General features: G+C 61.3%; 50 protein-coding genes and 1 tRNA gene. 21 read left to right on the plus strand and 30 right to left on the minus strand.

The features are described 5' to 3' along the window. The 3 genes from AB4048_RS03235 to AB4048_RS03245 all read right to left on the minus strand — a co-directional run. Nucleotides 1-815 (minus strand): Wzz/FepE/Etk N-terminal domain-containing protein (locus tag AB4048_RS03235; RefSeq protein WP_442200485.1); only part of this gene is annotated, 815 nt, incomplete at its 3' end. After that, entirely contained in the window at nt 808-2,310 is a 1,503-nt protein-coding gene (locus AB4048_RS03240; RefSeq protein WP_442200486.1) for a hypothetical protein, read from the minus strand. The genes AB4048_RS03235 and AB4048_RS03240, both read right to left, overlap by 8 nt. Before the next feature lie 57 nt (nt 2,311-2,367). Beyond that, nucleotides 2,368-3,069, minus strand: coding sequence for a sugar transferase (locus AB4048_RS03245; RefSeq protein WP_442200487.1), 702 nt, complete (start codon nt 3,067-3,069; stop codon nt 2,368-2,370). Nucleotides 3,070-3,287: 218 nt separating this feature from the next. Between AB4048_RS03245 and AB4048_RS03250 the strand changes: the two genes are divergently transcribed. From AB4048_RS03250 to AB4048_RS03265, 4 genes are all read left to right on the plus strand, one after another. Further along, nucleotides 3,288-3,986, plus strand: a complete 699-nt coding sequence (locus AB4048_RS03250; RefSeq protein WP_442200488.1) for a Crp/Fnr family transcriptional regulator — start codon at nt 3,288-3,290, stop codon at nt 3,984-3,986. A gap of 36 nt (nt 3,987-4,022) precedes the next feature. Beyond that, the gene (locus tag AB4048_RS03255; protein WP_442200489.1) at nt 4,023-5,381 is read left to right on the plus strand and encodes a glycosyltransferase family 4 protein; all 1,359 of its coding nucleotides are present in this window, start codon (nt 4,023-4,025) and stop codon (nt 5,379-5,381) included. Nucleotides 5,382-5,444: 63 nt separating this feature from the next. Further along, a complete protein-coding gene (locus AB4048_RS03260) occupies nt 5,445-6,743 on the plus strand; it encodes a polysaccharide pyruvyl transferase family protein (protein WP_442200490.1) in 1,299 nt (432 codons plus the stop codon). 15 nt (nt 6,744-6,758) lie between these two features. Next, complete coding sequence (locus AB4048_RS03265) at nt 6,759-7,961, plus strand: glycosyltransferase (protein WP_442200491.1); 1,203 nt, start codon at nt 6,759-6,761, stop codon at nt 7,959-7,961. A 22-nt stretch (nt 7,962-7,983) separates the two neighbouring features. Here AB4048_RS03265 and AB4048_RS03270 read toward each other — a convergent pair whose 3' ends face one another. The 8 genes from AB4048_RS03270 to AB4048_RS03305 all read right to left on the minus strand — a co-directional run bounded on the left by AB4048_RS03270 (nt 7,984) and on the right by AB4048_RS03305 (nt 17,264). Continuing rightward, a complete protein-coding gene (locus AB4048_RS03270) occupies nt 7,984-9,291 on the minus strand; it encodes an MFS family transporter (protein ID WP_442200492.1) in 1,308 nt (435 codons plus the stop codon). A 213-nt stretch (nt 9,292-9,504) separates the two neighbouring features. Next, complete coding sequence (locus AB4048_RS03275) at nt 9,505-10,950, minus strand: APC family permease (RefSeq protein WP_442200493.1); 1,446 nt, start codon at nt 10,948-10,950, stop codon at nt 9,505-9,507. Between the two features lie 95 nt (nt 10,951-11,045). Next, entirely contained in the window at nt 11,046-11,561 is a 516-nt protein-coding gene (locus AB4048_RS03280) for a flavin reductase family protein (protein WP_442200494.1), read from the minus strand. A 4-nt stretch (nt 11,562-11,565) separates the two neighbouring features. After that, on the minus strand, nt 11,566-12,915 hold the full coding sequence (locus AB4048_RS03285) for a glutamine synthetase family protein (RefSeq protein WP_442200495.1): 1,350 nt from the start codon (nt 12,913-12,915) through the stop codon (nt 11,566-11,568). Further along, nucleotides 12,912-13,589, minus strand: a complete 678-nt coding sequence (locus AB4048_RS03290) for a TetR/AcrR family transcriptional regulator (protein ID WP_442200496.1) — start codon at nt 13,587-13,589, stop codon at nt 12,912-12,914. Before AB4048_RS03290 ends, AB4048_RS03285 begins: the two co-directional genes overlap by 4 nt. Then, nucleotides 13,586-14,881 (minus strand): alpha/beta fold hydrolase, encoded by a 1,296-nt coding sequence (locus tag AB4048_RS03295; protein ID WP_442200497.1) that lies wholly within the window; start codon nt 14,879-14,881, stop codon nt 13,586-13,588. Before AB4048_RS03295 ends, AB4048_RS03290 begins: the two co-directional genes overlap by 4 nt. Nucleotides 14,882-14,884: 3 nt before the next feature. Beyond that, entirely contained in the window at nt 14,885-16,195 is a 1,311-nt protein-coding gene (locus tag AB4048_RS03300; RefSeq protein WP_442200498.1) for an acyl-CoA dehydrogenase family protein, read from the minus strand. 19 nt (nt 16,196-16,214) lie between these two features. Then, nucleotides 16,215-17,264, minus strand: a complete 1,050-nt coding sequence (locus AB4048_RS03305; protein WP_442200499.1) for a peptidase M29 — start codon at nt 17,262-17,264, stop codon at nt 16,215-16,217. Nucleotides 17,265-17,552: 288 nt separating this feature from the next. On the opposite strand from AB4048_RS03305, the gene AB4048_RS03310 reads away from it, so the two are divergent. Beyond that, on the plus strand, nt 17,553-17,933 hold the full coding sequence (locus AB4048_RS03310; protein WP_442200500.1) for a hypothetical protein: 381 nt from the start codon (nt 17,553-17,555) through the stop codon (nt 17,931-17,933). 89 nt (nt 17,934-18,022) lie between these two features. Here AB4048_RS03310 and AB4048_RS03315 read toward each other — a convergent pair whose 3' ends face one another. From AB4048_RS03315 to AB4048_RS03340, 6 genes are all read right to left on the minus strand, one after another. Next, complete coding sequence (locus AB4048_RS03315; RefSeq protein ID WP_442200501.1) at nt 18,023-20,344, minus strand: tetratricopeptide repeat protein; 2,322 nt, start codon at nt 20,342-20,344, stop codon at nt 18,023-18,025. Further along, on the minus strand, nt 20,341-21,381 hold the full coding sequence (locus tag AB4048_RS03320) for a glycosyl hydrolase family 8 (protein WP_442200502.1): 1,041 nt from the start codon (nt 21,379-21,381) through the stop codon (nt 20,341-20,343). The genes AB4048_RS03315 and AB4048_RS03320 overlap by 4 nt, the downstream gene beginning before the upstream one ends. Next, a complete protein-coding gene (locus tag AB4048_RS03325) occupies nt 21,381-23,795 on the minus strand; it encodes a cellulose biosynthesis cyclic di-GMP-binding regulatory protein BcsB (protein ID WP_442200503.1) in 2,415 nt (804 codons plus the stop codon). Before AB4048_RS03325 ends, AB4048_RS03320 begins: the two co-directional genes overlap by 1 nt. Then, nucleotides 23,792-25,984, minus strand: a complete 2,193-nt coding sequence (gene bcsA / locus AB4048_RS03330; RefSeq protein WP_442200504.1) for a UDP-forming cellulose synthase catalytic subunit — start codon at nt 25,982-25,984, stop codon at nt 23,792-23,794. The genes AB4048_RS03325 and bcsA overlap by 4 nt, the downstream gene beginning before the upstream one ends. Before the next feature lie 101 nt (nt 25,985-26,085). Then, nucleotides 26,086-26,925, minus strand: coding sequence for a cellulose biosynthesis protein BcsN (gene bcsN, locus AB4048_RS03335; RefSeq protein ID WP_442200505.1), 840 nt, complete (start codon nt 26,923-26,925; stop codon nt 26,086-26,088). Nucleotides 26,926-27,320: 395 nt separating this feature from the next. Then, nucleotides 27,321-28,298: a helix-turn-helix domain-containing protein gene (locus tag AB4048_RS03340; protein WP_442200506.1), complete on the minus strand. Its 978-nt coding sequence runs from the start codon at nt 28,296-28,298 to the stop codon at nt 27,321-27,323. A 178-nt stretch (nt 28,299-28,476) separates the two neighbouring features. Here AB4048_RS03340 and AB4048_RS03345 point away from each other — a divergent pair, with 178 nt between their 5' ends. From AB4048_RS03345 to AB4048_RS03375, 7 genes are all read left to right on the plus strand, one after another. Next, nucleotides 28,477-29,019 (plus strand): flavin reductase family protein, encoded by a 543-nt coding sequence (locus AB4048_RS03345; RefSeq protein WP_442200507.1) that lies wholly within the window; start codon nt 28,477-28,479, stop codon nt 29,017-29,019. Nucleotides 29,020-29,048: 29 nt separating this feature from the next. Continuing rightward, nucleotides 29,049-29,834, plus strand: a complete 786-nt coding sequence (locus AB4048_RS03350; RefSeq protein WP_442200508.1) for an SDR family oxidoreductase — start codon at nt 29,049-29,051, stop codon at nt 29,832-29,834. A 40-nt stretch (nt 29,835-29,874) separates the two neighbouring features. Beyond that, nucleotides 29,875-31,110, plus strand: coding sequence for a styrene monooxygenase/indole monooxygenase family protein (locus tag AB4048_RS03355; protein ID WP_442200509.1), 1,236 nt, complete (start codon nt 29,875-29,877; stop codon nt 31,108-31,110). Between the two features lie 241 nt (nt 31,111-31,351). Further along, nucleotides 31,352-31,972 carry a response regulator transcription factor gene (locus AB4048_RS03360; RefSeq protein ID WP_442200510.1) on the plus strand — a complete coding sequence of 207 codons (621 nt, stop codon included), beginning with the start codon at nt 31,352-31,354 and terminating at the stop codon, nt 31,970-31,972. 200 nt (nt 31,973-32,172) lie between these two features. Next, on the plus strand, nt 32,173-33,363 hold the full coding sequence (locus tag AB4048_RS03365; RefSeq protein ID WP_442200511.1) for a nitrilase-related carbon-nitrogen hydrolase: 1,191 nt from the start codon (nt 32,173-32,175) through the stop codon (nt 33,361-33,363). A 99-nt stretch (nt 33,364-33,462) separates the two neighbouring features. After that, nucleotides 33,463-33,948 (plus strand): hypothetical protein, encoded by a 486-nt coding sequence (locus AB4048_RS03370; protein WP_442200512.1) that lies wholly within the window; start codon nt 33,463-33,465, stop codon nt 33,946-33,948. A 55-nt stretch (nt 33,949-34,003) separates the two neighbouring features. Then, on the plus strand, nt 34,004-35,395 hold the full coding sequence (locus AB4048_RS03375; RefSeq protein WP_442200513.1) for an APC family permease: 1,392 nt from the start codon (nt 34,004-34,006) through the stop codon (nt 35,393-35,395). A gap of 138 nt (nt 35,396-35,533) precedes the next feature. Here the strand turns inward: AB4048_RS03375 and AB4048_RS03380 are convergent, their stop codons facing one another. From AB4048_RS03380 to AB4048_RS03395, 4 genes are all read right to left on the minus strand, one after another. Beyond that, on the minus strand, nt 35,534-37,156 hold the full coding sequence (locus AB4048_RS03380; RefSeq protein WP_442200514.1) for an ABC transporter ATP-binding protein: 1,623 nt from the start codon (nt 37,154-37,156) through the stop codon (nt 35,534-35,536). A gap of 1 nt (nt 37,157) precedes the next feature. Then, entirely contained in the window at nt 37,158-38,288 is a 1,131-nt protein-coding gene (locus AB4048_RS03385; RefSeq protein ID WP_442200515.1) for an ABC transporter permease, read from the minus strand. Further along, nucleotides 38,281-39,204 (minus strand): ABC transporter permease subunit, encoded by a 924-nt coding sequence (locus AB4048_RS03390; RefSeq protein ID WP_442200516.1) that lies wholly within the window; start codon nt 39,202-39,204, stop codon nt 38,281-38,283. The genes AB4048_RS03385 and AB4048_RS03390 overlap by 8 nt, the downstream gene beginning before the upstream one ends. A 69-nt stretch (nt 39,205-39,273) precedes the next feature. Beyond that, the gene (locus AB4048_RS03395; RefSeq protein WP_442200517.1) at nt 39,274-40,878 is read right to left on the minus strand and encodes a peptide ABC transporter substrate-binding protein; all 1,605 of its coding nucleotides are present in this window, start codon (nt 40,876-40,878) and stop codon (nt 39,274-39,276) included. A 483-nt stretch (nt 40,879-41,361) separates the two neighbouring features. On the opposite strand from AB4048_RS03395, the gene AB4048_RS03400 reads away from it, so the two are divergent. The 6 genes from AB4048_RS03400 to AB4048_RS03425 all read left to right on the plus strand — a co-directional run bounded on the left by AB4048_RS03400 (nt 41,362) and on the right by AB4048_RS03425 (nt 46,554). Next, nucleotides 41,362-42,477, plus strand: coding sequence for a mannitol dehydrogenase family protein (locus tag AB4048_RS03400; RefSeq protein WP_442200518.1), 1,116 nt, complete (start codon nt 41,362-41,364; stop codon nt 42,475-42,477). Further along, on the plus strand, nt 42,474-43,157 hold the full coding sequence (locus AB4048_RS03405; protein WP_442200519.1) for an amino acid ABC transporter permease: 684 nt from the start codon (nt 42,474-42,476) through the stop codon (nt 43,155-43,157). The genes AB4048_RS03400 and AB4048_RS03405 overlap by 4 nt, the downstream gene beginning before the upstream one ends. Nucleotides 43,158-43,170: 13 nt before the next feature. Next, complete coding sequence (locus AB4048_RS03410) at nt 43,171-43,821, plus strand: amino acid ABC transporter permease (protein ID WP_442200520.1); 651 nt, start codon at nt 43,171-43,173, stop codon at nt 43,819-43,821. Next, a complete protein-coding gene (locus tag AB4048_RS03415; RefSeq protein ID WP_442200521.1) occupies nt 43,805-44,533 on the plus strand; it encodes an amino acid ABC transporter ATP-binding protein in 729 nt (242 codons plus the stop codon). Before AB4048_RS03410 ends, AB4048_RS03415 begins: the two co-directional genes overlap by 17 nt. A gap of 33 nt (nt 44,534-44,566) precedes the next feature. Next, a complete protein-coding gene (locus AB4048_RS03420; protein WP_442200522.1) occupies nt 44,567-45,355 on the plus strand; it encodes a transporter substrate-binding domain-containing protein in 789 nt (262 codons plus the stop codon). A 188-nt stretch (nt 45,356-45,543) separates the two neighbouring features. Further along, complete coding sequence (locus AB4048_RS03425) at nt 45,544-46,554, plus strand: zinc-binding alcohol dehydrogenase family protein (RefSeq protein WP_442200523.1); 1,011 nt, start codon at nt 45,544-45,546, stop codon at nt 46,552-46,554. Nucleotides 46,555-46,633: 79 nt separating this feature from the next. On the opposite strand, the gene AB4048_RS03430 is transcribed toward AB4048_RS03425, so the two are convergent. After that, the gene (locus AB4048_RS03430; RefSeq protein WP_442200524.1) at nt 46,634-46,990 is read right to left on the minus strand and encodes a siderophore-interacting protein; all 357 of its coding nucleotides are present in this window, start codon (nt 46,988-46,990) and stop codon (nt 46,634-46,636) included. 319 nt (nt 46,991-47,309) lie between these two features. Here AB4048_RS03430 and AB4048_RS03435 point away from each other — a divergent pair, with 319 nt between their 5' ends. Beyond that, a complete protein-coding gene (locus AB4048_RS03435) occupies nt 47,310-48,143 on the plus strand; it encodes a DMT family transporter (RefSeq protein WP_442200525.1) in 834 nt (277 codons plus the stop codon). Between the two features lie 301 nt (nt 48,144-48,444). After that, complete coding sequence (locus tag AB4048_RS03440; protein ID WP_442200526.1) at nt 48,445-48,717, plus strand: Rap1a/Tai family immunity protein; 273 nt, start codon at nt 48,445-48,447, stop codon at nt 48,715-48,717. A gap of 42 nt (nt 48,718-48,759) precedes the next feature. On the opposite strand, the gene AB4048_RS03445 is transcribed toward AB4048_RS03440, so the two are convergent. Continuing rightward, nucleotides 48,760-49,341 carry a hypothetical protein gene (locus AB4048_RS03445; protein ID WP_442200527.1) on the minus strand — a complete coding sequence of 194 codons (582 nt, stop codon included), beginning with the start codon at nt 49,339-49,341 and terminating at the stop codon, nt 48,760-48,762. A gap of 476 nt (nt 49,342-49,817) precedes the next feature. Further along, nucleotides 49,818-49,893, minus strand: a tRNA-Ile gene (locus AB4048_RS03450). 159 nt (nt 49,894-50,052) lie between these two features. On the opposite strand from AB4048_RS03450, the gene AB4048_RS03455 reads away from it, so the two are divergent. After that, nucleotides 50,053-50,793 (plus strand): SIMPL domain-containing protein, encoded by a 741-nt coding sequence (locus AB4048_RS03455; protein WP_442200528.1) that lies wholly within the window; start codon nt 50,053-50,055, stop codon nt 50,791-50,793. A gap of 207 nt (nt 50,794-51,000) precedes the next feature. Here the strand turns inward: AB4048_RS03455 and AB4048_RS03460 are convergent, their stop codons facing one another. From AB4048_RS03460 to pcsA, 6 genes are read right to left on the minus strand one after another with little or no spacing between them, the layout of a single operon-like run. Continuing rightward, nucleotides 51,001-52,074 carry a BMP family ABC transporter substrate-binding protein gene (locus AB4048_RS03460; RefSeq protein WP_442200529.1) on the minus strand — a complete coding sequence of 358 codons (1,074 nt, stop codon included), beginning with the start codon at nt 52,072-52,074 and terminating at the stop codon, nt 51,001-51,003. Between the two features lie 49 nt (nt 52,075-52,123). Then, nucleotides 52,124-53,041: an ABC transporter permease gene (locus AB4048_RS03465; protein WP_442200530.1), complete on the minus strand. Its 918-nt coding sequence runs from the start codon at nt 53,039-53,041 to the stop codon at nt 52,124-52,126. Beyond that, nucleotides 53,038-54,135 carry an ABC transporter permease gene (locus tag AB4048_RS03470; protein WP_442200531.1) on the minus strand — a complete coding sequence of 366 codons (1,098 nt, stop codon included), beginning with the start codon at nt 54,133-54,135 and terminating at the stop codon, nt 53,038-53,040. The genes AB4048_RS03465 and AB4048_RS03470 overlap by 4 nt, the downstream gene beginning before the upstream one ends. Continuing rightward, nucleotides 54,125-55,699, minus strand: coding sequence for an ABC transporter ATP-binding protein (locus AB4048_RS03475; RefSeq protein WP_442200532.1), 1,575 nt, complete (start codon nt 55,697-55,699; stop codon nt 54,125-54,127). The genes AB4048_RS03470 and AB4048_RS03475 overlap by 11 nt, the downstream gene beginning before the upstream one ends. 44 nt (nt 55,700-55,743) lie before the next feature. Next, complete coding sequence (locus AB4048_RS03480; RefSeq protein ID WP_442200533.1) at nt 55,744-56,727, minus strand: quinone oxidoreductase family protein; 984 nt, start codon at nt 56,725-56,727, stop codon at nt 55,744-55,746. A gap of 15 nt (nt 56,728-56,742) precedes the next feature. Next, nucleotides 56,743-57,468, minus strand: a complete 726-nt coding sequence (gene pcsA / locus AB4048_RS03485; RefSeq protein ID WP_442200534.1) for a phosphatidylcholine synthase — start codon at nt 57,466-57,468, stop codon at nt 56,743-56,745. Between the last annotated feature and the right edge of the window lie 3 nt (nt 57,469-57,471).

Here is a 57,471-nt window from a genome sequence, read left to right on the forward strand (position 1 = left end):
GAAAGGTTCAGAAGATATGTCTCATAGAGACGGCGTGCGGTGTCCGCCGCACTCTTCAGCTCGGCCAGTTTGAATTTATCGCCGGGATCACCCGCTGCCTGGAATTGCGTCGCAGCCCGATCGGCCACGAGGACATCGGCTTTCAGGTGTGCAACGCGTTCGGCGAGCCAGTCACTCGAACGTTGCGCGGATTGCGATCTCGTCGCGATATCGTGGCTGATGAAATGCTGGGCCACGGAATTGGCAATCGCCGCGGCCATCTGAGGATCAGTCGAGCCGGCCGACACCTCCATCACGGTGGACTGACCGACCCTGCGGACCCAGAGCTGGCGTCTGAGTTCCACCACCAGCTCGTTCTCAGCCGCATCCTCGCTCACGGCTGCCTGCCCATCGCCGCTCTTGCTGGACGACAGCATGGCGAGCAGCGAATGCAATGCCTCGCCGATCGAAAAGCCGCCCGCGGCGAATTCCGGATTGGAGGCAAGCTTAAGATCCGTCACCACGCCGCGCAGAACCTCGCCGGACTTGATGATTTCCATCTGGCTTTCGACGATCACCTCGTCCGCCGCCGTGGGCTGGTCGTCCGCCGCGCCAATTTTCTGCGCTGATATCATCAGTTGGGCGCTCGCCAAGAACGTCGGCGGCGTAATCAAGATATAAATGAGCGCCAAGGCGCCGAAGAGAGCGGCGGAGCCGAGGATCGTCAACGCGTTGGAATAGAGTACGTGCAACAGTGCCTTAATATCGAGCGGCCGTTCATGGGCCGCCGTCGTCGGGAGCGGCTGGTAGGTGAACGGTGCGGGACGGTTATACACGGCCATCACCTCCATTGTATGGTGCGTAATCCGCCTGCGATGCGCCGGCCAGCCACATCGGCGAACCGGATTGCAGATCGAAAAGCGGGAAAGGCTTGGAAAGCGCGGTTTGCGCTGGGGCGTGCAGCGGGCCAATGCCATAAGCCGCGGCAAGGCCGGCCGTGATCGCAAAGAGCGGACCAAGATCGACCGCGCTTGCGGAAATCACTGCCGCCGTGATCTGGGCGAGGCACGACAACATTGCCGCCAGGCCGACCACCCCATCGACACCCTGGCTGTTCTTCTGTTTCGCGACGGCGCGAATGAGGCTGTACACGAAAATGACAAACAGGATCGTGCCGGGAACGCCGACGTTGGCAAGCAGGGCGACTACGAAGCTCGATGCCCTGATACTGCCGAGCCCGGCTCCCATTCCGTTGGTATCGACGAAGGCACTGAGCGCCTGCGCGTTCCAACGCATGCGCTCGGCACCGGATTGGGACTCGAGCTTTGTCGTCAATGTCGCGTGAGCAAGCCCGCTGATGCTTTCCCATACCGACGGGATCAGCATCAAAGCCATGATGACCAGCGGCAGGGCAAAGACGCAACCAACCGCATAGGCAAGGTGCCGCGACGTCCCCTTCCCCCTCAGGATCCGCACGACGCAGAAGCCAAGAACCATAAGCGCGGTGATCGCGCTTGCCACATAGGCCGTCGTCGACGTGCTGAGAATGAGTGCGATACCGAGTGAGATCGCAACCGGCGCCAGAAAGGGCGTCGGGAAGGACTCAAGGCCGAGCATCAGCACGAACGTGAACAGTGCAAGAGCGAAATATCCGAAAGTACCCGCCTCCGGGAACGAACCGACGATGCGCTTGAACCCCTGGATCTCGCCGTCGTTCAACATGCGGTAGTTGGCGTTGCGGATGACGGAAAGGAGGTCCGCGGTGTTGGTCTGGTAGGTGACGACATCGGCAATCGCGAAGAATATGCAGACCGCGCCGGCAAGGGTGAGCGCCCTTGCCATGACGGCAGCGCCACCGAGGCGAGCGTAAGCGGCGAAAATCGCAAAACAAACGAGGCTGCCGATCATATAGATGGACTGCGTGAGATTGCTGGTGCCAGCCGAAAGCGGCGTGCTCAGAATACCGCGCATATCGTCGCTGCGCGCCAGAGAATAGACGACGGTGGCGCCTTCAAAAATCCGTGGCAGGAAAATGGCGGTCAGGACGGAATAGAGCGTGAAAACCGTAAACCAGAAACCGGGACCCGGATAGCTCAGTGAAGACAGACAGGCAGCGAGGGTTCTGGGGCGCAAAAGGACGGCAAGCGCGAGGAAGGCCAGCATGAAATGTGCCGGTTGAATGCTCGATCCTCCAAGAGATGGAAGAAGCAGGGCGGCGGCGGCCCCAAGCAGCATGGCGATGCAGAGCACATATGCGCCAGCCGCCAGCCCGGCCACGACCACGTAGAGGCCGGCGATTGCGAGAAAGATGCCGATCGGTTCAATACTCATATGAACGCCTACCGCCGCGTCGGAGTTGTCTCGCCATGAGCAAACGCCGGCGCCGCATCAATAAGAACCACGCTGCGCAAACAGGGCGGGCACGGTGCGCAGCATGATGGATATGTCTCCGAACAGTGACCACGTTCGGCAGTATTCGGCATCCATAAGGACCCGTTGCGCATATGGAACGTCATTTCGACCGCTGACCTGCCAAGCCCCGGTCAAGCCCGGGCGGGCGGAGAGATAGTAGGATGCATCGCGGCCGTAGCGAGCCATCTCTTCGGTCGTAACCGGACGTGGCCCAACGAGGCTCATGTCGCCCTTCAGCACATTGATCAGTTGCGGTAGTTCATCAATGCTGGAACGCCTGAGGGAGCCACCGATAGCCGTGATGCGGGGGTCGTTCGATAGCTTCTGTTTTGAGTTCCACTCTTCCGCCGCCGTCGGATCGGCCTCAAGGTATTGCATCAGATGAATTTCCGATCGGACCCGCATCGTTCGGAACTTCATGCACGAAAATGTCTTCCCGCCGAGCCCGACGCGCTCGTGCTTGAAGAAGATCGGTCCTCTGTCGCAAAGCTTGATGGCGACGGCGACGATGGCAAAAATCGGGATTGCCAAGACGAGCGCTACCGAAGCCAGCACAATATCGATAAGTCTCTTATACGATCCGCCTAATGCATATACTCTAGATATGGATGAATCTTCTGGAATAAGCGCGCTAGAATTGTCCCTCGCCAAATACATTTTCTGAAGAATTCTGGCCATGCAAAACCCTCTTTCCACAGAGACACTTATGGTGCGATGCGCAAAGATACGCCCTTTCGCTTAGGCGTGTCTGTGACCAAGGTCATAGTCAACGACATCCTTTCAATATACTCTTCTAATATGGCGAGGAGCGGAACAGCAAAAGATGTCGCTTCACGTTTATCTAGGGGGGGACACCCAACTTTAACTTGACTTGGTCAAATTATTAGGGGTCCCAAATGCCAAATGAGAATCGTACTCTGCAAGCAGTATACAGCACTGGCGAAATAGACTACTTCGAAACTATCGGACAGGAATACAGCAGCCGGCTTCTAAACTCTAAAATCGTAAAATATTACGCAAAGGGAGACGGGATACTTAGAAGAGACGACGTCTCGAACTATATATATCTTGTGCACGATGGCCTGGCGAAGGTAGTGACCTACCTCGTGGACGGGCGCGAGTTCGTCATGGCAACTTCCTCTTCCGGTGGTATTTTTGGCGAACTTGAGATTCTGGGGCGATCGAAGCCTCTCTTTGAAGTGTATGCGCTGACAAACTGCGAAATATGGGCTTTGGACGGGAAGATCATAAAGGATGCGCTGGGTCAGGATCCCCAGCTCTCCAGAGATCTTCTTTATTATGTCCTGCGCCGCATAACCGAACTGGAAAGCAGAGTTGTCGGCCTGACAGCGATCAGTGTCGCGTCACGCCTGGCCAATACGCTGATTCGATTATCTTCGAGGGACCCCAATATCGGGCGCACGATGACCACCATCAACATCTCCCAGCACCAGCTAGCATCGATGCTTCCCGCATCTCGAGAGAAGGTCAATAGATGCCTCAGAGAGTGGGAGCGCAGCCGCATCGTGAACCTCTCGCCCGGCCTCATCACAATCACCAACCCGCGCGCGCTCCATAGTTACACTGTGTGCTGATGTTGTGCGCCGCATGACACGCGCGGGGATCCATAAATGACGGTATCCGAGTTCGGAATTGCCTTTGAACAAGGCGGCCCGCCACCTCCCGGCGCTGCCGTCGCCCCCATCGAACCGATCGAACGGTACCGCCGAAACGGCGGCGCCGCCTTCGATCGCATCGTCGTCATCAACGACATCTCCCTCGCCAGGGGCGGTGCGACGGGCCTCGCATTGTTGTCGGTGCGGCTCTTTCGACAATTCGGCGTTCCCGTCACCTATCTTTGCGGTGACGACGGGGCAAACCCAGAACTCCGAGCGCTCGATGTCGACGTCGTTGCACTTGGCGGCGAGCATATTCTGACCGGCAGCCGGTACCGGACGCTGTTTGCGGGCCTGCACAATGCCACGGCCAAGGGAATGATCGAGCGCTGGATCCGTAACCACGATACCGAGCGCACGATCTATCATGTCCACGGCTGGTCAAAGATCCTCTCGCCCTCCATTTTTGTTGCCCTGTCTCCGGTCGCTCGCCGCACTGTCCTGCACGCGCATGACTATTTTCTCGCCTGTCCGAATGGTGCTTTTTACCACTACCCTTCCGAAGTGGCCTGCGACTGCCGCCCGTTGAGCGGCGCTTGCATGCTCAGCAATTGCGACAAGAGAAGCTACGCGCAAAAAGTCTGGCGCATGGGCCGTTCGGCGCGGTTGCGCTCGACCCTCATCCGCGGCGACGCCCTCCCACACGCCGTCATTCTTCTCCACGAAAAAATGGCGCCCTTGTTCCGAAGGTCCGGCTACCCCGCCGAGATCCTCCAGACAATTCGCAATCCGATCACTCCCTACAGTCAGGAGCGCATCCAGGCGGAGGACAACAAGGACTTCTTCTTCATCGGCAGGCTGACACCCGAAAAAGGAATAGAGGACGCTATCGAGGCCGCGACCCGTGCCGGGGTGGGACTTACCGTCATCGGCGACGGACCGCTTCGTGACAGCATATCGGCACGCGGCGGCAAAATTCGCGTACTGGGCTGGCTGGACCACGGTGAAATCGCGGCCGCGGTGCGCTCGGCACGGGCATTGCTGATGCCGACCCGATATCCTGAACCCTTCGGGCTCGTGGCTATGGAAGCCTCCCTCAGCGGCATTCCGGTTCTGATCTCGAAAAAGGCGTATCTGGCCGACGAGATCGCCGCCGCTGGCATCGGGCTCGCCTGCGATACCTCGGATCCAGACGCCTTCGCCGCCGCTATCCGCAAGCTTGCCGAGGCGCCGACCGAAGAGATCCGGGCAATGAGCGAGAAAGCCTACCGACGAACAGCCAAACTTTCGACAACGCCTGAAGAGTGGCGAGACGGATTGCTCGACTGCTACGCAAGCTGCTTGCAGGAAAATCACGCCGCGAACTACGCCTGACCCTTTCTGTAGCCCAACCCTTGAGGATGGACCACGATGCGTTCTGACGTTCACGAGACGCGGATGAGAAGCGGATCCGAAAGGCTAGAGCCTTTCGCCGACCTGCCGTCGATTGAACGCTCCGGACCGGCCTCGGACTGGACGAGTAGCGACGAAGCGCCGCGGCTCAGGCTCTTCAATGCAAAATACAGCCCCAATCTCGGCGACGGCTTGCTTTCGGAATGCCTGGAGAAGACGCTGATCGCGCTCGGAGCGGACAGCGATACCTGGTCGATCGATCTCGCCGGCCGCCGAGCCTATGGCGACGCCATGGCTGGCCGCAAGCAAATCCTCTCGGCGCTCGATCTGATGCCCGGGCAACTGCGCCAACAGCTGGTGCGCCTCCCCCTCGCCATCAAGGCAAGGCAGAGCTGGCGCCCCCATTTTGCCCGGCATCTCGCCGGCGCAAACGGGGTGGTCATCGGCGGAGGCAATCTGCTTTCAGATATCGACCTCAATTTCCCGACGAAGCTCGCATTGGCCGTCGAAGAGGCCGAACGTCTTTCTCTTCCTTTCGCCGTCTACGCATCCGGCGTCGCGAAAAGCTGGACGCCGCGCGGGCTGGCGATGGTCAGACAAGCATTCTCAAGCCCGTTGCTGCGCGGCGTCTTCGTTCGGGATCGGACGTCGAAACAGCTGTGGGATGAGAAATTCGGCGTTCACAGCGGTCGTGAGGCCGTTGTCGTCCGCGATCCAGGCCTGCTGGCATCCGATTTCATACCACGTTCGAATATCCACGAAACGGATCGCCCGGTCGCGGGTATCGGGGTGATGAGCCATATCGCGATCAGCTATCATGCCGATCACGCGCCAGGTCGCGCCCATCTCGAAAATTGGTATCTGGATCTGGTGAAGGGCTTGGTCGGCAGGGGTTTCCATGTGGTCGCGTTCACAAACGGCAGCCCCGAGGACATCGTCTATCTCCAGAGCCTTCGAGCGCGGATGGCCGCCGCCGGCGGCGAGGCGATCTCCTTTCCGGTCCAGCGAACTCCGGATGAATTGTGCGCCATCATTTCTGGTCTCGAAGTCCTCGTCGCCTATCGCCTGCATGCCATCATCGCCGCCTATTCCTTCGGCGTACCCTCCGTCGGCCTCGCCTGGGATCAAAAACTGCGCTCCTTCATGCAGTCCGTTCATCGCGAAGCGTTTCTCTGTGACGTGGCCGTAACGAGCGCCGAAACGACGATCGATCTTCTCTGCCAAACGGCAAAGGAAGGGATCCCCGCCGATGAACGCGAGAGGGTGGTGAGAGACGCGCGCAGCGACGTCCAACAATTGCTGCAGCTATTTACGCAAGCATCCGATCGACAATTCACGACTTGATGTGGGAGCCTCAACATGCGCGTGGCCATCGTTCATTACTGGCTCGTTTCGATGCGCGGCGGCGAGAAGGTCGTGGAGGCGCTCTGCGATCTCTATCCAGACGCCGACATATTCACCCTCGTCTACGACCCAAGCCGGGTATCGGAAAAAATCAGAAGCCACACGGTCAAAACCTCATTCCTGCAACGTATTCCGGGTGCCGTTCGCAACTACCAATCGCTGTTGCCGCTCATGCCCTTCGCGCTCGAGAGTTTCGACCTCAGCGGCTACGACCTGATCCTGTCGAGCGAATCGGGGCCGGCGAAGGGGATCATTCCGCAGCCTCACACGCCGCATATTTGTTACTGCCATTCGCCCATGCGCTATATATGGGATCACTATCAAACCTATCTTTCGACCGCCGGGCGGTTACAGCGCATTGCAATGCCGTTCATGGCGCCGATGCTGCGATCCTGGGACGTCAACACCAGCACGCGCGTCGACCGGTTCGTCGCGAATTCCCACCATGTCGCGGCACGCATCAGGAAATACTATCGGCGCCCAGCCACGGTTCTTTATCCTCCCGTCAACGTCGCAGACTTCGCGCCTTCGAGAGAGATTGGGGACTTCTATCTCTGTGCCGGGCAGATCGTCCCTTACAAGCGCCTCGACATCGCCGTCGCCGCTTTCACCAAAATGGGACGCAACCTCGTGGTGATCGGAGAGGGAAAGGGCATCGCCGAGCTCAAGCGCCAGGCCGGCCCGACGGTCCAATTTCTCGGCCGGGTAGCGTTCTCGGAGCTCAAGGACAAGCTTGCCCGCTGCCGTGCGCTGATCTTTCCCGGTGAGGAGGATTTCGGCATCGTCCCCGTCGAGGCGATGGCAAGCGGACGGCCGGTTATCGCGTTCGGAAGCGGCGGGGCATTGGAAACGGTTGTGCCAGGCCGCACCGGCATCCTCTTCGACGAGCAGTCGGTCGAGGCGCTCATCGATGCCGTATTGGAATTCGAGGCGACCGAACGCTCGTTTTCGCCGCAAGCCATCCGAACCCATGCCGGGTGGTTCAGCGAGGAAAGATTTAAATCCGGCATGCGCCAAATCATCGACGAAGAGCTTCAAAACGAACGGTCACACCGCGCGGTGACCGCGGACGCCGTCACCCGGTTCGATCTCGCCTCCTCGATCCCCCCGACCCCCATACGGCCCCGAAAGTCAGCGCGGCCGCCAATCGCGATCTAGGGAATTGTCCTGACCCATAGGATCAATCGGTCGTTCCTTCGCCCTGCAGGTAGCCGCCCCGGCGGGGGTCCGGCATGAGGATGGCGGAGATCAGGGCGATAGCCATCATGGCCGTCACGTACCAGAAGAACCACGCCTCGTGGCCGACCGACTTGAACCAGAGCGCGACATACTCTGCCGTTCCGCCGAAAAGCGCATTCCCGATCGCGTAGGCGAACCCGACCCCGAGCGCCCTCACCTGCGCCGGAAACATCTCCGCCTTCACGATGCCGCTGATCGAGGTGTAGAGGCTGACGACCGCAAGAGCGGCGATCACGAGAAGGAAAGCGCTGTAAGCGTTGTTCGTCGTGCCGATCGCCGTCAGCAGCGGCACGGTCGTGAGCACGGAAAGGGCGGCCCAAATCAGCATCGAATTGCGGCGGCCGATCCTGTCCGACAGGGTACCGAACAGCGGCTGCATCAGCATGTAGACGAACAGCACCGTCGTCATCGTCAAGCTGGCGACTTCCTTGTCGAAACCGGCCGTATTGACGAGATATTTCTGCATGTATGTGGTAAATGTATAGAAGATCAGCGAGCCGCCGGCGGTATAGCCGATGACGATCAGGAAGGCGCGTCGGTGATGCCGCAGCAGCCCGAGCAGGCTCCCCGCTTCCTGCTTGCCGCGGGTTTCGGCGGTCGAGGTTTCGTGAAGCGAGCTGCGCAAATAGAGGGCGATCACCGCCGCCACGCCGCCGATGGCGAAGGGAATCCGCCAGCCCCAGGCGCGAAGCTGCGCCTCGTCCAGAAACTGCTGCAGGATGACGAGCACCAGCACCGCGAGAAGCTGGCCGCCGATCAGCGTTACATACTGGAACGAGCCGAAGAAGCCGCGTCGCCCGGCAAGGGCCACTTCGCTCATATAGGTCGCGGTGGTACCGTATTCGCCACCCACCGAAAGCCCCTGGATAAGCCGCATGAGCAGCAGCAGCAGCGGCGCGAAGACGCCGATCGTCGCATAGGTGGGCAAAAGCGCGATGACGAAGGATCCGCCGCACATCATGGTGACCGAGATCAGCATGGAGCGCTTTCGACCGATCCTGTCGGCGATACGGCCGAAGAGCCACCCGCCGATCGGCCGCATCAGAAAGCCGGCGGCGAAGATCGCGGCTGCGTTCAGAAGCTGACTTGTCGTATCGCCCTGAGGAAAGAATTCCGAAGCGAAATAGAGCGACAAAAAGGAGTAGACATAGAAGTCATACCATTCCACGAGATTGCCGGAAGCGCTCGCCACGATGGCGAAGATGCGCCGTCTCGTATCTGGTAGGCCCGCCACCAAGGTTGCATCCACGACATACTCCCACATATTCAAAGTCGGCCGACCGTCGAAACGATCGCCGTTTAACGATCTTTGTGGATCAGTACGGTAGACAAATGGGGCTCAACTGCAACCAGTCAACCGCCAAAAACGCGAAACTGCGCGTTGCGGCTGTAATTTTATGAACGTCCGCTTCGTTGAATAGGGATCCGGCACGGCGTCACCGTGCCGGATCGATCGCATCGTTCATTCGGCGCGGTTCTGGCCCATGCGTGCATAGACGGCCGGATTCGACGATTTCAGGCGGCTTGCCATCGCGAAGCCGATGATCCCCGCGACCGGAATGAGGGCCGGCAGAATGATGCCGAGCGCGCCGCCTGCGGTGCTCGTCAGATCGCCGAAGTTCACGAAGATGTAGACGAAGAGCGCCGCCATGATCAGGCCGGAGACGGCGGGCAGGATGAGCGTTGCGAGCGGCGAGTTGTTTCCGCCCTTCTTGCGGAAGAAGACGATCACCGACAGCGACGTGATGGTCATCATGCCGAGAACGCCGAGCGTGCCGACCTGGCTCACCCAGGTGAACATGTTGAGCACGGGATCGAGGCCCAGTCCGGCAAAGATCGCGAGCACCACCAGCGCCATCACGGTCTGGACGACCGAGCCGACGTGCGGGCTTTGATGCGCATCATGGGTCCGACCGAAGACGGCGGGCAGCAACCCTTCGCGGCCGGCGACATAGCTATAGCGCGCGATGTAGTTGTGGAAGGCGCTGAGGGCGGCAAACAGGCTCGACACCAGCAGCAGTCCGGCAATCGCCGGCACGGGCCCACCGACATACTGGCCGGCAAGGTCGAAGAAGAACGCGTTGGGATCGGGAAGAGCACCGATGGTCGGCACCAGCTTGTCGGCGCCGACGCCGACCACCATCATCCAGGTGGTGAAGACGAAGAACAGGCCGATCAGCAGAACGGAGAGATACGTCGCGCGCGAAATGGTGCGTTCCGGGTCGCGGGCTTCCTCTGCGTAGATGGTGGTCGCCTCGAAGCCGATGAAGGAGCCGAGGCAAAATAGGATAGCGGCCGGCAGCGATCCCGAAAAGAACGCGGTGGCGTCGAAGAAATGGAACGACAGGCCGCTCGCGCCGCCGGAGCGGAGGATGGCGAAGTCGACCAACAGAACGATCAGATACTCGAGCAGGACCAGCACGACCATGACCTGCGCCGATAGATCGACCTGGCGATAGCCGAGTACGCTAACGAGCAGAATGGCGGCCAAACTCCACACGTACCAGGGCAGGACGATGCCGAAGCCGGCGAACACGCCGGACGCGATGCCGCCCATCAGGCCGATGAGGCCAAACTGCATGGCGTTGTAGGCAACCAGCGCGATGATTGCGACGGCACCTGCCATGCGGCCGCCGAGGCCGCGCGCGGCATAGGCGTAGAAGGCGCCGGCATTGGTCACGTGACGCGACATCGCCACGTAGCCCACCGAAAAGGCGAGCATGACGAGCGTCATCAAAAGGAACGTCGCGGGAATGCCCGTGCCGTTGCCGATGAGGAAGGAGATCGGCACTGCGCCGGCGACGCCGGTCAGCGGTGCGGCGGCCGAGATCACCATGAAGGTCACGGCGATCAAGCCCAGTGAATTCTTGCGGAGTTGGTTACCCCCCGCGGCGGCTATATCTGTCATTGTCCTCTCCAGTTATCAGTTCCCGATGGCCGTTCTCTTGCGTCGGCCTTCTGTTTGCGTGTCGCAGGGTCCCAGTGCCTGCGGCCCGAAATTTCTTAGGTGGCGGCCGCCAGATGGACTGCGCGGCGGTAGGCACGTTGGCCGTAGAGCAGCGCGGCCGGACTTTCCGACAGGCGCACTGCCGTCACCTGGCCGACGATGATGTGATGGGTCTCCCAAAGCACGGAAGTCGCCACCCGGCACTCGAAGCTCACCGTCGCGCCCTCAAGCATCGGCTGCCCGAGCGGGCTTTCCAGCCACGGCGCGCCGGCGAAGCGCGCGGCGTGGTCGCCTGCTGCAAGCCGCCCGGCAAAGAGGTCGGAAACCGCCTGCTGGTCCTCGTGCAGAAGGTTGGCGCAAAAGGCGCGGTTCCTGAGGATCGCGGCGCCCGCGGGGCTCAGGTGATGGATGCAGGCGAGCAGCGACGGATGGTCGCCATCGGCTGAAACGGAGGTGAGAGAACTCACCGTGACGCCGAAGCGTCCTGCTTCCCCATCGGTCGTCGCCACGGTCACGAACGTGGCCGCGCGGCTCATGCCTTCGAGAAATTGCATGCGAAGGTCTGCTGTCATGGCATCACCCCAGATCAAAGAAACGTTGCAGTTCGACGTCGGGCACCTTCTTGCGGAATTCGTCGAACTGGCTCTGCCGGCTCGACGTGAAGGCTTCGACAAAACGTGGTCCGAGCCAATCCCTGGCGAATTGCGATCCGCGCAGGCGCTCGATCGCTTCTGGCATGGAGCGGGCGAAGTCCGGTCCGGCGTCTTCCCGCCCATAGCCGTTGCCGATCACTTCTGGCGCGGGCTCGATACCCTCGACGATGCCGGCGATACCCGCCGCTACGGTTGCGGCGACGGTGAGGTAGGGATTGGTGTCGGCACCCGGCAGGCGGTTTTCCACGCGCAGCGAACCGGCATCGTGCCCGACGATGCGGAAGCAGGTCGTGCGGTTTTCGAAGCCCCAGGTGAGGCCGGGCGGCGCAAAGGTGCCGGGAGCGAAACGGCGATAGGAATTTACCGTCGGCTGGAAGATCAGCGTCATTTCGCCGATGTAGCGCTGCAGGCCGCCGATGAAGTGACGGAAGGCGGTGGAAACGCCGTTCTTATTGGCGGGATCGTAGAAGACGGAGCGCCCTTCCCTGTCGGTGAGGCTGACGTGGACGTGGATCGACTGACTGTCGGCATCCTCAGTCCAGCGTGGCATGTAGGTTATGCACTTGCCCTGGCGGGCCGCGAGCGCTCGGAGGAAATTCTTCAGCAATACCAATTGGTCGGCGGGTTCGAGCCCGGTGCCTGCCGCGATGCAGGCCTCAAGAAAGCCGCCGCCGATCTCCTCGTGCATCTTCGCGATATTGATCTTCAGCGGCTCGCACATCTCGGCCACCGCCTCGTACCACTCCGTCTGCTGCACCTGGTAGAGCACGAGGTCGTGGCTCTTGTGCATCGTCGCGGTCTTCAGGTTGCGGTAGCCCTTCTCGCGGGCGCTCTCGGAGGTTTCGTCGAAGAGGGTATATTCCAGCTCCATGCCGTAGCGGGCGGTAAAGCCAGCATCCGCAACGCGTTCGAACACCCCCTTGAGCAGCGAGCGCGGGCATAGGTCGGCGGTCGCGCCGGAATAGTTCGACAGCACCAGCATGTCGTAACCCGGCTTTGACCACGGCAGGCGGCGGACCGTCGCCGGATCGAGGACCAGCGGGTCGTCATGAAAGTCGGAGGTATCGTCGGAGACGCCGGGAATGGACTGCACGACGTCGGTCGGATCGAGCGCGAAGGTGACGGGCGACATGCCCATACCTGCCTTGGCGATACCGGCGAGCGAGCGGGCAGAAACCATCTGTCCCCGGAGCAGCCCGTTCGTATCGGTCATGGCCACGGTGGCGAAGCGACTTGTAGTGCCGGTAAGGTAATCATCGAGGGTCATGGTCATTCCATTTCCGTGGCGGGCGGCTGCTTGAGGGTGGTTAGGGCGGCGAGATCTGTGTCCGGCCGGGTGGAATAGGCGCGCAGAAATACCCGCAGGCCGTTTCTGATGTAGCGGTCGAGGCCGGCCCGGTCGGGAAGCGCGTCGGGGATGTGAAGCGCCCGGTTACGCGGTGCGGATAGGATCAGGCCCCAGAGGTCTTCCGCCGCCAGCTCCGCGTCGTCGAATTCGAGGCGCCCGGCATCACGCTGGCGGGTGAGATAGCCGATCATGCCGGCAAGAACGCGGTCGGGTCCTGAAGCCTGGTAAGCGCGACCGACCTCCGGCAAGCGTTGCGCCTCGGAGATGATCAGCCGTGCAAGCGACAGCATCTCGGGCCTGAGAACGATGTCGGCATACTGCCAGGAGAAGGCGTAGAGTTCCGCAACCATGCCCGAGGCAGACGAGTACTCGAAGACGGCGAGCATCAGGTCGCGCTCCTGCGTCAACATCGCCGTGAAAAGCTCGTCCTTGGACGGGAAATACTGATAGACCGTGGGCTTGCTCAGCCCTGCTTCGGCGGCGATGTCGTCCATGGAGGCGCCGACATAGCCTTTGTCGGCAAACACCTTCAGCGCGGCGTCGAGTATCCGGCGCTCCCGCTCGATGCGATTCTGTTGGCGTTTGGGAAGCGCCGTCATTGCGGTATCTCCGACAGGAATTCGGTAAGAATTGCATTGTAGGCAGCCGGACGCTCGACATTGCAGACATGGCCGGCGCCGGAAATCACCTCGAAGCGGACGGATGCACGTGGCGCAAGCTCGGCGATGCGGCCGGCTATGCCTCGGATCTCGGCGGGCGGGGCCAACCGATCATACTCGCCGGTCATCATCAGTACCGGCATGGTAAGGCGTGAGAAGTCGAAGCGTTCGGTCGGATGGGTGAAACAGAAGAGCGCGTCGCGATAGGTGGAGGCTGGGATGGCCGACATCGAGGCAAGCAGCGTTCCGCGCACGTCCTCGCCCGCATTCGGGCTCGCCAGGATATCCACAACCGCCGGCGCGAAATCGGCGGGCGTCCTGCCGTCGTTGAGCGGCGCCTCGCGCGACTGCCGGAAGGCGTCACGCTCTTGAGGGCTCGCTTCCGACATGCCGGTGCAGCCGCCGGAAAGGACGAGACCCGCCAGCCGATCCGGATGGCGCATGGCAAAGGACGTCGCAATCCAGGAGCCGTAGGAAAGACCGCAGAGGACGATACGATCGGCGCCCAGCGCGTCGGCCACGCTGAGGATGTCGGCGCAGTAATCCTCGATTGTGCTCTGCTCCGGGCCAAGGGTGCTTGCGCCATAGCCCCTGAGATCGAGCGCGGCTGCCCGCATATGTGGCGCGACCGCGTGGAGTTGCGGGCGCCAGTTCGTCCGCCCACCCCCGATACCATGCAGGAAGAGAACGAGCGGCCCTTCCTTCGGAGGCGTTACCGTTAGGGCCAGCTGCGGCCGTCCGTCGATGATGACCTCCTCGAGCGGTACTAGCGCCTCATCGGCGGACGACCGCAGTGCCGGCGCAGTTGCGCGTTCGGCGTTCGCGGCAAGGGCGGCGATGCCCTGTTCGAAGATCGCCTTCGTGCCGGCGGCGACGGCGGTTGCCCGTTCCGCCGGAGCCGTCAGTCTCGCCGACCACTCGACCACGCTACCGCCATTCTTTCCCGGCGAGATCGCGAGCCTGGCTGCATAGCGTTCCACCCCGGCAATGCCTTCCAGATGCGAATAGGCAAGGCTGCGGTCGCTGTCGGAGCGATAGGTGAGCTGCTCGCGATAGAGCGTGCCTTCCCCCTTTACGGTGAAGGCCCGGATCAGAGTACCGCGGGCGTCGCGTTCGGCCCGGATCTGGTCGACGGCCGGATGCCAGCCGTCGCAGAAATCCTTTGCAACGGCCCAGACCTCGGCAGGTCCTGCCGCCGGATAGCCGATGACTTGAACCTGCTCCTCCACCATGGCTTAGCGCAGCCCCTTGAGAGCGCCGGATTCGCCCCGCCAGAGCGAGGATCTCGCCCCGCCTTCGTCACCAGGCGCCTTGTCGATCTCGTCCATATCGTAGAGCGTCAGGACCGAGAGATAATCCTCCACGATCTCGGACGTGTAGGGCAGCATCAGCGCGCCGCAGCGGCTGTCGCGGTACATGCGTTCCAGCGGCAGGGATTTCAGCATCGACTGGCCGCCGCAGGTGCGGATGGCAAGCGCTGCGATCTCCTGCACGCCCTCCATGACATTGTACTGCGCGGCATACATGCGCATGACCTGTGCCTTGGACGGCAAGCCTTGTGCTTCCATGAACACCTGCCACCACAATGCGCGCATGGATGCGAGCTGGGCATACATCTTGCCGACGGTGATGCGCTTCGTGCCGAACATGCGGCGGTCGGCCGGCGGTTGCCCCGGTACCTCGCCACGCAGATAGGCGACGGTGAAGTCGAAGGCGCCCTGTGCGACGCCCATATAGGTGGGCGACAGGGTCGCCATCATGTGCGGCCAGTGCGGCAGCGTCTTGATGAAGATCCCGCGCGGCATCAGGAGGTCGTCGGCGGTGACGAAAACATCCTTGAGCACCAGGTCGCGGCTGTTGGTGCCGCGCATTCCGAGCGGATCCCAGCTGCCGGTGACGGAGAGGCCGGGGCTGTCCTTATGGACCACGAAGATCATCGTGTCCTCGTGGCGCGGCTCGACCCCTTCGAAACGCTCGGTGCAGACGATCGAATAGTAGTCGCAATAGCCGGCGAGCGAGGCGAACTTCTTGAAGCCGTTGATCATCCAGCCGCCGTCGACCTTCCGGCACGAGGTTTGCGCCGGCTTCGAGGTCCAGTTCTGGCCTGCTTCGGAAATCGGCTGGGAATAGATCCCCTGCTCTTTCACGGCGCGGCGGAACTGGCGCTCGCGAAGCGGCGCAAAAGCGTCGCGATCCTCGGGCGTCAGCGTCGGCAGATCGTACATGAAGCGCGACCACATCATCGACGAGTTGTGCATGTTGAAGGTGAGTGCGGTGGCGCCGCAATATTTGCCGATCTCAGCCCCAACCATCGCGTATTCGCCAAGGCTGAAACCGTGTCCGCCGAACTCCTTGGGCACGGTGAGCGTCAGGAAGCCTTCGGCGGCGAGGTCCTTGTAGTTCTCGACCGGAAAGGAGGCTTCGTCATCGATCGCCCGCGCCCGCGGTGCGAAGCGCTCGCGGCCAAGCTCGTTGATGCGAGTGAGCACGCTCAGCACCTCGGGCCGAATGCGCGAGAGGTCGTAGTAATCGCCGGGTTCGCTCATGGAATGTCCTTTCGTCAAATCAGAGAGCCAATTCGCCCTGGAGGCGGCCGTTCTTGACGACCGCGCGACCATCGAGGGCGATCGTGCAGTTGCGCATGGGCAAATCGAAATGTCCTTGGGTGAAGCGGCCCGCATATTGGTTGGCACCCGTAGACCAGAGGAAATTGCCGGCCCAGGCGCGGAATTCGACCGCCTGCATGTCGCGCTTGTCGTAGAGAGCGCCGGAGACCCAACGCGCCGCCGGGTTCATCCCCCAGCCGACATGCGAGAAGCCGTAGGCAAGCGGGTCTTCCCAGGCTTCCATGTAGTCGCGGAAGAGCTCGGCATCGAGCCCGTCGCCCTTGATGTCCGTGACGAAATCGTTCTCGACAGTGAAGTCGATGCGGCTGGTAAGGTAGCTTTTGAACGTGAGGTTCATATCGCCGACGTCCATCACGATGCGGCCGTTGACCGTCTTCGGTCCTGGAAAGGCAAGGCAGAGCCCGCCCGGCCAGTGAGCCACTGCCCCGGGCGTGGTGCCGAAACCGGGCGTGCCGCCGCAGGGCGCATCACGAAGGTCGATGACGAGGTCGGTGCCGGCGGCGGACGTCACCCGCATTTCCTTGGCTTCCCGCAGCATCTGGATGCCGAGCGCGACCTTGGGGCCAAGTTCGGCCTTGGGCTCGCAGCGTTCGAGGATTTCCGGATGCTCGTTGCAAATCACGAGGATGCGCGCGCCGGCCTCTTCGACTTCCGGCCATTCGGCGGCGTGGATCATGCCTTCGACGGTGCAGTCGACGATGATCTCGCACTGTTTCATCGCCTCGATGGCGGCGCGGTTGCCGTTGACCGCCAGAGACGTGCCGGTCGATTTCACCGGGACCGGAGCCGTCTGAGGCGGCGTCGGCATGGTGATCATGCAGTAGTCGGCACCGAGGTCATAGCAAGCAAGATCGGCAAGCTGCACCAGCACAGGGCGCGACTGGGTCTCGGCGACGATCGCCACCCGCGTGCCGCGGGTAATTCCATTCAGCGTGAAGACACGCCGGAAGCAGGCAAGCCACTTCCCTTCGATGCGCTCTTGCAGCATCGACCCCTCCCGTCCGATTGTTCGTTCCCCGGTAAATTTTCTTTACTCGTGAGTTAAGATTGTTGGGAGCGGGTCGATCTGTCAACGGGGTTTTTGACATAAATTAAACTTTAGTGATTTTAACCGGCATTTCCGCCAATTCGGCGCCGCGTCACGATGGCGAGGCCTCCCGGGCGAAAATTTCTCGGCGGCTCAGCCCATCTGGAAGAACATAATTCCAGCTACAACACCCCGCCCACTTGCCTTTGTCGGCATTGCTCTAAGTCCTCAGAAAGCCGACAGGAGGAGATGCCCTTGCGCAAAGGTCTAGTTTCACTTGCATTCATGCTGCTTCCCGCCACTGTCCTTGCACAGTCGCCGGACCTGGAAACGACCTGCCAGGCCGTCGCCAAGGGCTTCCTCCTTACGGATAAGCTTGCCATCGGCGTCGTTCAGTCCTTTCCGGAACTGAAGCCGCCTGGCGTGCGCATGACCTATTCAACCCGAGAGGGAGCGGCAAAGGCGGACATGACGGACACGTTCGAATGTGAGTTCGACAAGGCCGACAAGCCGCGCCACCTCGTGCGCTTCTGCGTGTCGACCACCTGCTATTCCCCGAGCGAAGACGACGCCGACCGCAAGCGGCGCTTCGAGGAAATGCGCATCCTTCTCGATCGGTCGCAAAAATGAAGCGGGAAAAGGGGCGCAGCTAGTTTGTTTTTACGCAATTCCGGACGGAAAACCGCGTCACACTTTTCCTGGTATTGCTTCTAGCTGGTCTAATGCGGCGGAGCGCGCTGTGCCTCGCGCGCGTCGGAAAGGCCGGTGATTGCCGCGTGGTTGCCGGTCGCGGCTGCGGCTTCGAAAATGCGTATTGCATCGGCAAAGCGCTTCAGTCCGAGATAAGCGTAGCCGCGCATCACCATCAGATCGACGCGCTCCGGCCGGATTTGAGCCAGCTGGTCGAGAAACTGGATGGATTCCCGAAAACGCTTGGCGGCAAAGGCGTTGGCGGCACGGTCGCTCAAGATGTTCGACTGCAACTCGAGAGAACGTTCGGCGCTGAGCGGCGCACGCGTGGCCGCGACCGCCGCCTGACTGGTGAGCCCGAGCCGAAGATAGGCCAGGCTCAGTCCATACGCCGCGTCTTGCCTCGCCTGCGCCTGCTCGCTGCGCAAGCCCACCTCGAAGGCTGCGGCCGCTTCGACGGGACGGTTGACTTCCATCAGACACCAACCGCGCGGCACTGCAACGGCTGGCGAGAGTTTTGCGGGATCGATGGTCTTGGCGCAGCCCGCGCCGGCACGCCCGCCTCCCCGCACAGGCGCCTGCACCCGTGGCTGAATGGGTCGAGCGTACGTCTGAACGTCCTGCCCCGGCGTCACTGCCACCTGCCCCCCGGGGGGGATGACCGGCAAGGTCTGGTTTGCACCGCCAAGAGGCGCCCTGCGGCCGCCTGCGCTCGGTTCGGTCTCTCCAAGCCGGGCAATGCGTTCGGACCGACCGGCCCATATCCGCTGCAGTTCGGCCACCCCTGCCTTGTCATTGAGTTGAGCGCGCGAAAGCACGAGGCCATAGGCCGACGGCTCGTCGTCAGGTTTCCAGCCGAGCGATGTCGCGAACCATTGCGCCGCCGTTTGGGGTTGATTGAGCCCACGGGCGTACCAACCGAATTGCTGTGCGGTCGATGGATCCTTTTCCTTCAGCACGACGGCGGCGATACGCTGCAGTATGTTCGGCTCGAGTTGCACTGGCGGATCGATCGCCAGCAGGTTCGCGGTCGCGGCAAGATAGGTCGCGGTTGCGTCTTTCGAGGCGTCGTGCCAGCGGTACATTACGTCCTCCGCCTCCTGCGGAGCGTCGCGGGCAATCAGCACCAGGGCAAGGCCCTGGGAGGCAGAGGCGCTGTCCTCCTTCGTGCGGGCGGCACGAAACCATTTTTCGGCCGTCGCCATGTCTTCCCGGCGCAGGTAATACCAACCAAGTAGCAACGCATCGGACGCCAGCCCCTGCGTCTCGGCAAGGCGCTCCTCGTGGTTGCGATAGTCCGGCGAGATCACCAAGTTCGGATCCGTGGTCGCATCGGAGATGAAGCGGCGGGCAAGGTCATCGCGAATGCTGTCAAACTCGCGTCCGCCTGCAGGCAAGGGTCTCTCCGCGGCAAGGAGTTCCTGCATGACCGGGTAAGGCAACAGCGCGGCCGCTTTTTGTATGGTGGCAAGTCGCTCAGGCGCGCCGTCGCAATTTTTCAGGACATAAAGATAGGCGTCGCGCGCCCGCGCTTGCCGATCGGTGTTCGCGAATGCCTCCGCCACGCGCCAAAGCACATCGACGTCGCTGCATGTAAGGAGACTCGGCGTTTCCGAGCCGAGACGGATCACCGTTTCGTATTGCTTGAGATCGGACGCATTGACGAGCCTGGCGCGGATCTCGGCGACGTTCAGGCGTTCGATCAGGTCCGCCGGCGGTTGCCACGCCGGCTCCACACCCTGACGATCGGCAATCGCCTTTCGCAATTCTGCGAAGCGTCCCTCGGAATAGAGTTGCCACATCGCTTCCAGGCGCTTGTCCTGGTTCAAGGGGACCGAAAGCGGATCGGCCGGTGGCGTCCAATAGGGATACAGCGCCTTCAGCCGCGAGATTTCCGCCTGCAAACGCGCCTTGTCGCCACGGCTTGCGAAATAGCGCAATGCGCTTTCGTCGACGTCCGGCTGCTGCGGGTTAGCGGCAGGCGGCGAAGCCTGGCTCGGCGGGGCGGCTGGTTGCGGGGCTATTGGTTGCGGAGCTACTGCCTGCGGCGCTGCCGGCTGCGGATTTGCAGGCGGGGTCGCCTGTGCGACTTGCATGGTGTCGGCTACGTCTGGCTCGTTTGCTTCCAATGCTGGCGTGCGCACCGTCTTCTGTACACCTGCTTCATCGTCCTGCGACGGGAGAGGTCCGTCGACACGGCCGAGACCCATCAATTGCGGATGGTCGACCGGCTCGCCGGCATGTGGAAAAAGCCTTTCGATCTGGCTGTCGATGCGATTGCGCTCGGTCAGAACAGCGACGACCGTGATGGCAACGCCTGTAGCCGCCAATGCTATGAAAATCGGTCTCATCGGCACTCCGGACGTTTTGCGGCGATATAGGCGAGCACCAGCAAGTGGAGCGTAGAAGGATAATAGACCGTAGGAAGGAACCGTCGCGCAAGAGCAGGAAGAGGCGTTCCATCGAGAACGCAGGCGACGAGGTGATTGATGGATTGATAACCTGGATCATCGAGGACCTTTTTGATGTCCCCTGTCGGCAGATCGACGATCGTGATGGAGCCTGCCGCATCGCTCATGCCTGACCGCAAGTCGGCAAGCAGCGCCCGATCCTCTATCCCGCCGCGTAGCAGGTATAGCGGGATGCGAAGCGCGTTGTAGGCGAACTCCGGTGCAAAGCCATCTGCGGGCTTCGGCGTGCCGGCTAGACTTACCCATTCCGCTGGAAGCTTTTTCGGGCCGAACCGCGCACGCTTCAGGAGAGAGTGACAACCGTCGCTGAGCGCCTGCCATTTTTCAGAAGGCACCACCTTGTTCAGCGCTGGAAATGCCTCGAAGACACAATAGGAGGGATTGACGACCGGGCCATCGGGGCGATCCTTCGCCGAGAAGCCGTCCACTCCGGGCAGCAACTGCGTTTCTCCGTCGTGAGCGATCACGGCCTTGTCGAGGACCGCTTGCGCGATCTTCCTCGCGGCATCCATATAGTCGTCGCGCTTCCACGCAGCGCCGGCCTCACTCAGGGCGTAAGCGATGAGGATATCGCCATCCGTTGCGTTGTTGATGTCGGTGATGCGCGGGGTCGCCGTGGGATTCCAGGTCCAGGCGGCAAGGCCGTCGTCACGAATGAGGAGTTCGGTCCGTGTAAACGACCAAATCTGCTCGAAGTCCGCTGGACGGTCGGCGAGAAATGCCAGAAGCAGGCCGTATCCCTGGCCCTCGCTATGGCTGATATTGTCGTTGGCATCATCGATGACCCGGCCGCTGCCGTCGATAAACCTATCGCGATAACTCTGCCAATCGGCAAGGTCGATCGTTGCGGCCGCAGCCGGACCGGCGCCGGCGACCAGCATCCAAAATCCTGTCATGAACCTCAGCGCCTTTCGCATCACTCCCGCCTTCCCAGGTTCGAAAGCAGCGCGGAGGTCGCAAGCCCGAGCAGAACGGAGGCGATCACGAACAGCACCGCATAGGAAAGAATATTGGTTGACAGCCAGTTGGCGGCTATCAGGCGGTAGTTGGTAAAAGACATCGGCTGCGTCGCCACGAAACGGAACCGGGTGACAGGTATCGTCTCTATCTTGTTCGTGCCTGTGGAGAAGGTGGTTATATGCCCCGCGATCTGCCGCCAGCGCTGGTGCTGAGTCATGGCGACGACGCTCTCCCTCAGATCGGTGCCCGTCGGCGCCGCTACCAACGTCCAACTGCCGACATCGTTCGGGCTTGTGCCCTGCGCGATCAGCAGCGTCGCCGAGTTGGACGGCATGAACGTCTCCTCGGCTTGCGGTGCAAAGCGTAGCGAACTCAAGGATATGTCGAAGTTGCGCTTCATCCAATCCTCAAAGACAGATATTTGGCCGCCCCACGCACCACCGCGCACGCGCGAGCGCCATTCTTCGAACGCTTCCTGCGTGTCGACTTCCTTGGATTGCCCCTCGACGGCGGGACGCCACTGCGCCTGAGCTCCCGTCGAGATATTGAGCTGGGACAAGACCGTTGGCGGCATTTGCGAAATGGCGCCGATGAAGACGGCATCGCGATCACCGATCGCAGCTGTTGATGCGACCACTTCAAGAGGGATCGTACGGGCCGATACGACAGCCAGCTTGCCAAGCGCGGTTGCGGCCGCCGACAGGGTATCCTCATCGTTCCTGTCGACAAACACCGGCAATGGCGTCGCGCGTGCGTAGGGATAGCCGGTCCCCACCGCTGCGGCGAGATTGGGGCGCTGGCCGACGCGTGCAAAGTTCGGCATGCGGAAAACGGAACTGTCGAACAGTGCGAAGCGCGGCTCCGCCGAAGCGGACGTCCCGGGCGCGCAAACGGCGTCCTCCTCGGTCCTGAGCACCGCCTCGAGCGCGATCGTATTCACGCCCGGAACGAAGTGGCGCAGCGTCACCCTGATCGGCAGGTGTCGAAAGATGCCGCCGCCCGGATTGCTGATCGGAACGGTCGAGGCGACGTTGCCGTTCACATATATGTCGATATGACTGCCGGGCAGCACGGTCCGGTCATAGGCTGCGTCCAGAAGGATCGTCGCTTCACCGTACGCCGTGGCGAAGAAGTCCGAGGGAACGCCAACGCGAAACTCCGTGTGGAAACGCCTCCCCGAGAACTGGGTCGTGCGAACCCCTAGCTGCGCGAGCGGGATGTCCGTCCTGCCGTAGACAAGCGGCGCGTCGGGCGCAGCCCAGCGCTGGGTCACCAAAACGTCACGGGTGACGTCCGGCGCGCGCTCGGTCGGAAGTGCCAAACCGTCAATCGCCGTCTCGACAGCCTGCCAGGACGGCCCGGTGATCAGCAGCAGCAGCGAGCCGGTGCGCGGGTCCTGCAGGAATTGTGTCAGCGGTGCCGTTTGAGCGACCGCGGGTAACGACGGGAGGATGGGTTGCACCTCCGCGGCGGTACCGACGAGCACCGTCAGCTTGCCCGGACTGCGCGCCGGAAGGGGTCCGCGGGAGAGGGAGAAGGACTGGTTCGGCATGCCGCTCAATACAGCGAGCCCCTGCGCCAGGCGCATGAGCGGCCTGGTCGTGCCGGGCTGCTCCATAGCCGGCGCAATAATGTTGAAGAGCGTGTTGCCCGTTTCGTCGACCCCTACCGCCCTTACGGCATCGGCACTCAAGAGCTTGACCGGATCGGCGCGGCCGAAATCGAGATAGGTTTGCGAGGGATCCACGTCGGTCCATAGCTCGTAGGTCGACTCGACGTTGCAGTCCGTGCGATGCCGCTGCTCAATCTCGAAGCTGATGCTGTTGGAACCGGCCTGCAGCAGACCGGGCGGAATCTCGAAACTCAATACAGTCAGCCGCTCAGGCGAACTGACCGCCGTCTGGCCGACGACGCGGTTGTTGAGCAGCACGGTCAGCTTGGATGATTCCGGCGCCACGACGACGGCATTGCGATAGGCCATATTGAGCCTGGCTGCGGCCGCTGCCTCCTCGGAGGTCAGATAGACGGACCACGTCCTGCGGTCGATCTCACCGCTAAGGCCGAATTCGGCGGCCGGTATCAGAAACCGGCGGTAGCCAACGGAGGCAACCGCCGGCGTGGAGACGGATGGGACCGCGGGTGCAGTCGTCTGGCCGGCTGGCGCGGCGGGCGGCGGTGCGGGCGCCTGCGGCGAAACAGGCGGAATGACTGCGGGTCCCGCAGCCGGTGCCGAGGGGTTGACGGGCATGGGCGCGGTTGGCGGAGCGGCTCCCGCCGGCCTTTCTCCCGACATATCGAAGGGAAGCGCCTGCGCCTGTATTGCGTTCGCAGTGAAAAGTCCAAGGACGAGGGCAAGCAGAAAAGCTCTCATTTGACCGACGCCCTCGCCGGCTCGCGCTGCTTTTCCGCCTTCGGCGCCAGGCTCCTGAATAGATAGATCAGACCACGATTGGTCTGGTAGAGGGAGAGGCCGATAAACCAGAGCGTGCCTTTGATCAGCCCCGGATTGCGTCGCCGCGCTCGCTGAAATTGCGTCCATTGCTCGGAATTGGCAAAAATCAGATCGGCGATCAGGCGATGGTCCAGGGCCGATGTAGGCACATAGGAAGAACCGACCGCAACGACGTCGCCGTCCACCCAGGAGTTGCGTACGATGATCCCAAGGGTTTCCTCGCTGCCGGTGCTGTAAGGGCGGAACCTGATCGCACCCTGCGTGCCGACGTCCACCGGATCGAAATTTTTCCCGAAGACGTGCACCTTCGCGCCATGGACGGAAACATCCTCGATCGAGGCCGGATACCATTTGCCGTCAACACCAAATTCGCACCGTCGGCTGATGCGCACGCGCCGCGACGACGACCGCTCTCCGCGCTCCGAGACCACGCCCAATGCGCAGCCGGCCATCAGCAGGTTGAACAGGGTCCAGCCTCCGACCACCAGTGTTACGTCGGCCTTGTAGGGTTCCGTGTAGACCCTGTAGATCGCCATGGCGACGCCGATCAGCAGAATGCCGAAGATCACGAAAAAGGGCCTGCTGATTTCCGAAAGCCGGCTGACGGCGATGGACTCGTCCTTGGCCGTCACCTTGAAGGTCGGCTTGCTGGGTTTCAATATGACCGAGATGACGGCGGGCAGCAGGTGGACGGTCTGTACATACTCGTAAAGCTCGGAAATCCACGGCCAGCGGAACGACCCGTAAAGGTAGTTCTGGATCATCATGTTCACGACCATGTAGGCCAGCGTATAGACCAGGAACTCGGCGCCCGACGAAACGAATATCTCCAGGTTGAAGAAGAGATAGAATAGCGGCGCGATCAGGAACATCGTTCGCGGGAAGGGAAACAGCCAGAAGAGCGTCGAGGACATGTAGCAAAGCCGCTGCGGCAGCGAGAGACCTCTCTTGAAGAGGGGAAAGCTGAAACGCATGATTTGCATCATGCCCTGCGCCCAGCGGCTGCGCTGCCCGATAAAGCTCGCGAAGGTGGCTGGCTGCAGTCCTGCGATCAGCGGCTTGTCCAGATAGAGGCTGTTCCAGCCGCGCGAGTGGAGCGCAATGGCGGTCTCGCAATCCTCGGTGATGCTGACGCCGGAAAAGCCATTGGTCTCCTCCAGCGCCTTGCGCCGCAACACGGCCGCCGATCCGCAGAAGAAGGACGCGTTCCACTTGTCGAGGCCGCGTTGAATAATGCCGTAGAACATCTCGTTCTCGCTCGGCATTTTTTCGAAGGTTTGAAGATTGCGCTCGACGGGGTCTGGATTGAGAAAGAAATGCGGGGTTTGAACCAGGAAGAGGCGCGGATCGTCATCGAAATAGCCGACCGTCTCCCTCAGAAAATCGCGTGCCGGCGCGTGATCGGCATCGAATATGGCGATCAATTGCCCCTTTGAATGCTGCATGCCGTTGTTGAGGTTGCCGGCCTTGGCATGCTCGTTGCGGTCACGCGTCAGATAGTGGACCCCAAGTTCCTTGCACAATTGCTTGAGCTGCTCGTGCCGCGCTGTGGCAACTTGCGCCTCGACGACCTTGGTGGAATTGCGCTTCTGCAGCGTACCGCCGTCGTCGAGCAGCCAGACGTCGACCTTGTCCTCGGGGTAGTCCATGCTTTTTGCCGCCGCCAGCGTGTTGGCAAGCAACTCCGGCTCCTCGTTGTAGGAAGGGACGAAGACGTCCACATGCGGCGTAGTCTGCTTGCTCGCGGACCGCGACGGCCGGGACGCCAGCGGCATGGCGACGACGAAGAGGCTGAAGGCGCCCATGAGCACGCTTTGCATCTCGGCAAGGTAGAGCAGAAAGCCGGGGATGAAGTTTGACAGCTGGTTTACGGGCGGCAGCGTGCTGGTCGTCCGCCAGTAGACGTAGCGCAGGATGATCGACGTGCCGAAGGCCAAGGCGATGAGCCGCCACCTTCCCTCGCCTTTGAAGAATCGGATGATCGACATGATGATGATCACCGTCACGCTGATGACCAGCTGGGTCTGAAGGTTCACCGGCAGTGTGAGGAGGGTCAGCACGCAGAGCGAGACGACAACCCAGACGACGATGGTGCGTATCTTCCGCATGACTGCCTCTCCATCGCGTCCGGCCTCTGGTGAGAAAGGACTGGTCCGCCCTCGCTCGCCGCAGCCGGTGTGTTGTCAAAAACGAATAGCCTTAAAACGGATCATTTGCATCCGCCTCCGACCGCTGCGACGCAATTGGGGGCGGGAACGATCGCGCTGTTGGGAGCGACCGCCGCGCCCCGCGTGGCGGCATTGCCGGCCGGCGCCAACGGAGACGGAACGATTGGCCCGACCGGAAGGAGCGCGGGCGCGGCTTCCACCGGTGCCCGTACGACGGGGCGCGCACGTGGCGCCGGCGCCACGTCCGGACCCGTCTGAAAGCTTGCCATCGGAGTGGTGCGACCAGCCGTAATTCCCGGATAGATCGGATTTCCTGCGCGACCCAGCGTCGGATCCACGGGAGGCGGCCCATCGAGCGGATTCCAGCCGGGCGCGGGGAAGGTGCCGACGATCGTAATGCCGTACATCAGGCCCAGCAGTTGCTCTTGCGTGGCATGCGCATCGCACACCCGCAGCCGCAATTGGATTGTCCCCCGATTGATGAACGCCGCCCGGGCGTTGGCGCTCGAACGGATCTGCTGCCAAGCGTAGAGACAGGTGTCGCCATATGCGCTCCGCCCGAACGCATAGCCAAACGGACCGTAGCTGTTCTGCACGAAATAGGCCGACCGCGCCATCGCGACGCCGGGCAGTTCGCGGCGCATGTCGGCATTGACGGTCTCGTCCCTCAGGGAGTTGTAGCCGAGCGACTTGCGGTCATCATACTCGAGCCCGACCGGCCCGAACATGGTGACGCGAAGCACGTTCTGCCCCGGCGCTCCGGCCGAGGTGAAGAGAAAGATCTCCTGGGTAACGGCGTTGCTGAAGTCGTGCTGGAGAACGCTGACAACCGCGGGACCACCTGGCGGAGGAACCACCAGCGCCGAATCGGCGGAGACCATCGCAGCCGGCCCGGGTACGCGCACGCCAGACCGAGAAGCGCAACTTGTGATCGCGCTCGCCAAACCCACGGCATAGCAAAGGCGAATGGCAACCTTGCCCGCCCATTTCCACTTCGCGCTGTTATCGACGACTCGGAGGCCGATTTGTCGAATCGGGGTTCTTCGGATCATAAGTTAGCAATAAGCAAATGCTTTGTTTGTGCAATTGGAAATCCGACGATAGCGGAATTGTCGCCTCTTCCAGGCGAATTTTTCTCTTTGCTTGCAGGGCGTGTCATTTGCCCTTGCAGTGACCTAGACCGTTTTGGTTTTTCTTCGAAACGCGTAAACGCTCTATCAGTTTATTTTTACGCAATTCCGGACGGAAAACCGCGTCACACTTTTCCTGAATTGCTCTAACGTCGGCGACGGAACGTTTGCGACGGAGCTTCGCCGTAGTGGTCGCGATATAGTGCGGCTGCCCGCCCAAGGTGACCGAATCCGGCGGCGAATACGGCGTCGCCTACGGACGCCGGTCCTTCCGGGTCGATGAGGCCGGCTCGAAGCCGCTCAAGCCGCGCGTTCTGTATCGCCTGCGACAAGGTCATTCCGCGTGTTCGTTTGTATGCATCCTGGAGCGAGCGCAGGCATGTGCCGGCGGCATTGGCGATTTCCCCCATCGTCAGCGGGTGTTCAGCGTTTTCGTCGATATAGGCTTCTGCGCGCCGCACTGCCGATGGTGCCGGTGCGCTCACCGGTTGATTGAGCAGGTGCGAGCCGCTGTGCTCGAACCCTGTCAGCAGCAACATCGTCAGTCCCTCGCGCAGAAGGACCTGGTAAGCCTCCGGCGTCTGGCTCTCCTCTTCCGCGGCAGCAAGGATGAGGTTCACGTGACGCGTCATCGATCGACCGACGACACCCGTGAGATCGATGCCGGTGCTGAATTCCACCTTCGCTTCGCAATGCGTCAGGCTTGAGAATTGCGCCTCGATCGCCTCCCGTTCGACGAGGACGATGATCTTCTCGCAGCCGGCATTCCATGTCATTCGCGTCGGCAGCGTCGGCGAAAGTATCGACCCTCTCAAGCCCGCGCTCGTTTCCGCAAGCGACGTGCCACAGCGGACCGCGGCGCCGCCGCTCACGGGAATCTGGATCAGGAAGAAGCGCGAAAGCTCGCCGGGATCGATTTCTACGGTCGAGCCGTAGCTCACATAGTTTACGGAATAGCCGTGCTGCCTGGACGAGTGATGAACGGCATGAAAATCCAAGGGGCGGCGGTCGGTCGGATTAAGGAAATGCGGGCAGAAAATTCGCCCGATCGCCTCACGCGCCTCATCGGGCGAGCAGGTGTCGACCGATTTGAATCGCGAAAGCGGCACTCCATAAGCTTGCATCAAAGCCGTCCTCCCCTGCTCCAGAGTTCTGGAGCCCAACGCCGAAGCGATCCCTCTGCCGAATTTGGACAATGGTGTTCGCAATCCGGATTGTTCCATTCAGTTTAAGCGATGAACATCCCACTCCGTCAAATGGAAAAGCAACTCGGACACTTTTGTTCGCGATGAGGAGGAACAAGTGAGCAAGGATGCCTTTCGTTCCGGCATGAGGAGGGTGTCTGGCGCGGTTACCGTCGTCACGACACGTGGTGTCAACGGCGAGCTGCGCGGCGTGACCGCTACCGCGGTCTGCTCGCTGACCGTGGATCCTCCCGCCGTGATCGCCTGCATAAACCGCGGGACCTGGGTCGGACAGCTCGCCCCGGAGAGCGGCGTCTTTTGCGTCAACGTCCTCTCTCTTGACCAGACACATGTGGCCGAAGCCTTTGCTGGCAGAACGGTTCATTCCGGAGAGGAGCGCTTCAAGATCGGGGAATGGAGCGACGAGGAGACCGGTGCGCCGGTCCTCAATCACGCCATCGCCAGCTTCGATTGCGAGCTGGACCAGGCGGTGGAATTCGCCACCCATGTTATCCTGATCGGCCATGTGAAGAAGACGGTGGTCGGCCCTGAGAATACAGAGCCACTCCTCTACGTCGACGGGAGCTTTACGACGACCGCCGCCTCGCCGGCGACGCCATTGCCGACGGTCGAGCCGGCAAGCCGGCCACTCAATACCTGATAATCACGAAACGAAGCAGAGGGAACGTCATGCGCGGTTTGGAAGGAAAGACAGCGATTATTGCCGGAGGTGCAACGCTGATCGGACAAGGTGTAGCGGAAACGTTGATCGGCTACGGCACGAAGGTGGTGATCGCCGATATCAACGAAGCGGACGGAGCGGCCGCCGCCGACCGGCTTGGAGACAAGGCCAGTTTCGTGCGCTGCGACCTCTCAAGCGACGAGGATATCGAGACGCTGGTGAGCAAAACGGTCGAAAAAACCGGCCGCCTGGATTTTCTCGTCAACGTGGCTTGTACCTACCTGGACAACGGCGCTGCGACCACCCGCGCCGATTGGCTGACAGCCTTCAACGTCAACGTCGTCGGCTCGGTGATGCTCATGCAGGCGGCACGACCGCATCTTGCAAAGAACAAGGGCGCCATCGTCAATTTCGGCTCGATATCGGCTCGCGTGGCGCAGACCGGCCGCTGGGTCTACCCGGTTTCGAAAGCGGCGATCCTGCAGCTCACCCGCAACCAGGCAATGGATCTTGCTCCCGACGGCATCCGGGTCAACGCGGTATCTCCGGGATGGACGTGGAGCAACATCATGGTTCAGCTGACCAACGACAACCGCGAGAAGACCGACAAGGTCGCTGCGCCCTTCCATCTACTGGGCCGCACCGGAGACGCTTCGGAGGTTGCCGAGACGATCGCCTTCCTGCTTTCCGACAACGCCAGCTTCATCACCGGCACCGATATCCGTGTCGATGGCGGGTACACGGCGATGGGGCCTGAGCGGGCGGAAGCGGCAATCCCACAACTGATGGAATAGCGGCTGCGCGCACGATATCCGTAAATAAAAGGGAACAACAATGAGCAAGAAAAGACACATTACGATCGTCGGCGGCGGCCAATCCGGCCTGCAGCTCGGCTGCGGCCTGCTTGGTCACGGCTACGACGTTCACATCGTTCAAAACCGTACCGCAGAAGAGATACGCTCCGGCAAGGTGTTGTCCAGCCAATGCATGTTCGATATCGCGCTGCAGAACGAGCGAGACCTCGGGCTCAATTTTTGGGAGAAGGAGTGCCCGACGGTCGACTCCATCAACTTCTGCGTTCCCGCCCCTGACGGCTCGGGAAAGGCGATCGATTGGAACGGCAAACTCGATCGGCCAGCCCAAAGCGTCGACCAGCGCTTGAAAGTACCGGCTTGGATGGCCGAATTCGAGCGTCGAGGCGGCCGGCTGACGATTGTCGAAGCCGGCATCGATGACCTCGAGCGCTTCACGCGGGAGTCCGACCTTGTCATCGTTGCCGCCGGCAAGGGCGACATTGCCAAGCTTTTCGAACGCGACGCCGAAAAATCGCCGTTCGATAAGCCGCAACGGGCCCTGGCGCTCACCTACGTGACGGGCATGACACCGCGGCCGGGGCACTCCGGCGTCTGCTTCAATCTGATCCCGACAGTCGGCGAATATTTTGTGTTCCCGGCGCTGACGGTGAGCGGCCCTTGCGAGATCATGGTTTTCGAGGGCATTCCCGGCGGTCCGATGGACTGCTGGAAAGACGTGAAAACGCCTCAGGAACATCTCGCGACGTCCAAGCGGATTCTCGACACCTTCCTTCCCTGGGAGGCGGAGCGCTGCCGCGACATCGCCCTGACGGACGACAACGGCATCCTTTCAGGCGCCTTTGCTCCAACCGTGCGTAAGCCGGTCGGACGCCTTCCATCGGGAGCGCTGGTACTCGGCATGGCAGATGCGGTGTGCCTCAACGATCCGATCACCGGACAGGGTTCGAACAACGCCTCGAAGTCGGCCAGGGTCTATATGGACGCCATCCTCGCACATGGCGACCGGCCCTTTGACGCGGCCTTCATGCAGGCAACCTTCGACAGCTATTGGTCCTACGCCCAATATGTCGTCGGCTGGACAAATGCACTGCTGCAACCGCCACCGCCGCACGTCCTCAACATCATGGGCTCGGCGCAGGCTTATCCCGAACTCGCGCGGCGCATCGCCAATGGCTTTGACCAGCCAACCGATTTGTTCCCCTGGTTTGCGGTACCGGAGGAAGCCGACGCCTACCTTGCGAAACTCGCCGCCTAGCGCGGGCCCAACGAAAGCAAGGACCGCGCGCATCGGACCTGCCGAGGGCAACCTCGGCAGTGTCTCTCGCATCTGGACAACGTCATAAATCCGTCGCGGATCGCTGGCGGCGACGAAATTGCGATGCTAGTATGCAAATGCATATTTTCCCGCACTCTCGTTGGTGCAACCTATCAGGCGACCGATGCAATTCGATCGAGCAGTTTTCGGAGATCAGTTCCTGTCGCTCCTCACGGCAGCGATGCCGCTGACGGGATGCTGTTTTTACCGGGTAGAGGGTGGAAGAACTGTCCTGGGTCACCAGCTATCTAGCCTCTCGCCTTATTGGCTCGATCGCTATTGCCATCACTTCTGGCGCTTCGACCCGCTTCATCCTCAAAAGATGGACCAGTCCGCGGCCCGCCTTCAGTTGCTGACGCGAGACTCATTGCGCGATGACGCGACCCGGGAATATTTCGAAAAATTCCTGATGCCTCAAAAAACCGTGCATCAGGTCGAGCTTTACTTCCGGCAAGGGCCTCAGATCATCGCGGGCGCGTCTCTGCTGCGCAATGACGCCACCGGTGCTTTTAGCGCAGACAACCTCACCTTTCTCGAAAAGCTTGTCGCCTTCGTTGAAGGCAGCATCTTCAAACCAGAGGACGATCACTCACAGCCAGGAATTTCCGGGCTCACGCCGCGCGAAGAGGAGATCGCAATCCTCATCGGCGCTGCCGTGTGCAACAAGGAAATCTGTCGACGGCTGAATATCGAACTGCCGACCGTGAAGACGCATGTAAGCCGCGTGCTGGCGAAGGCGGGTGTGCGAAGCCGTGCGGAACTCGTCAAGAAGCTGAACGAGAACAGGGCGTGGCCGCATTAGCGCTTCGCCTTTTCGACGACAATCCATCTTTCACTGACATCCGAGCCGGCAGGGCCGAGGCCTCGTCGTACTTCAGTATGATGGAAGCAGTTAAGCGCGTCTGCATACACTCCGACTCCAAGGAATGACGGATTGGTCAGGCCGGGGCCGGGGCGAACTTGCCCTCCCTCGCCCCGCCGCCGGCAGTGGAAGGATGAGAAATGCAAACACGCCCGAGCTATGTCGCTCCCTACATGGCCATAGGCCTGTCGACAATCGTCACCGGCATCGCCGAACGGCGGCATATTCGCCACAATCTCGAAACGATCGAAGAGGCGATCCACGCGTCCATCTCGATCTGTTCGATCAACGCGCCGGTGCGCGTCGTCGCCTTGGCCGAGGGTGCCCTGACCGGCTTTACCGACGAGATCTTCGACGTTCCGCATGTGACCGCCGCAAGGGAAATGTTCATCGATCTGCCGGGCGAGGAAACGGAAGCGCTCGGCAAGCTGGCGCGCCACTACGACACCTACATCATCGGCCAGTGCAAGGCGCGTTGGCCCGACGTCATGCCGGATCGTTTTTTCAACACGCTCTTCGTGATCAACCGCCAGGGCGAAGTCGTCCATCGTGCCGCCAAGAACCACATCTGGTGCCGGGAGCGTAGCTGTACCCCGCATGACGTCTACGACCGCTGGGTCGAAATGTTCGGCGACGGCATCGAGGCTTTCTATCCTGTGCTGCGAACCGACGACATCGGTAATATCGGCACCATCTGCTGCTCTGACGGCGAATACCCGGAGGCCGTCCGGGCACTCGCCTTCAACGGTGCCGAGGTCGTCTACAGGCCGTCGGAAGCCATGCCGATGACCGGATCCGGCTATCCCGGCGGCGGCAGCTGGATGATCCAGAACCGCGCCCACGCGGAATTCAACAGCGTCTACATGCTTTGCCCGAACATCGGCCCCGTTTACCTGTCGCCGAGCTCGAAGCATCCGATCGACATCGCCGGCGGCAACGGACACATCGTCGACTACCGCGGCAACATCGCCTCCCATGCGGCAAGCGGCGCCAACACCATCGTTGCGAGCATCGTCGACATCGAAGCGCTGCGGCAATTCCGGACCATGAACCTCAACTCCAACTGGATGAAGGACCTGCGCACCGAGCTTTTCGCGCGCATGTACGAAAAGCCGATCCATCCGCGAAACCTGTGGCTCGATCGGAAACCCGATCATCACGCGGCCGTCGACGAGATATATCGCGGCAACATCAACAGGCTGGTCGAGCGTGGCTCGTGGACGCTGCCGGCGCACGATGTGCCCGGCGCGCGCTACACGCCCGCCGGGCCCGAGGGTGACGAAGGCTGGAGCGAAGCCAAGGAAATGTGGCGCGTCTGGCACAACGGCTGAACCTTATCGCGCGCGCCCTCTCGAAGACGCACAATCACAATTCGGGAACGGACGAGAGGGGCGCGGGCACTTGAACGAAGATCAACTGGGAGACTTTCGATGCAAATTCTACACCTTAAGAAAACAACCGACCGGGTGAGAAGACTGGGGCGTCCGCTCGCGGCAGCCGCCCTTCTCTCGCTTCTATGCGGCATGACCCCGGCAACCGCCTCGGACGACGCGATCGTCGGCGTATGGGTCGTCAAGGCTGCCGACGCGCCTTTCCCCTACCACATGTTCGTCTTCAATGCCGACGGCACGATGCAGCAGGCCAACCCGGACATGGGGGATGAAAACACCAGCGACAGTGACGGAAAAGGCATCTGGGCGAGCAAGGACGGGAAGATCGTCGGCAAGTTCGTGGAAATCACCGCCGATCGCGCCACGCACAAGTTTGCAAGCCGTGGCGAGATTTCCTATGAAATCGCCGTCTCCGGTGAAACGTTGACGGGAACTGCAACAGCGAAGTTCTATGACGAGAATGATAAGCTGCAGCGCGGTCCCTTCCCCACTCCTTTGACGGGCAAGCGCGTCACCCTGCCCTGATCCGGCCTTCTCAAACGCCAACGTTTACCTTCAGCTCTACTTGGGACATCAATCCATGTCATCCACCGCACCAAAACGCAGCCTCGGGGCTCTTGATATCTTCTTTCTTGTCGTCGCCGCCGCAGCGCCGCTCGCCGCCATCGTCGGGAATGGCGCGCTCGGCGTTCTTCTCGGCAATGGCGTGGGCATGCCGGCCTCCTACCTGATCGCGGGCCTCGTGCTCATCCTCTTTGCAATCGGCTTCGTTCGCATGAGCCCGCATGTCCGCCACGGCGGCGCATTCTATGCCTATGTCCGCCACGGTCTCGGGCGCCATGCCGGCGGCGCGGCGGCATTCATCGCCATCATCGTCTACGGCATGATGGTCGTCGGAAGTGCCGCGGGCTTCGGCTTCTTTGCAAACCTCTTCTTCACGGAAAATCTGGGGCTCGACGTCTCCTGGACGTTCTGGGCAGCGCTCTCGCTGGTGATCGTCGGGCTGGTCGGGTATCGGGAGATCACCCTCGGCGCCCGCATGCTGTCCGTCTTGCTGACGTTGGAGGTCTTGATCCTGACAGTATTGGCGGTCGCGGTCTTCTGGCCTTCGAGTGCCGCGACAGTGACGTTCACCTCTTTCAGCCTCTCCGGCATTTTCAGCGGGTCGCTCGGTATCGGCCTGATGTTCGCATTCGTGTCGTTTCTCGGATTCGAATCCGCCGCGATCTACAGCGAAGAGGCCCGCGAGGGTCATGTCACCGTCAGCCGGGCTCTTATCGCCGCGGTCCTCTTTATCGCCGTCTTCTATGCGATCGCTATGTGGAGCGTGGTTATCGCCTTCGGTGACGACAAGATCGTTGCCGCTGCGGCCGAAAATCCGGGTACGCTGGTATTCCGCGCCTTTGCGCAATACACGACGCCTGCTTTCATCGTCGCGGTCGAGTTCCTGATGATGACCAGCGCGCTGGCAGCGACGATCGCTTTGCATAACGCCGCATCGCGATACCTTTTCGCGCTGAGCAGAGAGGGAATGTTGCCCCGCGCATTCTCGGCGCTGCACCCGAAGCTGCAGTCCCCCCATGTCGCCAGCGTCGTCGTGAGCGTCTTCACCGCCGTTGTTGTCGCCCTCTTCGCCATCGGCGGCGCGGATCCGCTGATGACGGTGCTCTCGAGCACCTTCGGCCTTGCAGCTCTCGGGATCATCCTGCTTCAAGCCGCAACCTCGCTTTCGGTCGCCATTTTCACCTGGCACACCCGTCACGAGATGAAGAGCGTGTCCCTGCATCTCTTGATCGCTGTGCTTTCAACGGTGGGCCTGGCGGTCGCAGCCGTGCTGGTCATCGAGAACTACTCGACGCTGACCGGAAGCCTTGGCCTGCTTGACTATGCGCCATGGCTCATCCCGCTGGCGGCCGTGCTCGGTGCGATCGTCGCCAGCCGCTCGGAAGCACGCGATACGGTGCTGGCATAAGACCAAGGTAGGCACTCCTACCCTGTTCCCTGAACATCCTTCGACCCGGCACGACTGAGATCGTGCCGGGTCGAGGTTCTATCGGGTCATAGCCGGATAGGATGAATCCGTGGTCCGAGTCTGGATGCAGGCGGTGCGTTAGAGCCGCTGCTTGAAGCGCGTCTGGTCGACGGCGGCGGCCATCAACGCCTGCGTATAGGGATCTGTCGGGTGATCGAAGATCTCGTTGACCGAGCCACGCTCGACGACGCGGCCGTGCCGCATCACGATGATCTCATCCGCCATCGCCCGGACGACCGCCAAGTCGTGGCTGATGAACAGGTAGGAGAGGTCGTGCGCCTTTTGCAGGTCGCGCAGGAGATCGACGATCTGCCTTTGCACCGAACGGTCAAGCGCCGAAGTGGGTTCGTCGAGGATCACGACCTTCGGCTTCAGGATCATGGCGCGGGCAATGGCGATACGCTGGCGCTGGCCGCCCGAGAACTCATGCGGATAACGGTTGCGCATCACTGGATCGAGATTGACCTCCCGCAGCGCCTCCACCGCGCGGGCATCGCGCTCGCGTGCGGATAGCGATGGCTCGTGGACCAATAGTCCCTCGGTGACGATCTGCCCGACCGTCAAGCGCGGCGACAAGGATCCGAACGGATCCTGGAAGACGACTTGTAGCTCACGCCGTAACGGCCGCATGTCGCCAACGCTCGCCCCTGAGATATCCCGGCCGAGAAAGACGATGCGGCCGGAGCTCGACAGCATTCGCAAAAGGGCGCGGCCAAGCGTCGATTTGCCCGAACCGGATTCCCCGACTATGCCGATGGTCTGGCCTTGACGGACGTCGATATCGATCCGGTCCACCGCCTGAAGGTAGGTCGGCGGCCCCTTGAACAGGCCGCCCCCTGTCTTGAAGCGGACCTGCACCTCCTTGCCGCTAAGCACGGTGGGAGCGCCCGCCGGCGCGGGAATCTTGCGGCCGGTCGGCTCGGCGGCGAGCAGCATTTTCGTATAGGGGTGACGAGGGGCGTCGAACATCTGCTCCACCTCCCCCGTCTCCACCACCCGCCCGGACTGCATGACGTAGACGCGGTCGCAGAAGCGCCTGACGATGCCGAGATCGTGGGTGATGAAGACGATGGCCATCTTCAGCTTGCTTTGCAGCTCCGCCAAGAGGGTGAGGATCTGCGCCTGGATGGTGACGTCGAGTGCCGTTGTCGGTTCGTCGGCGATCAGGATATCGGGATCGTTGGCGAGTGCCATCGCGATCATCACGCGCTGGCGCTGGCCGCCCGACATCTCGTGCGGATAGGCGTCGATACGGCGTTCCGGCTCGGGAATGCCGACGAGCTTCAGGAGCTCAAGCACCCGTGGACGGGCTGACTTGCGCGTGTATTGCTTGTGGCGGATCAGCGGCTCGGCGATTTGGTCGCCGATGCGGTAGAGCGGGTCGAGCGAGGTCATCGGCTCCTGAAAGATCATGGTGATCTTCTCGCCGCGGATCCTGTCGAGTTCCTGCTTTCGCAAGCCGACCAGTTCCGTGCCGCGGTACCTGGCGGAACCCGCCGCCTTGCCGTTGGCGGCAAGCAGGCCCATCAGCGCCATCATCGTCTGGCTCTTTCCGGAACCGGATTCGCCGACGATGCCGACGGTTTCCCCGGCGTTGACGTTGAGGTCGACGCCTTTGACCGCCGCGACCTCGCCGTCGGCCGTGGCGAAGCTGACCGTCAGATCGCGGACACTGAGAATAGGAGTGGTTGTGTCCGTCATGTCAGCGGTCTTTCGGGTCGAGCGCGTCGCGCAGTCCGTCGCCGACAAAATTGAGGGCGAACAGGGTCGAGACGAGGAAGAAGGCAGGAAACAAAAGCAACCAGTTGGCCGTGCCCAGATTATTGGCGCCAACGGAAATCAGCACACCCCAGCTTGTCATCGGTTCCTGGACGCCGAGGCCGAGGAAGGAAAGGAAGCTTTCCAATATGATGACCTGGGGCACCAGCAGCGTCATGTAGATGACGACAGGACCGAGCAGATTGGGCACGACGTGACGGAAGAGGATGCCGAAGGACGAGACGCCGAGCGCTTCAGCGGCCTGAACGTATTCCTGCCGCCGGATCGACAGTGCCTGACCGCGGACGATACGAGCCATATCGAGCCACATCACCGCGCCGACGGCGAGGAACATCAACACGAAATTGCGGCCGAAGAACACCACCAGCATGATGACGAAGAAGATGAACGGCAGCGAATAGAGTATGTCGACGATGCGCATCATGATCTCGTCGGTCTTGCCGCCGAAAAAGCCGGCGGCGGAGCCGTAGATGACGCCGATCACCACGGCCACGACGCCGGCGAGCAGGCCGATCGCAAGCGACACCCGCCCCGCCACGAGGGTTCGGGACAATAGATCGCGCCCGGTATTGTCGGTTCCGAACAGGAAATACTGCTGCTTGACGGCGGCGCTGAACTGCATCTCCTTGCCGTCATCCGAGCGGCTTTCCATCTTCGCGTCGTCAAAGGCGTCCGAACGATCGATATAGCGGCTGCTGCGCTCGTCGATGGCGTTGCCGGAGGTGACGGTGAAGAAGACGCGGTTGGTCTCCTGCCGCCAATCCTTGACCTCGACACGCATGCGCTGGGTCACCTCTTTCAAGGCGCCCTCGATCTTGTCCGCCTTGGGGTAGGCGGAGAAAGACGGCGGCGTGCGCACGTAGTCGGCATAGATGTCGGTATAGTTGTGCGGGACGAAATAGGGGCCGGCGATACAGGCAACCGACACGATCGCCAGATAGATCAAGCCGGCAACGGCGGCGCGGTTGTTGCGCAGCCTTCGCCAGGCGTCCTGCCAGAAGGAGCGGCCGGCAACAGGCGCCGGAATTGCGTCGAGCGTAGCGATATCAGTCATAGCGCACCCTCGGGTCGATCGCGGCGTAGAGAACGTCAACGATCAGATTGAAAACAATGGTGAAGATGGCGATGACGACGACCGTGCCCATGACCAGCGTATAGTCGCGGTTGAGCGCCGCATTGACGAAATGACGGCCGACACCCGGGATCTGGAAGACCGTCTCGACCACGATCGATCCTGTCATCAAGGCCGCAGCCGCCGGGCCGGCATAGGAAACGATCGGCAGCACGGCGGAACGCAACGCGTGCCGGACCACGATCGACCAGCTCGACAGGCCGAGCGCGCGGGCGGTGCGGATGTGATGGGCGCGCATCGCCTCGATCATCGAACCGCGCATCAGGCGCGCGACGATGGCGATCTGCGGCAGCGCAAGCGTGATGATCGGCCCCAGCTTGTTGACGAAGGCGCCGCCGCCCCAGCCGGCGACCGGGATCAGCTTCAGCGACAGCGCGAACATCAGCTGGATGAGCGGCGCAATAACGAAGGTCGGTATGGTGCTGCCGGCGGTCGCCACCGCGATCACCGCATAGTCCTCGACCTTGTTCTGCTTCAGCGCCGCGGCGATACCCAGCGCACCGCCGACAAAAAGCGCCAGGATAAGTGCCGAGGCGCCGAGCTGAGCCGACACGCCGAGCCCCTGGCGGAAGATTTCCGCGACGGTGAAGTCCGGCATGTTGTAGCTCGGACCGAAGTCGCCGTGCACCAGATTGTTGAGATAGTGCGCATATTGCCGCCAAAGCGGCTGGTCGAGGCCGAATTCCCGCTCGAGATTGGCTTTGACCTCCGGCATAAGGCCATGCTCCTGGTTGAAGGGGCCGCCGGGTGCAATACGAATGAGGAAGAAAGACAGCGTGACGATCACGAACATGGTCGGAATGGCCGTCAGCAGCCGTCGCAGAACATAGGTCAGCATTTAGCCCACCCTAATTTGGGGATGGAAGAGCCGCCGCGGATTACGCGGCGGCTCTTCCATCCGATAATATTACTGGGCTTTGCTGATGAAACGGCTCGGATGCACGTCCATGACGTTGTCATCGAAACCGGTAAGCTTGGACGAGACGATATCGTGATAGCTGTAGTACAGCAGCGGAATCTGGCCGACGTTGTCGACCAGCACGCGCTCGGCGCCCTGTAGGTCCTTGAAGCGCGCCTCCGCGTTGGCTCCATCCGCCGACGCCTTGTCCATCATCTCCTCGAATTTCGGATTGTTGAAGTTCGAGTAGTTGTTGCCGCTCGCCTTGCGAGAGATGCCGAGGAAGGATTCCGGGTCCTGATAGTCCGCGACCCAAGCGGCGCGTGCCACGTCGAAATCTCCCTTGTGCTCGAGATGAGAGTAGTGGCTCTTCATATCCTCATTGAGCAGCGTCACCTCGATGCCAAGCGGCTTCAGCTGTTCCTGGATCGCCACGGCCGTATTCTTGTGGTTTTCCGAGGTGTTGTAGCGGATTTCCATCTTCAGCGGATGGTTCGGGCCATAGCCGAGCTTTTCAAGAACGGCCTTGGCGTCATCCTCGCGGTCGAGCTGGGACTTGTCGGCGAACGTGGCCTTCTGCGCCTCATAGCCCTTGATACCGGGAGGCACCATCGAATAGCCGGGAAGCATCGCGCCCTGCCAGACTTTCTCGGCAAGGAAGTCGCGGTCGATCGCCATGGACACGGCGTTGCGCAGCTCGGGATTGCTCCACGGCTCCTTGTCGGTCTTGATGGCGTAGTAGTAGGTGCCGAGGAACGGGCCGATATGCAGCTGGTCGCCGAATTTCGCCTTGAGGTCGGCCAATTGTTCGGTTGGCAGATCGTCGTTCGAGTCGAGCTCACCCGCCTCGAAGCGCTTGATCGCGGTGGAACGATCCTCTGTCGGAATGTAGTTGACGACGTCGAGCTTCACGGAAGCCGCATCGAAGAACTCGGGATTCTTGACCAGCTTGATGTGGTCGTTGGGCACGAATTCGGTAAGCTTGAAGGCGCCGTTGGAAACGAGGTTGCCTGGCTTGATCCAGTCGGCGCCGAGCTTTTCGATCGAGGCCTTGTTGACCGGATAGGTCGCCTGATGCGTCAGCATCTCGAGGAAGTACGGCGTTGCGGACTTAAGCGTGATCTCCAGCGTTTTGGGATCGATCGCCTTGACGCCCAGATCCTCGGGCTTTGCCTTGGCGGTGTTGAGCTCCTCGCCGTTCTTGATCACGTAGAGCATCGAGGCATACTCGGCGCCTGTCTTCGGATCGAGAAGACGACGGAAGGAATAGACGAAATCGTCTGCCGTCACCGGCGTTCCATCGGACCATTTGCCATCGGCGCGGAGCTTGAACGTATAGACAGCGCCATCTTTCGAGACTGTCCAGCTCTCGGCGGCCCCTGGTATCAGCTCAGCCTTGCTGTCCTGCATGACCAGACCCTGGAAGAGATCGCGCAGGATATGCGCTTCGTTCACGGTCGATGTCTTGTGTGGATCAAGCGATTCCGGATCTTCCGAGTTGCCACGGTTGTAGACCATCTCGGCGAATGCCGGCGCCGCGAACTGAAAGGCTCCCACACCCAGGATGCCGACCGCGAACACACCTGCCTTGAGCAGTTTACTAAGCTTTGCCATTGATTCCCCTTAGGCTTTTCATTGCTTCTGGCCTTTCTGCGCCCTTCCCTATTCCGTTTGGGCGCCGGCCATTGCGGGCGAAACTAGCATCAGAAATAGCTAATGCAATACATCTGGTTTTTGTAATGCAACGTTTTCGAGGAACCCAGACCGTCCGTCCGCGGCAATTTGGATGGAGGCAAGGAAGCCGCGCGCGCGGCAATCGGGTGCAGCCGCGGGCCGCGCGCGCTTGCGCCGTGTGGCCGCTTTGCAGCGCAGCGTTCACCTCTTCATGGCGCGCTCCCTGCGCGCAATTTTCTCACTTTGCTTTTTTTATATAAAAAACACTTGCACTAAAGCGAAATGTCTTTTATCCACAAAGAACAGATTGCGGCCTGAAAAGGAGGAATTCATGCACGCGGTCACTGGACGCTCCAGACCTTACTATCCCTTTCTGCATGCCGGCCTCGGGTCCTGCGTCGTCCGGGCTGGGAGGTTCATCTGATGGCTGGGCTCATCCTTCAGTTCGGCACGAGCCGCTTTCTCCAAGCCCATGCGGACCTCTTCCTGCATGAAGCGCGGGTGGCGGGTCAGGACGTGCCGCCCGTCGTCATAATCCAGACCTCCGGGGCGCCGGAGAGAGCAGGACGGCTTGCGGCCTTCAGCGATCCGGCGGGCTTTCCGGTGATTATCCGCGGCATCGAAGACGGAAAGCCGATCGAGCGCCGCGAGATGGTGAAGAGCGTGTCGCGTGGCCTTTCGACCGCTCGTGACTGGAACGCGATCATCGATCTCTTCGCCGACGAAGCCGATATAATCCTCTCAAACACGGGTGACGCAGGCTATGCCGTCGCCCAAAGCGAAGACTCCGCCGGCCTCAACCCTGAAACGCCGCTTGCCTCCTTTCCGGGCAAGCTTGCTCAGCTTCTTTATGCGCGCTGGCAGCGCGGCGGCCGGGCGCTAACGATCCTGCCCTGCGAACTCGTCAACCGCAACGGCCCAGTACTTGAGGGCATCGTCCGCGATATCGCGACCAGGGCCGAAGCCGGCGTGGATTTCCTACGCTTTCTCAAAAAGGAGGTTGTCTTCGCCAATACGCTGGTAGACCGCATCGTCTCCGAGCCGCTGGAACCCGCCGGCGCGGTCGCCGAGCCCTACGCGCTCTGGGCGATCGAGCGGGCGCCTGGGCTGCGTCTGCCCTGCGACCATCCGGCCATCGTGCTGACGGACGACCTCGCGCCTTACGAGCGGCTGAAGCTCTACATCCTCAATCTCGGCCATACCGTGCTCGCCGACATCTGGCAGGAGGAAGCCCGACCAGCGGACGAGACCGTGCGCGTAATCCTTGACGATCCCGCGGTTGCCGCGCGCCTCGAGGCGGTCTATCGCGACGAGGTCATGCCCGGCTTCGCCTCGCACGGCATGGGGGATACGGCGCGCGCCTATGTCGGGACCACCATGGACCGCTTTCGCAATCCCTATCTTGACCATCGCATCGCCGACATCGCCAGCAACCACGCACTGAAGGTCGAGCGGCGTGTCGCCGCCTTCCTCGACTGGGCAGGCACGCCCGCGCCGGTCCTCCGGTCCATCGTTTCCCGCCAAAGGGTGGCAGCATGAGCTACACATTCAACTTCTCCGCCCTCCTGCCCTACTGGCCGGTCTTCCTTCAGGGCGTCTGGCTGACGTTGAAGCTGTCGGCGCTCGCCACGGTCTTCGGTTTTGTCGTCGGCACGCTCTGCGCCATCGCGCGAGCGGATGGGCCGCCCTGGCTTCGTACGCTAGCCGCGATCTATGTCGAGACGATCCGCAACACGCCGCTGCTGGTTCAGATCTTCCTCGTCTATTTCGGCTTTGCCTCGCTCGGGCTGAAAGTGACGGCAAATACTGCCGCCGTCGCCGCGCTTGTCGTCAATGTCGGCGCCTATACCTGCGAGATCGTACGCGCCGGCCTCGAGTCAATCCATAAGTCGCAGCTGGAAGCGGCCGAGTGTCTCGGACTGACGCGCGCCCAGACCTACTGGCACGTTATCATCCGCCCCGCGATCGAGCGTGTCTATCCGGCGCTCACCAGCCAGTACGTGCTCCTGATGCTCGCCTCATCGATCACCTCGCAGATTTCCGCCGAGGAACTGACGGCGGTCGCCAACCGCATCCAGTCCGACACGTTCCGCTCGTTCGAGACCTACATCGTCACCGGGGTCCTCTACATCGTCCTCTCCTTCGTGGTGCGGACGGCCTTCACCCTGTTGGGTCTCTTCATCTTCCCCCGCCGCCGCAAGCTCGGCACGGCCATCTGAGGAGGAACCGGACATGCATCTTACCTCCACCCATATCGAATTCATCGCCTTCGGTGCGCTGTGGACCATCGGTCTCTCGGTCATCGCCTTCGTCGGTGGCTCCGTTCTCGGCTTGCTGCTGGCGCTCGCCCGCATTTCGCCGAACGCGCTTCTACGGCGGTTCGCCGCCGGCTATATCCAGATCGTGCAGGGCACGCCGCTGCTCGTCACGCTGTTCCTCTTCTATTTCGGCCTTGCCGTCATCGGTTTCGACAGCCTGCCGGCCATCGTCGCCGCCGGCCTTGGCCTTGTCATCTACGCCTCCGCCTTCCTCGCGGAGATCTGGCGCGGCTGCCTCCAATCCGTTCCCAAAACCCAGTGGGAGGCGGCCGAGTGCCTGGCGCTCACCCGCTGGCAGCGCATGACGCGGGTGATTTTGCCGCAAGCGATGCGCATCGCCACGGCGCCGACGGTCGGCTTCCTCGTGCAGATCGTCAAGAACACCTCGCTCGCCTCTGTCGTCGGCTTCATCGAACTTGCCCAGGCCGGCAAGCTCGTCAACAATACGATCTTCGAGCCCTTCACGGTATTCCTGGTCGTCGCCGCCTTCTACTTCGCCATCTGCTTCCCCCTCTCCGTCTGGAGCCGTAGCCTCGAAAGGAAACTCAATGTCGGCCGTCGTTAGCCTTACCAATGTCGAAAAGAGCTTCGGGGCCCTGCAGGTTCTGAAGGGAGTTAGCTTTGAGGTCGGCTCCGGCGAGGTGGTCGCCGTGATTGGCGCCTCTGGTTCGGGAAAGTCGACGGCGCTTCGCTGCATCAACGCGCTGGAGACCATCGAAGGCGGCGAGATCGTCGTCTGCGGCCACAAGATTCACGACACCAAGTTGGATCGCCGGGCGTTGCGTCGCGACGTCGGGATCGTGTTCCAAAGCTACAATCTGTTCCCGCACCTGACGGTAGCGCAGAACATCATGCTGGCGCCCATCTGCGTGAAGAACATCCGCAAGGCGGAGGCGCGGACACTGGCCGAAAGCGTACTTTCCCGCGTCGGTCTCTCCGAGAAGGCCGACTCCTATCCCGAGCAGCTTTCAGGAGGCCAGCAGCAGCGCGTCGCCATCGCCCGCTCGCTCGCCATGCAGCCCAAGCTGATGCTCTTCGACGAGGTCACCTCGGCGCTCGACCCGCAACTAACAGGCGAGGTGCTGCGCGTCATGGAAGACCTCGCCCGTGGCGGCATGAGCATGATCCTCGTCACCCACGAAATGGCTTTCGCCCGCAAAGTGGCGAGCAAAGTGATCTTCATGCACAAGGGCAAGGTCTGGGAGGCCGGTCCCGGCGCGATGCTCGACAATCCGCAGACGGAAGAGCTGAACACGTTCCTGAGCAACGGCCTTTAATCCATCCAACCACCTCAAGGAGGAGATCAAAACATGAAACGCAGAACCCTGATGACGAGTGCTCTGGCGCTTGCCCTCTTTTCCACCATCCCGGCCGTCGCTTTCGCCGACGCGCTCGCCGACATCAAGGCGCGCGGCAGCCTGCGCGCCGCCATCGACCTCGGCTCGCCGCCCTTCGGCATGCGGGACGGCAACATGCAGCCGACCGGCTCCGAGGTGGAAAGCGCCAAGCTTCTTGCCGCGCATCTCGGCGTGAAGCTCGAAATCGTCGAGGTGACGAGCCCCAACCGCATTCCCTTCCTGCTCACCAACAAGGCGGATGTGGTCGTCGCCTCGCTCTCCATCAGCGATGAGCGCAAGCAGGTGATCGATTTTGCCGATCCGCACGGCGTCATCCAGGTCATCGCCGCCGCGCCGAAGAGCGTCGACATCAAGGGCGTCGCGGATCTCAAGGGCAAGATCGTCGCCACCACCCGCGGTACCACCAACGACAAGGTAGCGACGACCCAGGCGACGGAAGCCAATATCGTGCGCTACGACGACGACGCAACGCTCGTCACCGCGCTGGTCTCCGACCAGAACAACATCATGATCTCGGCTCCGCAGATCATGAATGCCGTCAACGAACGCCGCACGAACGATCCGCTGGAAGTCAAATTCGTGCTCAAGGTCAATCCTTATGCCGTCGGCTTGCGCCAGGGCGAAGACGCGCTGAAGGCGGCGGTCAACGAGTGGGTCAAGGCTGATCTCGCAAGCGGCAAGCTCAACGAGGTCTACAAAAAATACAATAACGTCGATCTTCCGGCCGAAATGCCGAAGTAAGCCGTTCGCAACGCGTGAAAAAGAAGCGGCCGGCACACGGCCGCTCGACCAATTCCGGCCAAGGCACGCCCCGCGATTGGGGCCGGAATTGCGTGGCAACAATGAGATAGTGGATTTTCGCTGTTGTGAAACGCGAGGATGCCTGTGCCTTCCCGAGAATAGGGTCACTCAAGAATAGGATCACCGATATGAAAGCGCTTCTTTGCGAGGAACCCGGACGTCTCGCGCTCGTCTCCCGCCCTGTGCCAATGCGCGGCGCGAGCGAGGTTCTCGTCCGTATCCGGCATGTCGGCGTCTGCGGCACGGACTTTCACATCTTCGCCGGCAAGCACCCTTTCCTCGAATATCCCCGCGTCATGGGCCACGAGCTCTCGGGCACTGTGGAGGAAGCGCCGGAGGCCAGCCGGCTAAAGGCGGGCGATCCGGTTTATATCGTGCCCTATCTTTCCTGCGGCGCCTGCCGCGCCTGCCGCAAGGGGTTGACGAACGCCTGCCAGTCGATCCGGGTGCTGGGTGTTCACTGCGACGGCGGCATGGCTGAGTATGTGTCGGTGCCTGAGACGAATGTGGTGCCGACGGGCGGCATCGCGCTGGAAGACGCGGCGATGATCGAGTTTCTGGCGATCGGCGCGCATGGCGTCAAGCGGGGCGCCATCACCGCCGCCGACCGCGTGCTTGTCACCGGTTCCGGCCCGATCGGCATGTCGGCCGCCATCTTCGCAAAGGCCCGGGGGGCGCATGTAACGGTCATGGACACCCGGGCCGATCGCCTGGCTTTTGCGACCGACCAGCTCGGCGCCGACGCTTCCCTCCTCGCTGACTCCTCCGCCGAAGCGGAGGCCGCCCGGATGACCGGTGGCGATGGCTTTGATGTGGTGATCGACGCGACGGGCAATGCCGTCCCGATCGAGCGCGGCTTCGGCTTCCTTGCCCACGGTGCGCGCTATGTGCTGCTCTCCGTCGTGCGTCAGGATATCACCTTTTCGGATCCGGAGTTTCACAAGCGGGAAGCGACGCTCTTGGCCAGCCGCAACGCCCAGCCTGACGATTTCGCCGAGGTGGTCCGCCAGATCGAGGGTGGACGGGTGGCGACGCGTGCGCTCAACACCCATCGCGGCCGCCTCGAGGACGGCGCTGCGTTGATGAAGGAATGGGCGCGGCCCGAGGCGGGCGTGATCAAGGCGATTCTGGAGGTCTGAGATCGCGAACGGCAGGATGGCGCGCAAGCGCCCCCTCGACCTGCGGAAACCGTCGTAGCCGCTCGCCGCTGAGGCGGCGTCAAATCAATGAAGTTGCCAATAGGCGGCGACGCTGAAGCCGTTGGCTTCCGGCATGCCGCCGCCGACCGGGCCCCATCAGGCCGGCGCGATCGCCTGCCCTTGTCTTCAAGTCCCATGCGGCGCCAGGGACGTTGTCGCTCTCATGGATGACGAAATCGATATCGAGTTCGCCTCGAGCAAGATCAACGTTGCGGATCGTGAGAGCATCGTCGCCCTTCGGCAGTGAATGCGGCCGTTCGGTTCGGTGTGCGGCCAGACGGGCGCGCGCCCTTTCCGCGGAAGTAGCAGGCGGACATACAGTCCGCCATCGAGGAAACAACCAAGGTTGTCGGTGGCGGGGCCATGGACCCGCCATCTCGTTTACAGCGCTAGGTTTTCCCGCTTATCAGCATCAAGGTTTTCGTTGTCCGACCCAACAAACTCTGATAGCTCTGTCAAAATATTTTGTTGGACGTCCAAATAAATGACGGACAATAATGGGCCTGTGCATGTCTAGCGCTGCGACCGGCTGGCAGATCATCTTCCGTTCGCTTCTGCAACGAAGGCGCGCCGCCTGGCGTAGGGGTGACCGGCGCGGCGATTGCCGGTGTGAAGGGTCAAAGGAAGGGAACACCGACGATGGGAGGGTTCGGCTAATGCATACGCCTTCGCGAGCAGGGCAAGGGATCGCAATGATGTGCACTGCGTCGCTCTGCTTCAATCTTAACGATACTTTTACAAAGTTCCTTTCTGTCCGTTACGGCATCTCTGAGATTATCCTTGTGCGCAGCCTGATTGCCCTGCCCTTGCTCGCTGTTATGGCGGTGGTGATCGGCCGGGCCCGCGTCCGCTGGTCGTCCAGGATCCTATTCCACGGCATGCGTGGCGCGCTTAACCTTCTGGCGGCCTATCTCTACATCACTGGCCTGCAATATCTCAGCATCACCGAAGCGACAGTGATCCTGTTTTCCTCGCCCTTGATCGTTACGCTGGCGACAACGCTCATCTTCAAGGAGGCTGTAGGCCTGCAGAAATGGGCAGCGGCTATCTGCAGCTTCGCCGGCGTCATAATCGCAATCCGGCCCGGCGCTGACGCCTTCCAACCGGCATCGCTTTGCATTCTCGCGGCCAGCTTCCTTTACGCGGCAAATTCACTGACGTCACGCTGGATCCCGGAGGCGGACAATCTTTGGACCGTCAGCTTCCTCAGCGCGGCCTTTTCCGCGTTGCTCGTCTCGCCCTTGGCGCTCGCAGACTGGACGCCGATGCGCAGCGAAGATCTGATGTTCTTCACGGCGGCGGCACTCTGCTCGAGCCTCGGCATCGGTTTGGCCTCGCTCGCCTACCGACTGGCCCTCGCCTCTGATCTTGCACCATATGCGTATTCAGGCCTGATCTGGTCGGCAGGGATCACCTGGATTGTTTGGGGAACCATGCCCACCGCCTGGACCTTGCTCGGGGCCTGCGTGATTGCCGCAAGCAGCTTGTTCCATTTCGCCTCGTCCCGGCGAGCGCTAGACCTCAAATGACGCCTCGCTCCGCACGCGCCATGCCGAACACGTAGCAGTTTCGAGATTTCACTCGTCTCATCGCTGCAAGCAGTTTCCAGCGTGACGGGTGGGGCCTTCAAGCTCGTCACGTGGGATCATAACTTCCGTGCCAACGGCACCTACGAAGCGTTCTCAAAAAAATACTTCGACTTCAACATCTACGAGAAATCAGCCGTTTGGACAGGGTGCGCGGGTCAGCCGCGCGTCCTGGACCCCATTGAAACGCAAACGCCTGAAATAACTGCTTTATGTTCCGCCTTCGCGGGCCGTTTAAAGGCATATGATCTCATCAGGTCAATTAAAGGCAATATGCAGGGTCAATGCTGAAGAAACACAAGCGGCGTGTATCTCCTACTTTTTGGGCTTTCTCGGGGGAGCGCTGGAGTTTTCAGAGACCGCCCGTGCATTCTGTTTGCCACCCAATGAAGTGACCCCTCTCAAGGTCGTGGTGACCTTTTTAGACTATCTCGACAGAACACCCGGTGCAGCAAAGAAGCAAGCCGCTGATGCGTTGCTCTTTGCTCTACGAGATGAATACCCATGCCTACAGTAGGTCTCTGCGACACGTTGCTTACTTGGTAAGCTGCGCTACAAATCACTCACCATCAGGCGTCAGTGCCATGACGTCGATGAAGCGCCCCTTTGCGTCGTACCGGCATTGGAATTTCTTGATGCCTTCATTACCCTTGTCCACCGTGCCATCGATGGTCGTGCCGGATGAAGTCGTTTTTGGCTTGGCGGTTTTCACATAAGCGGGTTTCGTGCCGTACATTCCGGAGACCTCTCCGCGACAATATGCAGGTCGGTTGCCCGACGTGACAACGGCACCCGTGCCGTTCATCTCTGCGGAGCGCTTATTGTTCGGAACTGATGACGAAGCGTCGCTGACTGTGCAGATGCCGTTACCTGCACCCTTCGCCGTATAAGAAACCACAGCGGAGCCGTCTGGATTGATGCTAAGGGAGATGGTCACACCGTTTCGGCTGGCCTCATAGTAGTTTTTGTTGAAGGCTTTCAATTTGCCTTCCTTGCCGTTGATGTAGATGGGACCACCCTCGTCGGCATGGACTTCAATGCTACCGGGACATGTTGCGTTCACGAGAGGTACTTCGGCCTCAACTTGTCCTGCGGCAAAGACAGCAGTCATGGCCAAAGCTACACGCATGCCGAGGATCATTTTATTTCTCCCAATTGTCGAGGGTGTGATCGTTAGGAAAAGTGCCCAAATCAAGTTTCGGATGCAAACTTCCTTCAACTTGTGTCCATCTCCCGTTCTGTCAATCAGCGTCCGCAAGGGGCCGTAAGGCGACCTTGATGACCTTGCCGAACGCCGTCGGCAAGGTTTCTCGGTCCCTATACCGGAATTCCGGGAGAAGAACGCATCTTAAAGGCGGGCACCAGAACCTAAATCTGGCGTGCCAACCAATTTCACAGGGTGGGGACCATTCCGGCGACTATAACAACGCGGTGCCTACAGCCCCGCTAGCGCGGGTTTGCCTGCGGATGGCCTTGTGATGCCGCCCAGACCTGTTTCGCGCTCTCCGGCAGCCGTGAGGGCGAGGCGTTTTGCGAGAAATTGTTGCCATTATGTTGCCACCGCCCAAACCGGCAAAGCAAAAGGGGCTAGCCTTTCGGCTAACCCCTTGATTTAACTGGTGGGCCCGGGAGGACTTGAACCCCCAACCAAGCGGTTATGAGCCGCCGGCTCTAACCATTGAGCTACAGGCCCGGCGCGGACCGGGTGCGGCCGCGTGGGTTCCGGAGCAATGGTTCTCCGGAGCGAACTGGCTGTAGCCCAATTCTTGCTCTCCGACAAGGCACCGCCGCAATACCTTCACAATCAATGAGCAAATAGTTTCTGCTTCGACCATCACTCAAGGATCGGCTTATGTCCCCCAGAAAAATCAAGCTTATTGCCCTGCCCGCTCTTGTCGGCGCATCGCTTCTTGTCGCCGCTGGCGGCGCCTTCGCCGCCGATGAGCGGGTGCGTGAGGCGGTCGTTTCCGTCGCCGGCGAAGGGCGCTCGGTGGCGGCACCCGATACGGCGATCGTCACGCTGTCCGTGGTGAAACAGGCAAAGACCGCGCAGGAGGCGCTTGCAGAAAACAACAAGACGGTGGCCTCGGTGCTTGAAGCGCTGAAAAGCGGCGGCATTGCTGAACGCGACCTGCAGACAACCGGCTTCTCGATCCAGCCTCAGTTCAATTTTCAATCCGGCAATGACGGCCAGCAGCGACCGCCGGAAGTCGTCGGCTATCAGGCGATGAACACGCTGACGGTGCGCGTGCGCGATCTCAGCAAGCTCGGCGGGTTGGTCGATCAGGCCGTCGGCCTCGGCGTCAACCAGGGCGGCGATATCCAGTTCGTCAACGACAAGCCGGAGGGTGCCTTGAACGAGGCCCGCAAGCTCGCGGTCGCCGATGCCATCGCCAAGGCAAAAACGCTCTCGGAGGCTGCCGGGGTCAAACTTGGCCGGCTCGTCAATATCAGCGAGGTTCCAGCCCACCAGTCGCCGCAGCCCGTCTTCCGGGCGACGATGATGAAGGCAGCGGATGCGGGCGTCCCCATTCAGGGGGGAGAAAATACCTATAACGTCACCGTCACGGTGACTTACGCCCTGGAGCAATAGGCGCCGATCAGCGCGGCGGAACGTTTCCGTTCTTCTTCGAATTCGGAAGCGTTCCAGTTTTTGTTTCCGCAGAGTTGCGAACGGAAAACCGCAAACACTTTTCTGGAATTTCCCTGACGAAAAATCCCGCCGAAACGGCGGGATTTCACGTTCGATGCGCTCGGGAAGGCGCGATTGCCGCGCCTCACCGTCAAGATCTAGAGAACCTCACTTCGGCAGCTTGTCGTCGACGCCTTCGATGTAGAAGTTCATGCCGAGAAGCGTGCCGTCGTCAGCCTTCTCGCCGGCCTTCAGCCAGGCCGAGCCATCCTGCTTGTTCATCGGGCCGGTGAACGGGGCAAGCGCGCCCGACCTGATCTTGCCTTCGGTCTCCTCGGCCATCTTCTTCACGTCGTCAGGCATGTTGGTGTAGGGCGCCATCGTGAGAATGCCGTCCTTCAGACCGTCCCAGTTCTGCTCGGCTTTCCAGGTGCCGTCGAGAAGCGCCTGAACGCGCTTGACGTAATAGGCGCCCCAGGTGTCGACGATCGCTGTCAGCTGAGCTTTCGGGCCGGCAGCGATCATGTCGGAGGCCTGGCCGAATGCCTTGATGCCGCGCTGTTCGGCAACCTGCATCGGCGCGGTCGTGTCGGTGTGCTGCGTCAGGATATCGACGCCCTGGTCGATCAGCGCCTTGGCGGCGTCAGCTTCCTTGCCCGGATCGAACCAGGTGTTCACCCAGATGACCTTGAGCTTGAAGTCCGGGTTGACCGACTTGGCGCCCGCTTCGAAAGCGTTGATGCCCATGACGACTTCCGGGATCGGGAAGGATGCGATGTAGCCGGCTACACCCTTCTTCGACATCTTGGCGGCGATCTGGCCGTCGATGTAGCGGCCTTCATAGAAGCGCGAATTGTAGGTGGCCATGTTCGGGCCGGACTTGAAGCCCGTGGCATGCTCGAACTTCACTTTCGGATATTTGGCGGCAACCTTTGCCGTCGCGTCCATGAAGCCGAACGAGGTCGAGAAGATCAGCGAGCAGCCGGAACGTGCCAGGCGCTCGATGGCGCGCTCGGCATCCGGGCCTTCCGGCACCTTTTCGAGGTAGGATGTCGTGATCTTGTCGCCGAGCGCCTTTTCGAGCTGCTGGCGGCCAAGGTCGTGAGCCTGCGAATAGCCGCCGTCATTGTGTGAGCCCACGTAGACGAAGCAGATCTTGGCCTTGTCAGCAGCGCTTGCGGCAGTTCCGAAGCTCAAGACCGCGGCGGCCGCGGCAACGAGTGCGAGTGTCAGTTTTTTCATGATAACCCCTGTTGGTTCCAGTTTTTCCAATCCCGTCCCGTTCTTCTTGTTACCGTTCCGGGACGAAAGCCTTTCCGAGCGACGCGGGCGTGTTGATCAGCGTCGTGCGGCGATTGTGTGAGATGATAATGAGGACGACAATAGTCGCCGCATAGGGCAACATCGAGAGAAATTGCGCCGGGATGGCGACCCCGAGCGCCTGCGCATGCAGCTGCCCGACGGTCACTGCACCGAAGAGATAGCCGCCGGCCATGACGCGCCAGGGCCGCCAGGATCCGAAGACGACGAGGGCAAGCGTGATCCAGCCTCGCCCCGCCGACATGTCTTCCACCCATTGCGGCGTATAGACGAGGGAAAGCTGCGCGCCGGCAAGGCCGGCACAGGCGCCCCCGAACATGACAGCCAGGTAGCGGGTGCGGATAACGTCGATGCCGAGGGCATGCGCCGAGCCGTGGTTGTCGCCGATGGCGCGAAGCTTCAGGCCCGGACGGCTGCGGAAAAGGAACCAGCTGACGCCGAAAGCGAGAGCGATCGAGAGATAGAAGATCAGGTCTTGGCTGAAGAGAAGCGGGCCGACGAACGGAATATCCGCAAGGACCGGAAAGACGATCGGCGGTAGCCGAATGCCCTCGACGCCGATATAGGGTTCGCCGAGCATGCCAGAAAGGCCAAGGCCGAGGATCGTCAGCGCGAGCCCCGTCGCGACCTGATTGGTGACGAGCGTGAGGGTCAGGAAGCCGAACAGCACGGAGAACAACGCGCCGGCGACTGCCCCTCCGACGAGGCCGACATAAGGTGAGCCGCTCATCTGGGCCGTTGCGAACGCCGCGACTGCTCCCATGATCATCATGCCCTCGACGCCGAGATTGAGCACGCCGGAGCGCTCCGCCACAAGCTCGCCGAGGGCTGCTATGACGAGCGGCGTCGCGGCGGTGATAACGGTCAGCAGAATGGCTTCGAAGATCATGTGCTCGCTTCCTTCAGGACCGCCTTGGCACGATGGCCGACGATCCGGATCCGGTAGAGGATCAGCGTGTCGCAGGAGAGCACGAAGAACAGCAACAGCCCGCGGAACGCGAAGGTCACCTTGTCGGATACGCCGATCGAAAGCTGGGCCGCTTCGCCGCCGACATAGGTGAGCGCCAACACAAGGCCTGAAGCGATGATCCCGAGCGGATTGAGGCGACCGAGAAAGGCAACGATAATCGCGGTGAAGCCGTAGCCCGGCGAGATGTTCGGCTGCAGGTGGCCGATGGTGCCCGATACTTCCGAAATGCCGGCGATACCCGCGAGCGCGCCGGAAAGCAGGAAGCTGAACCAGACCATGCGCCGCGACGAGAAGCCGGCAAAGCGCCCTGCCCGCTCGGCCTCGCCAAGCACGACTACCTCGAAGCCCTTGAGCGTGTAGCGCATCATGAACCAGATGACGACGGCGGCAACGATCGCGAAGATGAAGCCCCAGTGCGCACGGCCAGAGTCCGCCCAGATGGCCGGCAGGATCGCTTCCGGCGAAAATTCGCGCGATTCCGGAAAGTTATGACCTTCCGGATTGCGCCACGCGCCGCGCACCAGCCAATCGAGAAACAGCTGCGCGATATAGACCAGCATGAGGCTCGTCAGGATCTCGTTGGTGTTGAAGTGCGCTTTCAAGAGCGCTGGAATACCCGCGTAGAGCGCGCCGCCGATCGCTCCGAGGATGATCATGGCCGGCAGCACCAGGGGCGAATGCCAGTCGTAGAACAAGACGGGAATGGCGGAGCCAAACACCGCGCCGATCGTATACTGGCCTTCGGCGCCGATGTTCCAGTTGTTCGAGCGGTAGCAAACCACGAGGCCGGCACCGATCAGGATCAGCGGCGCTGCCTTCACCGCGAGTTCGTGCAGCGACCAGACGTCCAGAAGCGGTTCGACGAACATCGCATCGAGGGATTCGATCGGATCCTTGCCGAGGAAGGCAAAAATCACCAGCCCGGCAATCAGCGTCAACGCCAGCGCCAGGATCGGCGAAAGGAAACCGTAGAGCTTGGAGGCCTTGGGACGCTTTTCCAGTTCAATGCGCATGCGTCGCCTCCGTATGCGCCTTCGATTCATGCAGCCCGCCCATCAGCAGACCGATCTTTTCGCGGGTAAGCGACTGAGCGGGATAGGACGGCGACAGCCGCCCCTCGGAGATCACGGCGATATCCGTGGCCACCTCGAAGATTTCGTCGAGATCCTGGCTGATCACCAAGACTGCCGAACCGTTGCGGGCAAGATCGACGAGCGCCTGGCGGATGCGGCTTGCAGCGCCCGCATCGACGCCCCAGGTCGGCTGATTGACGACAAGCACGGTCGGTTGGCGGTCGAGTTCGCGGCCGACGATGAATTTCTGCAGATTGCCGCCCGAAAGCGAGCCTGCCGGCGGATCCTCTCCGCTTTTGCGCACGTCCATGGCATCGGAAATGCGTTTGGCGGCTGCCTGAACCGCTCCCCGCTTGATGACCTTCAAAAAGCCGCCGGAAAGAAAAGCCTTGCGGTCGGATTGGCTGCGCGCCAGCACGAGATTGTCCGAAAGTCTGAGCGACGGCACGGCAGCGTGGCCGTGGCGTTCCTCGGGCACGAAGCCTGCCCCGAGCAGCCGCCGCGCGCCGATGCCCTCTCTGCCGACCGCCCGCCCCCGCAGCTTGACCGCCTCAGAGTTCGCCGCCGGATATTCGCCGGAAACGGCATCGAAGAGTTCGCTTTGGCCGTTGCCGGCCACGCCTGCGATCGCCAGCACTTCGCCGGCCCGAACGCTTAGCGAGATTTCCTTCAACGACATGGCAAAGGGAGTGCGCGCGGGAACGGAAAGCCGCGCGACCTCGAGCTGAACGTCGCCCTTTTCACCCCGGCCTTCATGGGTGATGCCCGCGACATCACTACCCACCATCATGCGAGCGAGCGAGCCCGTGGTTTCCTGACGGGGGTCGCAAGCGCCCGTCACCCTGCCATGGCGCAGTACGGTTGCGCGGTCACAGATACGCTGCACTTCCTCCAGGCGATGACTGATGTAGAGAACCGAGCGGCCTTCCGCCTTCAGCTTGAACAGCGTCTCGAATAGACGATCCGCCTCCTGCGGCGTCAGCACCGAAGTCGGCTCGTCGAGAATGATCAGCTTTGGATTCTGGATCAGCGCCCGCACGATCTCGATGCGCTGGCGCTCGCCGACAGAAAGATCGGCCACATGCGCCTTCGGATCGAGCGGCAGTCCGTAGGCATGCGAAAGAGCCGATGCCTCGTCGGAAATGCGGTTGATCGAGATATTGTCATCCAGCGACAGCGCGATGTTTTCTGCGACAGTCAGCGCTTCGAACAGCGAAAAATGCTGGAAAACCATGCCGATGCCATTGCGGCGCGCCTCGCCGGGGGAGCCGATGACGACAGGGCGCCCCTCCCAAAGGATCTCGCCTTCCGTCGGCTCGAGAACGCCGAACAACATCTTCACCAGCGTCGATTTGCCGGCGCCATTTTCGCCGAGCAGCGCATGGATTTCGCCCGGCTGCACGTCGAGATCAATTCCGTTGCAGGCGGCAAAACTGCCGAAAAATTTTGTCAGCTTGCGAACCGACAATAACGCGCCTGTTGACGGCGCATCGGATGACGACACGATCCCCTCATTTCTTCCTGATGCCCGGTCCATTTTGGAATCTTCTAGGGAATCAGCAGCGTAGTTCCACTCGTTTTTCTGCTTTCCAGATCCCTGTGCGCTTGAGCGACGTCGCTCAGCGGATAGGTCTGGTTGATATTGATACGCACTTTGTTGCTTTGCACAACATGAAATAACGCCTCGGCGCTAGCCCGCAATTCTTCCGGGGTCGCGATGTAGGAGAAGAGCGTCGGACGGGTGGCGAAGAGCGAACCCTTCTGCGCCAACGTCGCAAGGGTGAAATTCTCGATCGGGCCAGATGACTGGCCGAAACTGACCCACATGCCGCGTGTTCGCAGGCAGTCGAGCGACTGAGGGAACGTGTCGCGACCGACGGAATCGTAGACCACATCGACGCCTTTTCCGCCGGTTATCTCGCGTACCCGCGTCAGGAAATCATCCTTGCTGTAGTCGATGACGTGGTCATAGCCGTGCTCCAGCGCCAAGGCGACCTTCTCGGGCGATCCCGCCGTGCCGATGACGGTCGCGGCTCCTAGCGCCTTCGCCCACTGGCCTGCAATCAGGCCAACGCCGCCGGCAGCGGCGTGAAAGAGCAGCGTGGTTCCCTGCCCGACCTTGAACGTCCGGTTCAGGAGATATTCGGCAGTCATGCCTTTCAGCATCATCGCCCCCGCCGTTTCGAGCGGAATACCATCGGGAACCTTGACCAGATGCCGCCTCTCGATGTTGCGCTCGACGCAGTAGGCACCGTCGCTGCCGGCATAGGCGACGCGGTCGCCGACCGCAAAATCGGTCACGCCGGGGCCGACCGCAATCACCGTGCCGGCGGCTTCCTTGCCGAGGCCGAGCGGAAAGTGCGGCGCCTTGTAAAGGCCGCTGCGGAAGTAGACGTCGATAAAGTTCAGCCCGATCGCCGCGTGGCGGATCTGCACCTCACCGGCTTTTGGCGCCTCCAGTTCGACGTCTTCCAGTCGCATGACCTCCGGACCGCCGTTTTCATGAATGCGTATGGCTTTGGTCGTCTGCATGGTCCCAAACCTTTTCTACTTGCGCCCGAGCGCCGGGACAAACTGCAATACGGCCCCGATGCAGTAGATATAGATGCCGGACAGAATGAAAAGGAGCGTCGCCCACTGCGGTTGCTGGAAATGCGTCAGCAGCGAATACATGCCGAGCAGCGACCAGATGAGGAAGACGCCGAGATTGAGCGGACGCAGGCGTTGAACGCGCACCGGGTGCAGAAAATTGATCGGCAGGAACGTCAGCACGACAGAAACGCCAACCACGATCATTGCCGTTGTCGCGTCGGCGCCGATCACGAAAAGGGTGAAGACCAGCATGTTCCACACGACAGGGAAGCCGGAAAAGAAATACTCCTCCGTCTTCATGCCGGTGTCGGCATAATAGATGGCGCTCGAGACCACGATCATCCCGGCGGCGGCGAACGACCAAGGCTCGCCGATCATCCCGCTCTGATAGAGCGCGAACGCCGGCAGAAGCACGTAGGTGACATAGTCGATGATATTGTCGAGCGTGTCTCCCGACCAGTTCGGCAACACCTCCTTGACGCGCACCTTGCGGGCGATTGGCCCGTCTATACCGTCAACGAGAAGTGCCAGGCCCAGCCACCAGAACATGTCGATGAAGCGGTGTTCCGCGGCCGCGACCACGCCGAGGAAGGCGAGAAACGAGCCGGAGGCCGTCAGGATATGTACGGAAAACGCGCGCATCTCCGCATAGGGCACGCGCCTGTATTTGAAAAGCTTCATACG

The sequence above is a fragment of the Rhizobium sp. RAF56 genome (assembly GCF_052113965.1).
GTDB lineage: Bacteria > Pseudomonadota > Alphaproteobacteria > Rhizobiales > Rhizobiaceae > Rhizobium.

Excerpts from the sequence above, each read along its gene's own strand:
- AB4048_RS03240 (WP_442200486.1), bottom strand. The coding sequence starts at position 2,310 with ATGAGTATTGAACCGATCGGCATCTTTCTCGCAATCGCCGGCCTCTAC.
- AB4048_RS03245 (WP_442200487.1), bottom strand. The coding sequence starts at position 3,069 with ATGGCCAGAATTCTTCAGAAAATGTATTTGGCGAGGGACAATTCTAGC.
- AB4048_RS03250 (WP_442200488.1), top strand. The coding sequence starts at position 3,288 with ATGCCAAATGAGAATCGTACTCTGCAAGCAGTATACAGCACTGGCGAA.
- AB4048_RS03255 (WP_442200489.1), top strand. The coding sequence starts at position 4,023 with ATGACGGTATCCGAGTTCGGAATTGCCTTTGAACAAGGCGGCCCGCCA.
- AB4048_RS03260 (WP_442200490.1), top strand. The coding sequence starts at position 5,445 with ATGAGAAGCGGATCCGAAAGGCTAGAGCCTTTCGCCGACCTGCCGTCG.
- AB4048_RS03265 (WP_442200491.1), top strand. The coding sequence starts at position 6,759 with ATGCGCGTGGCCATCGTTCATTACTGGCTCGTTTCGATGCGCGGCGGC.
- AB4048_RS03275 (WP_442200493.1), bottom strand. The coding sequence starts at position 10,950 with ATGACAGATATAGCCGCCGCGGGGGGTAACCAACTCCGCAAGAATTCA.
- AB4048_RS03280 (WP_442200494.1), bottom strand. The coding sequence starts at position 11,561 with ATGACAGCAGACCTTCGCATGCAATTTCTCGAAGGCATGAGCCGCGCG.
- AB4048_RS03285 (WP_442200495.1), bottom strand. The coding sequence starts at position 12,915 with ATGACCATGACCCTCGATGATTACCTTACCGGCACTACAAGTCGCTTC.
- AB4048_RS03290 (WP_442200496.1), bottom strand. The coding sequence starts at position 13,589 with ATGACGGCGCTTCCCAAACGCCAACAGAATCGCATCGAGCGGGAGCGC.
- AB4048_RS03295 (WP_442200497.1), bottom strand. The coding sequence starts at position 14,881 with ATGGTGGAGGAGCAGGTTCAAGTCATCGGCTATCCGGCGGCAGGACCT.
- AB4048_RS03300 (WP_442200498.1), bottom strand. The coding sequence starts at position 16,195 with ATGAGCGAACCCGGCGATTACTACGACCTCTCGCGCATTCGGCCCGAG.
- AB4048_RS03305 (WP_442200499.1), bottom strand. The coding sequence starts at position 17,264 with ATGCTGCAAGAGCGCATCGAAGGGAAGTGGCTTGCCTGCTTCCGGCGT.
- AB4048_RS03310 (WP_442200500.1), top strand. The coding sequence starts at position 17,553 with ATGCCCTTGCGCAAAGGTCTAGTTTCACTTGCATTCATGCTGCTTCCC.
- AB4048_RS03315 (WP_442200501.1), bottom strand. The coding sequence starts at position 20,344 with ATGAGACCGATTTTCATAGCATTGGCGGCTACAGGCGTTGCCATCACG.
- AB4048_RS03320 (WP_442200502.1), bottom strand. The coding sequence starts at position 21,381 with ATGCGAAAGGCGCTGAGGTTCATGACAGGATTTTGGATGCTGGTCGCC.
- AB4048_RS03325 (WP_442200503.1), bottom strand. The coding sequence starts at position 23,795 with ATGAGAGCTTTTCTGCTTGCCCTCGTCCTTGGACTTTTCACTGCGAAC.
- bcsA (WP_442200504.1), bottom strand. The coding sequence starts at position 25,984 with ATGCGGAAGATACGCACCATCGTCGTCTGGGTTGTCGTCTCGCTCTGC.
- bcsN (WP_442200505.1), bottom strand. The coding sequence starts at position 26,925 with ATGGTCTCCGCCGATTCGGCGCTGGTGGTTCCTCCGCCAGGTGGTCCC.
- AB4048_RS03340 (WP_442200506.1), bottom strand. The coding sequence starts at position 28,298 with ATGCAAGCTTATGGAGTGCCGCTTTCGCGATTCAAATCGGTCGACACC.
- AB4048_RS03350 (WP_442200508.1), top strand. The coding sequence starts at position 29,049 with ATGCGCGGTTTGGAAGGAAAGACAGCGATTATTGCCGGAGGTGCAACG.
- AB4048_RS03355 (WP_442200509.1), top strand. The coding sequence starts at position 29,875 with ATGAGCAAGAAAAGACACATTACGATCGTCGGCGGCGGCCAATCCGGC.
- AB4048_RS03360 (WP_442200510.1), top strand. The coding sequence starts at position 31,352 with ATGCCGCTGACGGGATGCTGTTTTTACCGGGTAGAGGGTGGAAGAACT.
- AB4048_RS03365 (WP_442200511.1), top strand. The coding sequence starts at position 32,173 with ATGCAAACACGCCCGAGCTATGTCGCTCCCTACATGGCCATAGGCCTG.
- AB4048_RS03370 (WP_442200512.1), top strand. The coding sequence starts at position 33,463 with ATGCAAATTCTACACCTTAAGAAAACAACCGACCGGGTGAGAAGACTG.
- AB4048_RS03375 (WP_442200513.1), top strand. The coding sequence starts at position 34,004 with ATGTCATCCACCGCACCAAAACGCAGCCTCGGGGCTCTTGATATCTTC.
- AB4048_RS03380 (WP_442200514.1), bottom strand. The coding sequence starts at position 37,156 with ATGACGGACACAACCACTCCTATTCTCAGTGTCCGCGATCTGACGGTC.
- AB4048_RS03385 (WP_442200515.1), bottom strand. The coding sequence starts at position 38,288 with ATGACTGATATCGCTACGCTCGACGCAATTCCGGCGCCTGTTGCCGGC.
- AB4048_RS03390 (WP_442200516.1), bottom strand. The coding sequence starts at position 39,204 with ATGCTGACCTATGTTCTGCGACGGCTGCTGACGGCCATTCCGACCATG.
- AB4048_RS03395 (WP_442200517.1), bottom strand. The coding sequence starts at position 40,878 with ATGGCAAAGCTTAGTAAACTGCTCAAGGCAGGTGTGTTCGCGGTCGGC.
- AB4048_RS03400 (WP_442200518.1), top strand. The coding sequence starts at position 41,362 with ATGGCTGGGCTCATCCTTCAGTTCGGCACGAGCCGCTTTCTCCAAGCC.
- AB4048_RS03405 (WP_442200519.1), top strand. The coding sequence starts at position 42,474 with ATGAGCTACACATTCAACTTCTCCGCCCTCCTGCCCTACTGGCCGGTC.
- AB4048_RS03410 (WP_442200520.1), top strand. The coding sequence starts at position 43,171 with ATGCATCTTACCTCCACCCATATCGAATTCATCGCCTTCGGTGCGCTG.
- AB4048_RS03415 (WP_442200521.1), top strand. The coding sequence starts at position 43,805 with ATGTCGGCCGTCGTTAGCCTTACCAATGTCGAAAAGAGCTTCGGGGCC.
- AB4048_RS03420 (WP_442200522.1), top strand. The coding sequence starts at position 44,567 with ATGAAACGCAGAACCCTGATGACGAGTGCTCTGGCGCTTGCCCTCTTT.
- AB4048_RS03425 (WP_442200523.1), top strand. The coding sequence starts at position 45,544 with ATGAAAGCGCTTCTTTGCGAGGAACCCGGACGTCTCGCGCTCGTCTCC.
- AB4048_RS03430 (WP_442200524.1), bottom strand. The coding sequence starts at position 46,990 with ATGGCGGGTCCATGGCCCCGCCACCGACAACCTTGGTTGTTTCCTCGA.
- AB4048_RS03435 (WP_442200525.1), top strand. The coding sequence starts at position 47,310 with ATGTGCACTGCGTCGCTCTGCTTCAATCTTAACGATACTTTTACAAAG.
- AB4048_RS03440 (WP_442200526.1), top strand. The coding sequence starts at position 48,445 with ATGATCTCATCAGGTCAATTAAAGGCAATATGCAGGGTCAATGCTGAA.
- AB4048_RS03445 (WP_442200527.1), bottom strand. The coding sequence starts at position 49,341 with ATGATCCTCGGCATGCGTGTAGCTTTGGCCATGACTGCTGTCTTTGCC.
- AB4048_RS03455 (WP_442200528.1), top strand. The coding sequence starts at position 50,053 with ATGTCCCCCAGAAAAATCAAGCTTATTGCCCTGCCCGCTCTTGTCGGC.
- AB4048_RS03460 (WP_442200529.1), bottom strand. The coding sequence starts at position 52,074 with ATGAAAAAACTGACACTCGCACTCGTTGCCGCGGCCGCCGCGGTCTTG.
- AB4048_RS03465 (WP_442200530.1), bottom strand. The coding sequence starts at position 53,041 with ATGATCTTCGAAGCCATTCTGCTGACCGTTATCACCGCCGCGACGCCG.
- AB4048_RS03470 (WP_442200531.1), bottom strand. The coding sequence starts at position 54,135 with ATGCGCATTGAACTGGAAAAGCGTCCCAAGGCCTCCAAGCTCTACGGT.
- AB4048_RS03480 (WP_442200533.1), bottom strand. The coding sequence starts at position 56,727 with ATGCAGACGACCAAAGCCATACGCATTCATGAAAACGGCGGTCCGGAG.
- pcsA (WP_442200534.1), bottom strand. The coding sequence starts at position 57,468 with ATGAAGCTTTTCAAATACAGGCGCGTGCCCTATGCGGAGATGCGCGCG.